Origin of the sequence: Streptomyces amritsarensis, from assembly GCF_001953875.1 — a bacterium.
GTDB classification, from domain to species: Bacteria; Actinomycetota; Actinomycetes; order Streptomycetales; family Streptomycetaceae; genus Streptomyces; species Streptomyces amritsarensis.
Map to the genome: position 1 here is coordinate 1 of NZ_MQUR01000062.1, position 47844 is coordinate 47844.

General features: G+C 73.1%; 40 protein-coding genes. 21 read left to right on the plus strand and 19 right to left on the minus strand.

Annotation, left to right across the window (positions count from 1 at the left end):
* Positions 1-44 precede the first annotated feature (44 nt).
* The 4 genes from AVW11_RS23725 to AVW11_RS23740 all read right to left on the minus strand — a co-directional run bounded on the left by AVW11_RS23725 (position 45) and on the right by AVW11_RS23740 (position 3983).
* Entirely contained in the window at positions 45-1208 is a 1164-nt protein-coding gene (locus AVW11_RS23725; protein WP_076045788.1) for an 8-amino-7-oxononanoate synthase, read from the minus strand.
* 16 nt (positions 1209-1224) lie between these two features.
* On the minus strand, positions 1225-2406 hold the full coding sequence (locus tag AVW11_RS23730) for a beta-ketoacyl-[acyl-carrier-protein] synthase family protein (protein WP_076045790.1): 1182 nt from the start codon (positions 2404-2406) through the stop codon (positions 1225-1227).
* Positions 2406-2648: an acyl carrier protein gene (acpP, locus tag AVW11_RS23735; RefSeq protein ID WP_060179308.1), complete on the minus strand. Its 243-nt coding sequence runs from the start codon at positions 2646-2648 to the stop codon at positions 2406-2408. Before acpP ends, AVW11_RS23730 begins: the two co-directional genes overlap by 1 nt.
* Before the next feature lie 108 nt (positions 2649-2756).
* Positions 2757-3983 (minus strand): MFS transporter, encoded by a 1227-nt coding sequence (locus AVW11_RS23740; protein WP_051700672.1) that lies wholly within the window; start codon positions 3981-3983, stop codon positions 2757-2759.
* A gap of 371 nt (positions 3984-4354) precedes the next feature.
* On the opposite strand from AVW11_RS23740, the gene AVW11_RS23745 reads away from it, so the two are divergent.
* From AVW11_RS23745 to AVW11_RS23815, 15 genes are all read left to right on the plus strand, one after another.
* Positions 4355-5668: an adenosylmethionine--8-amino-7-oxononanoate transaminase gene (locus tag AVW11_RS23745; protein ID WP_420856393.1), complete on the plus strand. Its 1314-nt coding sequence runs from the start codon at positions 4355-4357 to the stop codon at positions 5666-5668.
* A 367-nt stretch (positions 5669-6035) separates the two neighbouring features.
* Positions 6036-8090, plus strand: a complete 2055-nt coding sequence (pabB, locus tag AVW11_RS23750) for an aminodeoxychorismate synthase component I (RefSeq protein ID WP_060179311.1) — start codon at positions 6036-6038, stop codon at positions 8088-8090.
* Positions 8087-8575 (plus strand): GNAT family N-acetyltransferase, encoded by a 489-nt coding sequence (locus tag AVW11_RS23755; RefSeq protein ID WP_051700670.1) that lies wholly within the window; start codon positions 8087-8089, stop codon positions 8573-8575. Before pabB ends, AVW11_RS23755 begins: the two co-directional genes overlap by 4 nt.
* Positions 8572-9519 carry an arginase family protein gene (locus AVW11_RS23760; RefSeq protein ID WP_076045794.1) on the plus strand — a complete coding sequence of 316 codons (948 nt, stop codon included), beginning with the start codon at positions 8572-8574 and terminating at the stop codon, positions 9517-9519. The genes AVW11_RS23755 and AVW11_RS23760 overlap by 4 nt, the downstream gene beginning before the upstream one ends.
* Positions 9516-9836, plus strand: a complete 321-nt coding sequence (locus AVW11_RS23765) for a chorismate mutase (RefSeq protein ID WP_076045796.1) — start codon at positions 9516-9518, stop codon at positions 9834-9836. The genes AVW11_RS23760 and AVW11_RS23765 overlap by 4 nt, the downstream gene beginning before the upstream one ends.
* Positions 9833-10420 (plus strand): hypothetical protein, encoded by a 588-nt coding sequence (locus AVW11_RS23770; RefSeq protein WP_030852957.1) that lies wholly within the window; start codon positions 9833-9835, stop codon positions 10418-10420. The genes AVW11_RS23765 and AVW11_RS23770 overlap by 4 nt, the downstream gene beginning before the upstream one ends.
* Positions 10417-11577 (plus strand): LeuA family protein, encoded by a 1161-nt coding sequence (locus AVW11_RS23775; RefSeq protein ID WP_060179314.1) that lies wholly within the window; start codon positions 10417-10419, stop codon positions 11575-11577. Before AVW11_RS23770 ends, AVW11_RS23775 begins: the two co-directional genes overlap by 4 nt.
* Positions 11574-12350: a class I SAM-dependent methyltransferase gene (locus tag AVW11_RS23780; protein ID WP_076045798.1), complete on the plus strand. Its 777-nt coding sequence runs from the start codon at positions 11574-11576 to the stop codon at positions 12348-12350. The genes AVW11_RS23775 and AVW11_RS23780 overlap by 4 nt, the downstream gene beginning before the upstream one ends.
* The gene (locus AVW11_RS23785; protein ID WP_076045800.1) at positions 12340-13587 is read left to right on the plus strand and encodes a GNAT family N-acetyltransferase; all 1248 of its coding nucleotides are present in this window, start codon (positions 12340-12342) and stop codon (positions 13585-13587) included. The genes AVW11_RS23780 and AVW11_RS23785 overlap by 11 nt, the downstream gene beginning before the upstream one ends.
* Positions 13584-15623 carry a LeuD/DmdB family oxidoreductase small subunit gene (locus AVW11_RS23790; RefSeq protein WP_079250749.1) on the plus strand — a complete coding sequence of 680 codons (2040 nt, stop codon included), beginning with the start codon at positions 13584-13586 and terminating at the stop codon, positions 15621-15623. Before AVW11_RS23785 ends, AVW11_RS23790 begins: the two co-directional genes overlap by 4 nt.
* A complete protein-coding gene (locus AVW11_RS23795; RefSeq protein WP_060179317.1) occupies positions 15620-16687 on the plus strand; it encodes an isocitrate/isopropylmalate dehydrogenase family protein in 1068 nt (355 codons plus the stop codon). The genes AVW11_RS23790 and AVW11_RS23795 overlap by 4 nt, the downstream gene beginning before the upstream one ends.
* Before the next feature lie 5 nt (positions 16688-16692).
* Positions 16693-17601: an aminotransferase class IV gene (locus tag AVW11_RS23800; RefSeq protein ID WP_076045804.1), complete on the plus strand. Its 909-nt coding sequence runs from the start codon at positions 16693-16695 to the stop codon at positions 17599-17601.
* A complete protein-coding gene (locus AVW11_RS38560) occupies positions 17598-18956 on the plus strand; it encodes a circularly permuted type 2 ATP-grasp protein (protein WP_167389245.1) in 1359 nt (452 codons plus the stop codon). The genes AVW11_RS23800 and AVW11_RS38560 overlap by 4 nt, the downstream gene beginning before the upstream one ends.
* The gene (locus tag AVW11_RS38565) at positions 18953-20227 is read left to right on the plus strand and encodes an MFS transporter (RefSeq protein WP_076045808.1); all 1275 of its coding nucleotides are present in this window, start codon (positions 18953-18955) and stop codon (positions 20225-20227) included. Before AVW11_RS38560 ends, AVW11_RS38565 begins: the two co-directional genes overlap by 4 nt.
* Positions 20224-21474, plus strand: a complete 1251-nt coding sequence (locus AVW11_RS23815) for a 3-deoxy-7-phosphoheptulonate synthase (protein ID WP_240528245.1) — start codon at positions 20224-20226, stop codon at positions 21472-21474. The genes AVW11_RS38565 and AVW11_RS23815 overlap by 4 nt, the downstream gene beginning before the upstream one ends.
* A 14-nt stretch (positions 21475-21488) precedes the next feature.
* Here the strand turns inward: AVW11_RS23815 and AVW11_RS23820 are convergent, their stop codons facing one another.
* Positions 21489-22190, minus strand: coding sequence for a 4'-phosphopantetheinyl transferase family protein (locus tag AVW11_RS23820; RefSeq protein ID WP_076045810.1), 702 nt, complete (start codon positions 22188-22190; stop codon positions 21489-21491).
* Between the two features lie 131 nt (positions 22191-22321).
* On the opposite strand from AVW11_RS23820, the gene AVW11_RS23825 reads away from it, so the two are divergent.
* Positions 22322-23680: a cytochrome P450 gene (locus tag AVW11_RS23825; protein ID WP_051700663.1), complete on the plus strand. Its 1359-nt coding sequence runs from the start codon at positions 22322-22324 to the stop codon at positions 23678-23680.
* A gap of 84 nt (positions 23681-23764) precedes the next feature.
* Here AVW11_RS23825 and AVW11_RS23830 read toward each other — a convergent pair whose 3' ends face one another.
* The 12 genes from AVW11_RS23830 to AVW11_RS23885 form a co-directional block, all read right to left on the minus strand.
* Positions 23765-25474 (minus strand): AMP-binding protein, encoded by a 1710-nt coding sequence (locus AVW11_RS23830; RefSeq protein ID WP_060179320.1) that lies wholly within the window; start codon positions 25472-25474, stop codon positions 23765-23767.
* Entirely contained in the window at positions 25471-30165 is a 4695-nt protein-coding gene (locus tag AVW11_RS23835) for a non-ribosomal peptide synthetase (RefSeq protein WP_158076162.1), read from the minus strand. The genes AVW11_RS23830 and AVW11_RS23835 overlap by 4 nt, the downstream gene beginning before the upstream one ends.
* 43 nt (positions 30166-30208) lie before the next feature.
* Positions 30209-31051 (minus strand): SDR family NAD(P)-dependent oxidoreductase, encoded by an 843-nt coding sequence (locus AVW11_RS23840; protein WP_076045814.1) that lies wholly within the window; start codon positions 31049-31051, stop codon positions 30209-30211.
* Positions 31052-31083: 32 nt separating this feature from the next.
* Positions 31084-32235, minus strand: a complete 1152-nt coding sequence (locus AVW11_RS23845) for an MFS transporter (RefSeq protein WP_060179323.1) — start codon at positions 32233-32235, stop codon at positions 31084-31086.
* A 226-nt stretch (positions 32236-32461) separates the two neighbouring features.
* On the minus strand, positions 32462-33100 hold the full coding sequence (locus tag AVW11_RS23850; RefSeq protein ID WP_420856394.1) for a streptavidin: 639 nt from the start codon (positions 33098-33100) through the stop codon (positions 32462-32464).
* Positions 33101-33246: 146 nt separating this feature from the next.
* Positions 33247-34812, minus strand: coding sequence for a hypothetical protein (locus AVW11_RS23855; protein WP_060179325.1), 1566 nt, complete (start codon positions 34810-34812; stop codon positions 33247-33249).
* Positions 34813-34942: 130 nt separating this feature from the next.
* Entirely contained in the window at positions 34943-35137 is a 195-nt protein-coding gene (locus AVW11_RS23860; protein WP_060179390.1) for a hypothetical protein, read from the minus strand.
* A 44-nt stretch (positions 35138-35181) separates the two neighbouring features.
* Positions 35182-35895: an ABC transporter ATP-binding protein gene (locus tag AVW11_RS23865; RefSeq protein WP_076045818.1), complete on the minus strand. Its 714-nt coding sequence runs from the start codon at positions 35893-35895 to the stop codon at positions 35182-35184.
* On the minus strand, positions 35888-36967 hold the full coding sequence (locus tag AVW11_RS23870; RefSeq protein ID WP_420856395.1) for an oligopeptide/dipeptide ABC transporter ATP-binding protein: 1080 nt from the start codon (positions 36965-36967) through the stop codon (positions 35888-35890). The genes AVW11_RS23865 and AVW11_RS23870 overlap by 8 nt, the downstream gene beginning before the upstream one ends.
* The gene (locus AVW11_RS23875) at positions 36964-37830 is read right to left on the minus strand and encodes an ABC transporter permease (RefSeq protein WP_076045820.1); all 867 of its coding nucleotides are present in this window, start codon (positions 37828-37830) and stop codon (positions 36964-36966) included. The genes AVW11_RS23870 and AVW11_RS23875 overlap by 4 nt, the downstream gene beginning before the upstream one ends.
* Positions 37823-38788 (minus strand): ABC transporter permease, encoded by a 966-nt coding sequence (locus tag AVW11_RS23880; RefSeq protein WP_060179328.1) that lies wholly within the window; start codon positions 38786-38788, stop codon positions 37823-37825. Before AVW11_RS23880 ends, AVW11_RS23875 begins: the two co-directional genes overlap by 8 nt.
* A 46-nt stretch (positions 38789-38834) precedes the next feature.
* The gene (locus AVW11_RS23885; protein WP_076045822.1) at positions 38835-40433 is read right to left on the minus strand and encodes an ABC transporter substrate-binding protein; all 1599 of its coding nucleotides are present in this window, start codon (positions 40431-40433) and stop codon (positions 38835-38837) included.
* 180 nt (positions 40434-40613) lie between these two features.
* Here AVW11_RS23885 and AVW11_RS23890 point away from each other — a divergent pair, with 180 nt between their 5' ends.
* On the plus strand, positions 40614-41570 hold the full coding sequence (locus tag AVW11_RS23890; RefSeq protein ID WP_076045824.1) for a fibronectin type III domain-containing protein: 957 nt from the start codon (positions 40614-40616) through the stop codon (positions 41568-41570).
* A 63-nt stretch (positions 41571-41633) separates the two neighbouring features.
* Positions 41634-43730 carry an ATP-binding protein gene (locus AVW11_RS23895; protein WP_078093761.1) on the plus strand — a complete coding sequence of 699 codons (2097 nt, stop codon included), beginning with the start codon at positions 41634-41636 and terminating at the stop codon, positions 43728-43730.
* A 152-nt stretch (positions 43731-43882) separates the two neighbouring features.
* Here the strand turns inward: AVW11_RS23895 and AVW11_RS23900 are convergent, their stop codons facing one another.
* Positions 43883-44068, minus strand: a complete 186-nt coding sequence (locus AVW11_RS23900) for a DUF5999 family protein (RefSeq protein WP_030852887.1) — start codon at positions 44066-44068, stop codon at positions 43883-43885.
* A gap of 155 nt (positions 44069-44223) precedes the next feature.
* Here AVW11_RS23900 and AVW11_RS23905 point away from each other — a divergent pair, with 155 nt between their 5' ends.
* A complete protein-coding gene (locus AVW11_RS23905; protein ID WP_060179394.1) occupies positions 44224-44661 on the plus strand; it encodes an SRPBCC family protein in 438 nt (145 codons plus the stop codon).
* A 65-nt stretch (positions 44662-44726) separates the two neighbouring features.
* The gene (locus tag AVW11_RS23910; protein ID WP_107423322.1) at positions 44727-45449 is read left to right on the plus strand and encodes an LppU/SCO3897 family protein; all 723 of its coding nucleotides are present in this window, start codon (positions 44727-44729) and stop codon (positions 45447-45449) included.
* A gap of 217 nt (positions 45450-45666) precedes the next feature.
* On the opposite strand, the gene AVW11_RS23915 is transcribed toward AVW11_RS23910, so the two are convergent.
* Complete coding sequence (locus tag AVW11_RS23915; RefSeq protein WP_030841882.1) at positions 45667-46896, minus strand: acyl-CoA dehydrogenase family protein; 1230 nt, start codon at positions 46894-46896, stop codon at positions 45667-45669.
* Positions 46897-47110: 214 nt separating this feature from the next.
* On the opposite strand from AVW11_RS23915, the gene AVW11_RS23920 reads away from it, so the two are divergent.
* Positions 47111-47755 carry a TetR/AcrR family transcriptional regulator gene (locus AVW11_RS23920; protein WP_030841885.1) on the plus strand — a complete coding sequence of 215 codons (645 nt, stop codon included), beginning with the start codon at positions 47111-47113 and terminating at the stop codon, positions 47753-47755.
* The last annotated feature ends 89 nt before the right edge of the window (positions 47756-47844 follow it).

A 47844-nucleotide genomic window follows, 5' to 3' on the forward strand; every position in this document is an offset into this window, starting at 1 on the left:
GGCCGCCGGGCCCTGGGCCCGGCGGCCCGGACCCGGCGGCTGCCTCACCAGGGGCTGTGCTTGACCACCACCTCGATCGCCCGGTCGATCTCCGCCTCGGTCAGGTCGGCCCGGGAGGTGAGCCGGATGCGGGAGAACCGGTCGGGCACCGACGGCGGGCGGAAGCAGGCCACCTTGACCCCGTCGGCCAGGCAGTCCTCGGCCCACTGCGCGGTCCGGGCCGCGGAGGGTCCGCGGACCGAGACCACCGCCGCCTGCGCCTCGGTCACCGGCAGGCCGGCGGCGCCGAGGCGTTCGGCGAGCGCGAGCGCCACCGCACGGGTACGGGCCGGCCGGTCCGGCTCGGCGCGCAGCACCCGGAGCGCCGCCAGGGCCCCGGCGGCGGAGGCCGGGGCGAGTCCGGTGTCGAAGAGGAAGCTGCGGGCCATGTTCATGATGTGGTCGACGACCCGGCGGGGGCCGATCACCGCCCCGCCCTGGGCGCCCAGGGACTTCGACAGGGTGATGGTGGTGACCACGTCGGGGCTGCCGGCCAGGCCGGCGGCGGTGACGGCGCCCTCGCCCCGCTCCCCGACGACGCCGAAGCCGTGCGCGTCGTCGACGAGCAGCCCGGCGCCCTGCCGGCGGCAGGCGTCGAGGACCGCGCGGAGGTCGACGAGGTCGCCGTCGACCGAGAACACCGACTCGGTCACCGCCACCGCACGCTGCTGCTCCCGTTCGGCGAGCGCCCGTTCCAGGGCCTGTGGGTCGGCGTGTGCGGTGTCGACGACGTCGGCGCCCGAGAGGCGGTATCCGTCGATCAGGGAGGCGTGGTTGTACGCGTCGGAGGCGATCAGTGTTCCGGGGCGGGCCAGTACGGTCACCGCGCCCAGGTTGGCCAGGTAGCCGGAGGAGAAGACCAGTGCGGCCTCCGCCCCGGTGAACTCGGCCAGCTCCCGCTCCAGTTCGACGTGCACTTCGGTCGTTCCGGTGGCCAGCCGGGAGCCGGTGGAGCCGGCGCCCCAGGTCAGGGAGGCGTCGGCCGCGGCCCGGACCACGTCGGGGTGGCGGGTGAGGCCGAGGTAGTCGTTCCCGCCGAAGTCGATCACGTTCGGCCGGGGTCCCCGGACCTGGACCCGGCGGGTGAGGCCCGCCCGGTCCCGCCGCCGGGTGCTGTCGTCGATCCACGCGAAGACGTCATGCGGACCGCCGTGTCGCTCTGTTTCCATCGTTTCGCTCCGAACGCTACCGGGCAGGGCCGAGGACGAGGACGCCGTTGTGGCCGCCGAAGCCGAACGACTGCGTGAGGGACGGTCCGGGCTCCCACTTCCGGCCCCCGCCGGTCACCACGTCCACGGCGAGCGCCGGGTCGGGCGTGGTCAGGCCGATGGTCGGGGGTATCAGTGCGTGGCGCATCGACAGCAGGACCGCGACCGCCTCGAGGGCGCCGCCCGCGCCGAAGGCGTGCCCGGTGGCCCCCTTGGTGGAGGTGACCGGCGGACAGTCCTCGAAGACGGACAGGATGGCGTTCGTCTCCGCCTCGTCGTTGCGCTGGGTGCCCGTGCCGTGGGCGTTGATCTGCCGGACGTCCCCCGGGTGCACCCCGGCGTCCCGGAGCGCCAGGCGGATGCAGCGGGCCGCGTCGGCACCGGTGGGCGCCGGCATGGTGATGTCGTGCGCGTCGGACGTGCTGCCGGAGCCGAGCACCTCGCCGTGGATGGTGGCGCCGCGCGCCACCGCCGTGTCCCATTCCTCCAGGACGAGCACCGCGGCGCCCTCGGCGATGGCGAAGCCGTCGCGTTCGGCGTCGAACGGCCGGGTGCGCCCGGACGGTGACAGGGCCCGCATGTTGGTGAACCCGGCCACGATGGTCGGTGTGACGGCCGCCTCGGTACCGCCGGCGAGCACCCTGTCGCAGGTGCCGTCGGCGATCATCCGCGCGGCGTGCCCGATGGCGTGGGTGGCCGCTGCGCAGGCGGTCTCCAGGCTCTCGCACGGACCCCGCCAGCCCCGGCGCATGGCGACGGTCGCGGCGGCGGCGTTGGCCATCATCATCGGCACGAGGAAGGGGGAGACCCGCCTGCCGCCGCGCTCGTGGTGGATGACGCTCTGCCGTTCGAAGGTGCCGACTCCCGCGAGGGCCGTGGCGACGACGACGCCGCTGCGTTCGGCGTCCACCTCCGCCAGGCCGGCGTCGCGGTGGGCCATTTCGGCCGCCGCGACGGCGAACTGGGTGAACCGGTCGGTGTGCCGGGCCTCGCGGACATCCATCCACGGTGACGGATCCCAGTCCGTCAGCTCCCGGTGGCCGTCCGGCGGCGTCCGGAAGAGACCGTCCCAGAAGGCTTCCGGCCCGGTGCCGCAGGCGCTCACGACACCGATTCCGGTGACCGCGACGCGGCGGGCGCCGTCTGCTGCGGCGTTCATCAGGCGACCAGCGACAGGATCAGCCGGTGCAGGTCGCCGACGGTCCGGATGTCCTCCACGGACTCGTCGGGCACCGAGATGCCGAACTCCTCCTCGACCGCCATGACCAGCTCGACCTGGATGAGGCTGCTGGCGCCGAGGTCGTCGGCCAGGTTCGCGTCCTGCGTCACGGACTCGGGCTTGACCTGCAGGACCTCGACGGTGCAGGTGGTGAGCCGGTCGAAAATGTCGTCGTCAGCCACGGGTGGCCAACCTCCCCCTGAATCGGATGAGTCATATGTGTGTGATGGTTCTCCGGCATCCCGTCGCCGGGTCGGCGCCGGAGGTCCGGAAGTCTTCGTTCGTCGGGGTCACCGTTCGGGCACGGGCTCCCGCGGTACGCCGGCGGGCTTCCCGGTGAGGCTCCCGCGACCTGCGCAGACCTTCGGCAGGACGACGAAGGCCAGGGCGATCAGTTCCAGGCCGGCGCCCGTCCACGCCAGGGCGGCGGGCGGGAGCCGGTCGAGGACCGCGCCGCCGACCGCGCCGCCGAGGGCGACGCCGAGGTACGACGCGGAGCTGTTGACGGAGATGGCCACGCTCGGGGCCGTCGGCGCCAGGTCCAGGACCCGGTGGATGGCGGTGGGCGGTTCGGCCCAGTAGACCGTCCCCCAGGCGGCGGTCACGGCGAGGAAGACCGCCGCGACCGCCGCCGATCCGGAGGCGAAGAAGCTGGACAGCACGGCCAGGAGGGCCATGGTCAGCGCGACGCCCGACACCGAGGCGGTGAAGGTGCGTTCGGCTCCGAGGCGGTCGCCCAGCCGGCCGCCGACCGCGTTGCCGACCGCCCCCGCCACGCCGAACACCAGCAGCACGATGCTCACGTGGGCGTCGTCCATGCCGGTGGTGGCGCGGGTGAAGGCGGCCAGGTAGGTGAAGACGGTGAAACAGCCCGCGACCGCGAACAGGTTGGCCAGCACGGCCAGCAGCACCGGACGCCGCGCACCGATCCGCAGCCGGTCCCGCATGCTGATCGGCGGCGGCTGGGGCACCGCGGGCAGCACCGTGAACAGCCCGACGAGGACGGGCAGGGCCAGCACCACGACCAGCACCAGCGTGAGGCGCCAGCTGCCGAGCTGCCCGACCAGGGTGCCGCCGGGCACGCCCAGGGCCGTGGCGACCGTGAGGCCGCCGATGATCATGGAGACCGCGCGTCCCCGGTACCGCTCCCCGGCCAGCGCCGTCGCGGTGGCCGCGGCGGTGTTCATGTAGAGGGCGGCGCTGATCCCCGCGAGGATGCGGGCCGCCATCAGCACACCGTACGTCGGGGCGAGGGCACCCAGGAGGTTGGCGAGCAGGAAGGCCAGCATCGCACCGCGCAGCATGACGCGCCGGGACAGTGCGGCGGTCAGGGTCATCAGGACCGGCGCGCTGATCGCGTAGCTCAGCGCGAAGGCCGTGACGAGCTGCCCGGCCATCGGCTCTGACACGTCCAGTTCACCGGCGATACGCGGAAGAATCCCGCTGATGACGAAGCCGTCCGTGCCGACGGCAAAGGAGCCGATTGCGAGAAGCGCCAGAATCACCTTGTGGGGCATGACGCCTCCCGGGGACCCTGCGCGGGATCACGCATGTCAGGATCGTGAATTTCCCAGCTCCCCTTTCAGGTCGAGCCGGTCTTGTGAACCGGCTTTGTGAACGGGGTTGTTCCGATCAACGTACCAGCAAGCATGTGCCTGAAAAAACGGCTCGGGCGTGAGGGCGATCACTCACGCCATTGGCCGAAATCAATCCCCTTACCCGCCCGCCCGGCGCGGAAGGAAAGTCGATTTCCGGTCAACCTCCCCCTCCCCGTCTTGCATGTGGCTTGAATCTTTTCGGCCGGTCGATATGTTCGGATCGCTTGTCAATACCCGATCACGACGAAGCGCCTGCAAAGGAACGGACCGTCAGGGAGGATTCCGTTTTCATGTCTTCTGCCGTGCCGCCCATGGACCCCCGACAGCTCCTCGCCCTCGACCGGGCCCACGTGTGGCACCCCTACGCCCCCATGCCCGGGCGCACCGACCCGGTGGTCGTGGAGTCCGCTTCCGGCGTACGCCTGCGGCTCGCCCGGCCCGTGGACGGCGTGGACGAGCTCGTCGACGGCATGTCCTCGTGGTGGGCCGCCGTCCACGGCTACCGGCACCCCGCCCTCGACGCGGCCGTGCGCGGCCAGCTCGACCGGATGAGCCACGTCATGTTCGGCGGCATCACCCACGAGCCCGCCGTACGGCTGGCCGCGAAGCTCGTCGAGATCACGCCGGAGCCGCTGCGGCACGTCTTCCTGTCCGACTCCGGATCGGTCTCGGTCGAGGTCGCGGTCAAGATGTGCCTGCAGTACTGGCGTTCACTCGGCCGCCCCGAGAAGCGCAGGCTGCTGACCTGGCGGGGCGGCTACCACGGCGACACCTTCCAGACGATGGCCGTCTGCGACCCGGACGGCGGCATGCACAGCGCCTGGTCGGGCCTGCTGCCGCAGCAGGTGTTCGCGGACCGCCCGCCGGCCGGGTTCGACGCGGGCGTGGACGAGGCGTACGCCCGCCACCTGACCGGCCTCTTCGAGCGGCACGCCCACGAACTGGCGGCCGTGATCGTGGAGCCGGTGGTGCAGGGCACGGGCGGGATGCGCTTCCACTCCCCCGGCTACCTCAAGCTGCTGCGCGAGGCCGCCGACGCCCACGACGTCCTGCTGGTCTTCGACGAGGTGGCGACCGGATTCGGCCGCACCGGCGAGCTGTTCGCCGCCGGCCACGCCTCGGTCGCACCGGATGTGATGTGCCTGGGCAAGGCCCTGACCGGCGGATACCTGTCGATGGCCGCCACGCTGTGCACGTCCGCGATCGCCGAGGGCATCTCGCGGGGCGAGCTCCCCGTGCTGGCGCACGGCCCGACCTTCATGGGCAACCCGCTGGCCGCCGCCGCGGCCAACGCCTCGATCGAACTGCTGGAGACGGGCGACTGGCGGGCACAGGTCAAGCGGATCGAGGCGGGACTGTCGGCGGCCCTGGAACCGGCGCGGGCGCTGCCCGGCGTGGTCGACGTCCGCGTGCTCGGAGCCATCGGCGTGGTCCAGCTCGACCACGACGTGGACCTGGCGGCGGCCACGCGCGCCGCGGTGCGCCAGGGGGTGTGGCTGCGCCCCTACCGCGACATGGTCTACTCCATGCCGCCCTACGTCACCGGCGACGCCGACCTGGCCAGGATCGCGGCCGGTGTTCTGGCGGCCGCGGCAGCGGGCTGATGGTCCCTCAATATCGGCTTGCGGAAACGGTGTCGGGATGTGACAACTGACTCGGGTCACACCTGCGGAAGTTACCGCGGGGCGCAGTGGGTTGAGTCACACCAGGATGCGTATTCGGCCCGGCATGACTAGCATCGAACGCTGGAACGGGCTTCCCGGAGCGCCGCAGGGCCGTCGACCAATGGCCATTTCTGCACATCCGGGAAGATCCAAACAGTGACAGACACAACGGGGGCTTGAAAACATGTCACTTTCATCCGCATCGCCATGCCCGGCTGCTGCCTGAGCGTGCCGTCGTGCGCCCGATTCGGCGCATTCGATTCATCGATGGATCATCACCGATAAAACGTCGGTCAGCCGGTTCACCGTGCCCAAAAGGCCGGTTCCGGTCGTCAAGGAGTTCGACCACATCGTGATAGACCTGCGGATCCTTCTCGTCGACAACTACGACTCCTACACGTGGAACCTCTTCCAGCTGATCTGGAAGGTGGCCGGAGTGCCGCCCGTCGTCGTGCGCAACGACGAGGCCACGGCGGACGAACTGCTCGCGCGGGACTTCACCCACGTCGTGATCTCCCCGGGCCCGGGCACCGCGGCCCGGGACGAGGACTTCGGGCTGTGCCGGGCCCTGCTGGAGCAGGCGTCCGTGCCCGTCCTCGGGGTGTGCCTGGGCCACCAGGGCCTCGCCCTCGCCTTCGGCGGCGACGTGCGCCACGCGCCGCAGACCGTGCACGGGCAGACCAGCGCGATCACCCACACCGGGACCGGTGTCTTCGCCGGTGTCCCGCAGGGCTTCCGCGCCGTGCGCTACCACTCCCTCGCCGTCATCGAACCGCTGCCGGACCACCTCGTGGCGACCGCCTGGTCCGAGGACGGCGTCCTGATGGGCCTGCAACACCGCGAACGTCCCCTGTACGGCGTGCAGTTCCACCCCGAGTCGGTGGACAGCGAGTACGGCGAGGAGATCATCGCGAACTTCCTGGGCATCACGCCCGCGCTGCGCTGGAGCGAACTGGAGGCGGACCTCGACGCCGAGGGCCTGTTCCTGCGCGCCTTCGCCGACAGCCCGTACAGCTTCTGGCTCGACAGCTCGCGCACCGCCTACGGCATGGGCCGCTACAGCTACCTCGGCTCCTGCGCCGGGGAGGGGCTGGAGGTCCTGCGGGCCTACGCGGGAGCGGGCGTCGTGGAACGCGAGACGGACCAGGCCGTGGAGCGCCTTGCCGGCACCGTCTTCGAGCACCTGCGGGCCGGTCTCGCCACCACGCCCGTGCCGGCCGGCGCGTCGCCGGTGCCCTTCGCCGGCGGCTACCTCGGCTATCTCGGCTACGGCGTCAAGGGGAGCGTCGGCATCGGCCGGGCCGGCAGCGGCGAGCGGCCGGACGCCGAGCTGCTGCGCGTCGACCGCTACGTGGCCTACGACCACGAGGCCGACCGGCGCTACCTCGTCACGGTGGGCCTGTCCGCCGAGCAGCACGACGCCTGGTGCGAGCATGTGCGGACGCTGGCGCGCCGCCCGCTGCTGCCCCGGCCGCGGCGCGAGAGCGCCCCGGCCGTGCTGGAGCCGGGCGTCGACCGGGAGACGTACCTGCGCCACTTCGACACCGTCCAGCAGTGGCTTCGCGACGGCGAGTCGTACGAGGCCTGCTACACCTACCAGATCAGCGGCACCAGCGACGCCGATCCCCTGGAGACCTACCTGCGGCTGCGGGCCACGAACCCGGCGCCCTACGCCGCGTACGTCCGGCTCGGCGAGCGCTCGCTGCTGAGCTCCTCGCCGGAGCGGTTCGTCACCGTCGCCGGCAACGGCGAGGTGGAGGCCAAGCCGATCAAGGGCACCGCCCCCCGGGACGCCGACCCGGTGGCCGACGAGGCCGCGCGCACCGCGCTGGAGACGGACCGCAAGATCCGCAGCGAGAACCTGATGATCGCGGACCTGCTGCGCAACGACCTCGGCCAGGTCTGCGACACCGGCACCGTCCACGTGCCCAAGCTGATGGCCGCGGAGTCCTACGCCACCGTGCACCAGCTCGTCACCACGGTGCGCGGGAAGCTGCGCGCCGACCGCGGGGCGGTCGACTGCGTGCAGGCGCTCTTCCCCGGCGGGTCGATGACCGGTGCCCCGAAGAAGCGGACGGTGGAGTTCCTTGACGACCTGGAACCGGAGGAGCGCGGGGTCTACTCCGGCAGCCTCGGCTGGTTCGGGTTCGACGGGGCGGCGGACCAGTCGATCGTGATCCGCACCATCGTCTGGGAGGGCAACCGCGTGCGCATCGGCGTGGGCGGTGCGCTGATCGTCCTCTCCGACGGCGAGGAGGAGTTCCAGGAGACGCGGCTGAAGGCCCGCGCGCTGCTGCGGGTCCTCGGCGTCGACGAACTGCAGGAAGCCACATCGGGAACGGCTGCGAGGTGCCGGGGATGAGCACGACGGAATTCGGGACGGGCTTCGAGACGGGTCCGGCGAAGCCCGAGGAGGCCGGTGCGGTGGCCGACGCCGTCACCGCGCTCCTGCGGGAGCTGCGCCAGGACCCCGCGCACACGATCCCGGGGCTGGGCGCCGCGGTGGCCGACGCCATCGCCGGCCGGGACGGCTCCGGGGTGCTGGTCGCACGGGACGGGCGGGGGCGCGTGGCCGGCGTACTGGGGTACACCACCCAGACCGCCCTGCGGCTCGCCGCGCCGTACCGGCACGTGCAGGAGCTGTGGGTGGAGCCGGGGCTGCGGTCGAAGGGGGTCGCGGCGCTGCTCCTGGCCGAACTGGACGCGGTGTGCGCCGCCGACGGGGTCCGGCGGGTGGAGGTCTGCCTGCCGGCCGAGCAGTTCCCCTCGTACCCGCGGACGCTGGCCTTCTACGAGCGTTCCGGCTTCCGCGCCATCGGCCCTCGGGTGATCAAGGATCTGTCATGACCCTGCGTGTGGTGGTGCCGGAGGAGTCCGAGGCCCTTCCGTTCACGGTCGAGCCGGGCGGCGCCCGGGTCGCCAGCAAGGAGATCCCCGAGCGGATCCACCGGATCCTGGAAGGGCTGCTCGACGGCGGTGCGGTCCTCGCCCCGCGCGGCACGGACGGCACGGACGACGCGGACCGGGCCGAGCGCCTCGCCGAGGCCGTCCACGGCAAGGAGCTGCTGGAGCACCTGCGCCACGGAGTCCCCGAGGGCGCGCAATCCGTCCTCGACGACGCCTTCGCCGCCCCCGGCCTGGCCCAGGAGACGCCCGTCACCCGCGGGGTCTGGCCCGCGGCGCTCGGCGCCGCGGCCGCCGCGGTCCGGGCGGCCGGGCTGACGGCCCGGCACGGGGAGAGCAGCTACGCGCTGGTGCGGCCCCCGGGCCACCACGCGGGTCCCGGCTGGTACGGCGGGTACTGCTTCCTGAACAACGCCGTCATCGCCGCCCGGACCCTCCAGGAGGAGGGCGCATCCCGGGTCGGCATCCTCGATGTCGACTACCACCTGGGCAACGGCACGCTCGCCTGCGTCCAGGGCGATCCCACGCTGCCGTTCGCCTCGGTGCACTCCGGCCGTCCCGAGGACTTCCCGTACGCCTTCGAGCCGGGGCCGGGACTGTTCGCGGTGGGCTCGGACCCGGGCCCGGAGGCCTACCTGGCGCTCGTCCGGAACGCCGTGTCCCACCTGCGCGGCCAGGACGTCGAGGCCCTGGTGGTCTCGGTCGGCTACGACGTGCTCGCGGGCGACCCGCACGGCTCCTGGAGCCTGGCGCCGGAGGCCTTCGGTCCCGTCGCCGCGCTCGTGGCGGAGCAGCGGCTGCCCACCGTCTTCGTCCAGGAGGGCGGATACGGACTCCCCTCGCTGCGCGGCGCGGCCCGCGCCCTGGCATTGGAGGCCTCGCGATGAACGCGACCCCCGAAGAGCTCTTACGGCCGTTCCGCGAGCGGCTGGAGGCACTGGACCGGCAGCTCGCGGAGCTCGTGGCGGCCCGGCTGGCGATCTGCTGCGAGGTGGCCGAGGTCAAGCGGGCCCACGGCATCCCGATGATGCAGCCGCACCGGGTCACCGCGGTCCGCGAGGCGTACGCGGCCCGGGGGGAGCGCCTCGACCTCTCCCCCGACTTCATGCGCTCCCTGGCGAGCCTGCTCATCGACGAGGCCTGCCGCCTGGAGGACGAGATCATCGACGCTCCCGCGGCGGCCGGCGCGGAGGCACTGCGATGACCCTGACCTTCACCACCCTCGGCCCCGAGGGCAGCTGCCACGAGAACGCCGTGCAGCACTACTTCGCCTTCCAGGGCATCGAGGACGACGCCGAGATCGACCTCACCATCGACCTGCACGAGGGACTGGAGCGGGTGCGCCGCGGCGAGTCCGACTACCTCGTCCAGTGCAGCGCGCACCCCGAGGTGCACCTGCTCACCGAGCGGTACTTCAGCGAGGTGCACGTGGTGGACACCTTCGTCTACCCGACGAAGGAACTGGTGCTGCTCAGCCGGGCCGACGTGGAGCGGCCCCGGTCCCTGGGGCTGGTCCCGGCGACCGCCGGATACGTCGACGTGTCGCAGTGGGAGGAGGTCGTACCCGTGGCCTCCAAGCCCGTGGTCGGCGCCGAACTCCTGGCCGGGGTCTACGAGTCCGGGCTGACCCACCTGGAGTACCTGGAGCAGTCGAAGGGGGCGCTGCGCCTGGACCGCTACATCGGCGCGGTGACCACCACCTGGGTGGTCTACGGGCGCCGCCCCCGGTTCTCCGGTGACGTCATCGGCACCAAGTGCCGCTCATACCTGCTGGGAGAGGAAGCATGAGCCAGGCCGCATCCCCGGCGCGGAGGATCCGCGTCTGCGACACCACGCTGCGCGACGGCGAGCAGACCTGCGCGGTGGCCTTCCAGGTCGAGGAGAAGGTGAAGATCGCCCGCCTCCTGGACGAGATGGGCGTCGACGTCATCGACGCGGGCTTCCCGGCCTCCTCGCAGGCCGACCAGGACGCCGTGCGCGGCATGGCCGAACTGGGCCTGAACGCCCGCGTGGTGGCCTTCTGCCGTCCCAACCGGACCGAGATCGACCTGGCCAGGGCGTGCGGGGCGGACTCCATCTACACCTTCGTGCCCACCTCCGACGTGCACATGCGGGTCAAGTTCGGCGGCACGGACAGCGCCGTGCGCGACCGGCTGAAGCGGGAGATGGCCGACGGCATCGCCTACGCCAAAAGCCTCGGCATGTACGTCGGCTGCGGGTCGGAGGACGCCACCCGGACCTCCTACGACTACCTGGAGGAGGTCCTCGTCCTCGCCCAGGAGAGCGGGGCGGACCTGGTCGGGGTCGCCGACACCGTCGGCTCCACCACCCCCGACGCCTTCCGCACCCTGATCTCGCGGCTGCGCTCGCAGATCCACGTGACGCTCTCCCTGCACTGCCACAACGACTTCGGCCTGGCCACCGCCAACACCGTCGCCGGCATCCTCGGCGGGGCGGACGAGGTCCAGTGCACCGTCAACGGCCTCGGCGAGCGGGCCGGGAACGCCTCCCTGGAGGAGGTGGTGGTGGCCCTCACCCAGCTGTACGGCTTCGAGACGGCCGTCGACCTGTCCCGGCTCAAGCCCATGTCGGACCTGATCGCGGACCTGTCCGGCATCGACGTCAGCCCGATGAAGCCGATCGTCGGCGGGAACGCCTTCTCGCACGAGTCCGGCCTGCACGTGTCGTCCGTGATGAGGGACTCCACCGCCTACGAGCCGCTGCGGCCCGAACTGGTGGGCCACACCCGGCGGATCGTCATGGGCAAGCACTCAGGGAAGGGGATCATCGCCCACGTCCTGGACAAGCACGGGCTCGCCTACGACGACGAGGTCCTCGGCGCGGTCCTGCGCCAGGTCAAGGCGGCGTCCGTGCTGACGAAGTCGAGCGTGACCGAGGCCCAGGTGATCGGCATCTACCACGAGCGAACGGCCACGGCGGTATGAGCGACGTGCACGACACGGGCGCCTGGTTCGCGGACCAGGCGTTCTGGCGGGACTTCTACCCGCACCTGTTCTCGGCGGAGCGCGCCGCGCAGGCCGCGCGGATCGTGGAGCGGTCCCCACTGTTCCGCTTCCCGGCCGGCGCCCGCGTCCTCGACCTGTGCTGCGGGCCGGGCCTGTTCACGGTGCCCCTCGCCCGCGCCGGCCACGCGGTCACGGGCGTGGACCTGAGCGCGCCGCTGCTGGAGCGGGCCCGGAGGGGGAGCCGGGAGGCGGGTGTCGGTGTGCGCCTCGTCGAGGCGGACATGCTCGCCTTCGCCGAGCCGGAGGCGTTCGACGCCGTGGTCAACATGTTCACCTCGTTCGGGTACCTGGACCGGCACGAGGACAACGTCCAGGTGCTGCGCAACGCGCACACCAGCCTCGTGCCGGGCGGGACGCTGCTCGTCGACGTCGTCGGCAAGGAGGTCCTGGCGCGGCGCGACGAGCGGGTCTCGCTCTCCGAGCTGGAGGGGAAGGTGCTGGTGCAGCGGGACACGGTGTTCGACGACTGGAGCCGGCTGCGCAGCGACTGGTACTCCATCGAGGGCACGCGCGCGGCCACCGCTTCGATGACCATCCACCTCTACAGCGCCGCCGAGCTGCGGGACATGCTGTGCGGTGCGGGCTTCACCGAGGTCCGCTTCCACGGGGACTACGAGGGCGGACCGTACGACCACCGGGCCGAGCGCCTGATCGCGGTCGCCACGAAGGGCGGGGACGTCCGTGGCCGCTGAGGTCGTCGTGATGCGGTCGGTGTCCGCCGTCGGCCGTGCGGAGTGGGACGCGCTCGTCCCGCCGACCCAGGTGTACCTCTCCCACGACTGGCTGCGCGCGGTCGAGGAGTGCTTCGGCCTGGAGCTGGTCCTCTTCCTGCTGCGCGACGGCGGGCGCACGGTGGCCGGGATACAGGGCCTGCTGGTCCGGGACCCGGACGCGTTCCCCTACCACGACCCGACGGGAGCCCTGTTCGGCGACTACGAGACGGACCACCTCCGGCAGGCGTTGGAGCGGGACCGGTCGCCGCAGGAGTCGGCCGAGGCGGGCGCGCTGCTCGCCGCGGTCGTGCGCGCCGAGGCCGGGCACACCCGAGCGGCCGGCTATCCGGCACTGGTGGTGACCAGCCCGTACGGGTACGCGAGCGACGTCCTGACCCTGCCGGGGACCGACCGGAGGGCCGCGATCGGTGAACTCCTCGTCGCCGTGGAGGCGTTCTGCCGGACCGAGGGGATCGCCTCGCAGTCCTTCCTATGGGAGTCCGGCGGGGACGCCGACCTGCACCGGGCGCTGACCGCACACGGCTATCTGGGGTTCCTCTCCGACCTGGAGCACGACCTGGACACCGGGTCCTGCGCCGGTCTGGAGGAGTACCTGAGGACCCTGGAGCGCAAGCGCCGCACGGTCGTGCGGGCCGAGATCCGCAAGTTCGAGGAGGCCGGGCTCCGCGTGGAGCGGATCGCGGACCCGGACCGGGCGGTGATCGCCCGCTGCGCCGAACTGTCCGAGGGACAGCAGAAGAAGTACGGGCTGCCCGTCGACCGCGGCGCGATGGAGCGGCTGTTCACCGCGCTGCTCGCCGCCCCGGCGCTGGGCCCCGCCCTGTACGTGGTGCGGCGGCGGGACGCGGACGGGCCGGACGTCTCGGGCTTCCTGCTGTGCCTGGAGGCCGGGGGCGTGCTGCACCCCAAGTTCCTCGGCTTCGACGCCGCGGCCGTGGAATCCGGCTACGCCTACTTCAACCTCGTCTTCTACCACCAGATCGAACGGGCGGTGGCCGGCGGCGCCCGCCGCATCGCGTACGGCATGGGCTCGGCGGACGCCAAGCGGCTGCGCGGCTGCCGCCCGACCCCGGTGCGCGGCTGGATCCGCTTCTCCTCGCAGGCGGCGCAGCGGCGGATCGAGCCGTACGTCGCCGTCTTCGACTGCCTCAAGAAACAGCTTCTCGGCGACCAGGATGGACGCGTTCTGCGATGACTCTCGTACGACAGCTCTTCGAGCACAAACTGGGCCGGCCCGTCAGCACCGGCGAGGTCGTGGACCTGCCGTTCGACCTGTGCTGGGGCAGCGAGATGACCGTCAAGTGGGCCCTGGACATCCTGCGCGACTCGGGGTTCGACGACGAGTACGTCGCGGCGGGCCTCGCCGCGCAGCGTGAGAGGACGGCGTTCGTCTTCGACCACGTCGTGCCCACCCACACCGCCTCGATGGCCTCGATCCTGGTCGAGCTGCGACGCTTCGCGCGCGAGCACGGGATCAGGGTGTTCGACGTCGGCTACGACGGCGGCATCCAGCACAAGATCCTCATCGAGCAGGGTCTGATCCGCCCCGGCGACGTCGCCGTCGGCGCCGACTCGCACAGCTGCACCGCGGGCGCGATCGGCTCGCTGGCCACCGGCATCGGCTCCACGGACCTGGCCATGGCCCTGGTCCGGGGCAGCTGCTGGATGCGGGTGCCCGAGGCGGCCCTGGTCCGCTTCCACGGGAGCCTGCGCCCGCACGTGCAGGGCAAGGACGTGGCGCTGTACCTGTGCGGCCTGATCGGCGTGCACGGCGCGGTCTACCGCAGTCTGGAGTTCGGCGGCCCCGGCCTCGCCTCCCTGGCCATCACCGACCGGCTGTCGTTGAGCAACATGGCGGTGGAGATGGGCGCCAAGTACGGGCTGTTCCCCACGGACGGGGTGCTCGCGGACTACCTCGGCGCCGACGTGGACCACCCGGACTTCACCGTCGACGAGGACGACGCCGAGTACGTCGACGTGATCGACGTCGACCTGGGCTCGATCGAGCCGACCGTCGCGCTGCCGTTCTCCCCGGACAACGCCGTGGGCACCCACCAGCTCCAGCACCTGCTGCGCAACTGGGGCGAGTACGAGGGCCGCGAGGACCTGATGACGGGCGTGGCGCCGCTGGCCCGCAGGGCCAACGGGAACGGCGAGATACCCGTCGACCAGGTCTTCATCGGCTCCTGCACCAACGGCCACCTGGAGGACCTGCGGGTCGTCGCGGACGTCCTGCGGGGCAGGCGCGTCCACGAAGGGGTCCGCACCATCGTCATCCCCGCCTCCCAGAAGGCCTACCGGGCGGCGATGAAGGAGGGCCTGATCGACGTGCTGATCGAGGCGGGCTGCTACGTGGAGTCCTCCAGCTGCGGTCCCTGCATCGGCATCAAGTCCGGTGTCCTGGGCAAGGGCGAGGTCGCGGTCTTCACCTCCAACCGGAACTTCCGCGGCCGGTGCGGGGACGTCGACGCCAGCGTCGTCCTGGCCAGCCCCGCCATCGCCGCCCGGGCCGCGCTGACCGGCGTACTCGCCCCGATCGGCGACCGCAGCGACTACTACGCCGACGAGGACGCGGTGCGCCGCGGCATCGAGGAGCTGTTCGCGCTCCACTCGGCACGCGAGGGCCGGGCCGCGCTCCCCGACTCCGAGGACCGGCTGCCCGCGACCGCGGCGTCGGACACGGCCGGGCGCGACGCGCACGCGGAGGGTGGCAGCCTCGCCTGGGTCTTCGGCGACCACGTCAACACCGACGTGATCCTGCCCGGCGTGTTCTGCCAGATCCCCGACCCGGCCGAGTACAAGAAGCACATCATGGCCCACGCGGGCAACCAGGCGTTCCTCGACCACTACGCGGGCACCGGGCACGACCTGACCGGCTCGGTGATCGTCGGCGGGGCGAACTTCGGCTGCGGGTCCTCCCGTGAGAACGCCCCCATGGGCATCAAGGCCTCCGGCGCGCCCTTCGTCGTCGCGCACAGCTTCGCCCGGATCTTCTTCCGCAACGCGCTCAACATCGGCCTGAGGCTGGTGGAGGTCGGGGACTTCGCCCACGGGATCAGGGAGGGCGACCGGCTCGTCGTCGACGACGAGCGCGGCGAGCTCGTCAACGTGACCCGGGGGACCTCCGCCCCCATCACCCCGCCGTCCGCCTTCGAGCGGGAGCTGCTCACCGCGGGCGGCCTCGTCGCCTACACGGGCGCGCGTGTACGGGCGCAGGCGGCGGCCGTATGAGCAGCCTCGCGGTCATCCCGGGAGACGGCATCGGCCCCGAGGTCATGGCCGAGGTGCTGAAGGTGCACGCGGTGGTCGAGGACGTCTTCGGCACCGGCCTGAAGACCGAGGTGCTGCCCTGGAGCGCCGACTGGTTCCTGGAGCACGGGGACGTCGGGATCGACGTCCTGGCGGTCCGGCGCGACCACGCCGCGGTGCTGCTCGGCGCGCTCGGTGACGCCCGGATCCCCGACAACCGGCACGCGATCCGGATCATCGGCGGGCTGCGCCAGCAGCTCGAACTGGGCGTGAACCTGCGCCCGGTGCGGCTGCGCGCCCTCGCTCACTGCCCCCTCAAGCACGTGACCGCCGTCGAGGACGTGGACCTGGTCGTGGTGCGGGAGAACACCGAGGACGTGTACGTGGGCGTCGGCGGCGCGGTCCGCGCCGGCAGCCCCGCACACGTGGCGATGGAGGTCGGCGTCCACAGCCGCTGGGCGGTCGACCGGGTGGTGACGGCCGCGTTCGAGCTGGCCCGCTCCCGCCGCCGCCGGCTCACCCTGGTGGACAAGAGCAACGCGATGCCCAGCGCCGGCCCGCTGTGGCAGGGCCGCTTCCGTGCGATCGCCGCGTCCTACCCGGAGGTGGAGTGCGACCACCTGTACGTCGACGCCGCGGCCATGGAGCTGATCCGCAACCCGGCCCGTTTCGACGTGATCGTGGCCGGCAACCTCTTCGGGGACATCCTCAGCGACGAGGCCTCCATGCTCGCCGGCGGCCTCGGGGTCGCGCCGTCCGCGTCCTACGACCCCGAGGACGGTTCGTTCGCCGGCGTGTTCGAGGCGGTACACGGCAGCGCGCCGGACCTCGTGGGCACGGGGCGCGCCAACCCGCTGGCCTCCGTGATGAGTTACTCGATGATGCTGGGCCGGCTGGGGCTGCGCGAGGCGCACGCGGCCGTGGAGCGCGCCGTCGACGAGGTGCTGTGCGGGGACCTGCTGACACCCGACCTGGGCGGCACGGCGCGCACCGGCGACGTGGGCGACCTGATTTGCCGGGCGGTCGCCCGGCACGACAAGGACTGAGAAGGATGAACGAACCAGCCAAGCTCATGTGGTGGCAGGGCAGCGTCGTCCCCGCCGGGGACACCGCCCTGACCCTCGCCAACCACAGCCTCCACTACGGGCTCTGCGTCTTCGAGGGCCTCTCCGCCTTCCCCTCCGGCCGGGAAGGCCACCACGTCTTCCGCCTGGAGGAGCACATGACCCGGTTCGCCGAGTCGTGCCGCCTGGTGGGACTGTCGCTCGCGCAGTCCCCCGCCGAACTGGCCGCCGCCTGCCACGAGACGCTGACCGCCAACGGCCTGCGCCGGGCCTACCTGCGGCCCGTCGCCTTCCTCGGCGACGGGGTGCTCGGCCTGGCGGCGCCCGGCAGCGAGGCCCAGGTGGCGGTGCTGGCCTTCGACGTGTCGTCCTTCGACGCGGTGATCCGGGCGCAGCAGCCGCGGCTGACGCTGTCGCCGGTCGCCCGGCTCAGCCCGCACGCCTTCCCGACGAAGGCGAAGGTGTCCGCCGGCTACCTGGGCTCCCGGATCGCGTGGATGGACGCGCAGCGGCGCGGCTACGACGACGCCCTGCTGCTGGACGACACCGGGTTCGTCGCCGAGTGCACCGTGCAGAACGTCTTCGGCGTGCGCGGCCGCACGCTGCTGGTGCCCGACTCCCCCGCCGCGCTCGACGGGATCACCGTGGCCTCCGTGATCGAGATCGCGGGCGGTCTCGGCTACGAGGTGGACCGCGGTCCGCTGACCGCGGCCGCCCTGTCGGCCTGCGACGCCGTGTGCGTGGCCAGCACGGCCGGCGGGGTGCGCCCCGTCCGGTGCCTGGACGACACCGCGTTCGACACGGGCAATGCCGTGGTCGCCGAGATCGTGCGCGCCTACGGACGGGCCGAACTGGGCCTGCTGCCCGGCCGCGAGCGGTGGGCGGCCCGCCCGTGAGCGACGTACGCGTGACCGACCTGTACGACACCCTCCCCGCGCAGGTGTGCGACCGGATCGACGCGCTCGGGCGGGAGCACTGGCGGCGCGGGCACGCCGGTGTGCCCCGCCCGGCGGACTCCTGGTGCCCCACCCGGCCGCTGCTGCTGGACGCCGACGCGTACGCGCTGGTCGGAGCGGTCGCGGACCGGGCGGCGGGCCTGGTGCTCGACGCCTGTCTGCGCCGGGTGTCGACGGCCGGGGAACTGCTCGACGCGCTCTCCATGGCCCGGACGCAGTTCCCGCTGCTCGACCCGGCCGAACCGCTCACCGAACGGCTGCTGACCTCGATACGCGCCGACGTGATGGTCGAGCGCGGCGTTCCCCGGGTCGTCGAGCTCAACATCGACGGCGCGATCGGCGGAGCCATCGAGGCCGACCTCGTCGCCCGACAGTTCCAGGAGGTCTACTCGGGCGCACCCGGCGGGCAGGACCCGTCGGGGTGGCCGCTGCGCACACCGCCGTCCGCGGTCGACGCGTTCTTCACCGAACTGGTCTCCTTCCTCGGCCTGAGCGAGGGCGACTGCCTTGTCGTGCCCGTCTTCCGCGAGGACGGCCTGGACCACCTCGCGGACCTGGACGACTTCATCTCCTTCCTCGCCCCCATGGCCGAACGGGGCAAGGCGCACGGCATCACCGTGACCGGGTACCCGCTGGACGGGCTGACCCTCGACGACGGCCGGCGGCTGCGGGCCGGCGAGCACGTCGCGCACGGGGTGTTCCGGCTCTTCCTGCCGGTCGAGCAGGCCGGTGCGGGGCTCGACGCCCTGGGCGGGGCCCTGCGGGCGGGCACGGCCCGCATGTACACCCCCGAGGCGACCAGCCCCGTCAGCGACAAGCGGGTGCTGGCCTGGATCTGGGAGGACCTCGACCTGCTCGATCCGGCCGACCGCGACTTCGTACGCCGGCACGTTCCGTACACCGTGATCGCCGGGGCCGGCGCTCTGGGCCGGGACCGGTCGTCCCTCGTGCTCAAGCCCGGGGACGGCTACGGCGGCGCCGGGGTGACCCTGGGCCGCTCGGTGGAGCGGGAGGTGTGGCGGGAACGGCTCGTGGCGGCCGCCGCATCGGGGGACCACGTCCTCCAGCAGGTGGTGGACGGCGACCTCGTCACCTTCGAGTTCGCCCACGACACCACCGGGGAGATCCGCAGCGCCGCCGTCCCCTGTGTCCTCGGCCCGATGATGTACGGCCGCCGGCTCTCGGGGATCTACGTCCGGCACGCCGGTCCCCGACCGGGCGACCTCATCAACACCCATCAGGGCGCTGCCTCCAACAGCGTGCTGATCGTGGACAGTCCGACGGCCGGGCGGTGAGCGCCGACGGGACGACCCGCGCCCCCACCCTGCTGGACCCGCTCCGGCAGCGGAACTTCCGCTGCCTGGCGGGCGGCCGCATGGCCACGTACTTCGCCAACGCCATGGCGCCGATCGTGCTCTCCTTCGCGGTGCTCGACCTGACCGGTTCGCTGATCGACCTCGGGATCGTGGTCGGGGCCCGGTCGGTGGCCAACGTGGCGCTGCTGCTGTTCGGCGGGGTGATCGCCGACCGGCTGCCGCGCAGGCTGGTGCTGCAGGGTTCGAGCGTGGCGGCCGGGCTGGCCCAGGCCGTGATCGCGGCGAGCGTGCTGTTCGGCTTCGCCTCGATCCCGGTGCTGGTCGTCATCAGCGTGATCAACGGCATGGTGTCGGCGGTGTCCCTGCCCGCCGCGGCCGCCCTCGTGCCGCAGACCGTCCCGCACCGGATGATCCGCCCGGCGAACGCGGTCGTGCGGATGGCCGTCAACGCCGGCATGGTCCTCGGCGCCTCCACCGGCGGCATCGTCGTGGGCCTCGCGGGACCCGGCTGGGGCATCGCCGTCAACGCGGCGGTGTTCCTGCTGGCGGGCCTGAGCTTCGCGGGCCTGCGGACGGCGGGGAAGCCCGCGGCGCCGGCCGGGACGGTCCGGCCGCTGGCCGAACTGCGCGAGGGCTGGTCGGAGTTCACCTCCCGCACCTGGGTGTGGGTGGTCGTGCTGCAGTTCCTCGTCATCAACGCGGTGGTCGCGGGCGGACTCCAGGTCCTCGGGCCGACCATCGCCGACCAGTCCTTCGGGCGGACGACCTGGGGGCTGCTGCTCGCCGCGCAGACGGCCGGCGCGTTCGCGGGCGGCTTCATCGCCGCCCGCACGCAGCCGCGCCACGCCCTGCGGATCGGCGCGGCCGTGGGCGCGTTCGAGGCGGTGCCGCTCCTCGCCCTCGGGACGACCTCGCACGTCGCCGTGCTGGTGGTCGCGATGTTCATCAACGGTGTGGCACTGGAACAACTGGCCGTCGCCTGGGACGTCTCCCTCCAGGAGAACATTCCGCAGGAGAAGCTGGCCCGGGTCTACTCCTACGACGCGCTCGGCTCGTTCGTGGCCATCCCCGTCGGGGAGGTGGCCGCCGGCCCGATCGCCCTGCACGCCGGCATCGACACCACCCTCGTCGCCGGCGCCGTCCTGGTCGTCGCGGCCACCGGCTTCGCCCTGTGCAGCTCCAGCGTGCGCCGCCTGACCGTCAAGCCGGCCGTGCCGCCGCACCGGCCGGCCGGGGAGGTGCCCGCATGAGACCGACCACCGCCACCAGGGGGACCGCCATGCCGCACGACCTGCCTCTACTCGACAAACCGGGCTGGTACGGAGGGAAACCGTACCCGGCCGACGCCCTGGAGCACATCACCGCACTGCCCGCCCCGCAGCAGCCCGACTGGGCCGCACACGAGGACCTTCCCGCCGCCGTCCGGGACCTGCGCTCGGCGCCGGGGCTCGTCGGCCCCGGCGATGTCGACCGGTTCGGCCTGCTCGTCGCGGAGGCGGCGCAGGGCAGCGTGAACATCCTCCAGGCCGGCGACTGCGCCGAGGACCCGGCGGACTGCACGCCCGGGGCGGTGCGGGCCAAGGTCCGCATGCTCGACGCCCTCGCCGCCGCGTTCTCCGAGGTCACCGGCAGGCCGACGGTACGGGTCGGCCGTATGGGCGGACAGTACGCCAAGCCCCGCTCCAGGCCCACCGAGCGCCATCGGGGCCGGGAACTCCCGGTGTTCCGGGGACACATGGTCAACGGCCCCGAGCCGGACGCCGCCGCCCGCCGCCACGATCCGCGCAGGCTGACGGACTGCTACCGGGCGGCCCTCTCGGTGCACGCGGCCCTGCGGCCGGACACCGGGTGGACCCGCGCCTCGACGTGGACCAGCCACGAGGCCCTCGTCCTGGACTACGAGCTGCCGCTGGTCCGCGGGGACGGATCGGGGCGGGCCCTGCTGTCCTCGACGCACTGGCCGTGGATCGGTGAGCGCACCCGCTCCCCCCGGGGCGCCCACGCCCGGCTGCTGGCCACGGTGGACAACCCGGTCGCCTGCAAGGTCGGGCCGACGACGACCCGCGCGGAGCTGATGGAGCTGTGCGGGTTGCTGGACCCGGAGCGCAGGCCGGGCCGGCTCACCCTCATCGCCCGCCAGGGGGCCGCCGCGGTGCGGCGCAGCCTCCCCCCGCTCGTGGAGTGCGTACGCCGGGCGGGGCATCCCGTGGTCTGGATGTGCGACCCGATGCACGGCAACACCGTCACCACCCCCGCCGGCCGCAAGACCCGCCTCGTCGAGGACGTCGTCCGCGAGGTCCGCGGCTTCCGGCGGGCCGTGGAGTCCGCCGGCGGGACCGCGGGCGGACTCCACCTGGAGGCCACCGCGGACGACGTGTTGGAGTGCGTGGCCGACGCCGGCGGCATCGCCGGGCTGGAGGGCCGCGCCAGGCCCCTGTGCGACCCCCGGCTGAACCTGGAACAGGCCCTCACGGCCGTGTCCGCCTGGCGCCTGTGAGCCTGCCGACCGGTTCAACCCGTCCGCGGGGCGGCCGGCTCCGGCCGGATTCCGGCGGGGCCGGCCGGCACGACCACCGCGGCCAGGAGCAGTTCGGGGCCGGCGGTCCAGCGTCCCTCGTAGACGAGGGGCGCGGGCGGCTCCTCCCCCGCCCCTTCCACGATCTCGGCACGGAAGGTCCCGCCCGCCGGATCGAACGTGACCGAGGCGTCCCGGAAGCCCAGCCGGCGCCCGGCCATCGGGAACCACGCCTTGTAGACGGCCTCCTTCGCGCAGAACAGCAGCCGGTCCCAGTGCACCCGGGGGAAGTCCGCGGCGAGCGCGGCCAGCCGCTCGCGCTCCTCGGGCCGGGTGACGGCGCCCAACGTCTCACCGGGCAGCGCCGCATGGGGTTCTGCGTCGATCCCCAGGGCCCGCACGTGGACGCTGCGCGCCACGGCCGCCGCCCGGTATCCGGCGCTGTGCGTCATGCTGCCGACCACCCCGGGCGGCCACACCGGCGCCCCGCGCTCCCCGGGCAGGACCGGGACGGGCGGTACGCCGATGTCCGCGAGGGCCCGCCGGGCACAGTGCCGCACCGTCGTGAACTCCCGTCGGCGCCCTTCGTGGCGGGCCGGCCCGAGCGCTTCCGATTCCTCGGGAAAAAGGGTGGATTCGGGTACGTCGGCAAAGCTCTCGGCGCATGCGACGACGGCCGGAAGGATCAGTTCGAGCACGTCGGGACCCTAGCGACCGGAACGGTTCTTCCGCCATTTCTGCGGGTCACCGCGGCTGCTAGCGTGAGTCGGGACCGGCAATTGCACGCGAACGAAACCCACGAGTTCGTTCACCGAGGGGGATTTCCGCGATGACCAGCGGTATCGATGATCTGCCCACTGCCTTATCGGCGCCCGTCACCGGTTCGACGAGGCGGCCGCCCGGCCCCCGACTGCCCGCTGTGGTCCAGACCCTGCTGTTCGCCCAGTACCGGCACCGGCTGTTCCCGTACCTCAAGCGCCGCCACGGGGACGTCTTCACGCTCCGCCTCACGGCCCCGACCCGCCATCTGGTGATCCTCACCAGGCAGGAGGACATCAGGACGGTCTTCGGCGGTCCGGTGGAGGTCCTGCACGCGGGCGAGGGCAACGCGATCATGGGGCCGGCCCTGGGCGAGCACTCGGTGCTCCTCACCGACGAGGCCGAGCACCGCCGGTCCCGCCGGCTCCTGATGCCGGCGTTCACCGGCGCCGCGCTCGCCGGCTACCGGGAGATGGTCGGCGAGCTGACCCGGGCGGAGGTGGAGAGCTGGCCCGAGGGGACGGTGTTCGGTTCCCACGAGCGGATGCAGGCGCTGACCCTGGAGGTGATCCTCCAGGTGGTGTTCGGGGTGACCGACGAGGCCCGGCTGAGGCGGATGCGCCCGCTCGTGCGCGGCATCGCGGACATCGGTCCGGTCACCCTGCTCGGACTGCCCTACCCGCTCCTTGCCCGCTTCGGGCCGTGGCGCCGCCACATCGGGCTCCAGCGGAGGCTGGACGAGCTGCTGTACGCGGAGATCGGCCGGCGGCGCCGGGCCGCGGACCTGCACAGCCGGACCGATGTGCTCTCGCGCCTGCTCCAGGCCGCTCAGACGGAGGAGGCGGGCGGCGGGTTCAGCGACGCGGAGCTGCGCGACCAGCTCATCACCCTCCTGCTGGCCGGGCACGAGACCACGGCCACGGGCCTGGCCTGGGCCCTGCACGAGCTGGTCCGCCGACCGGAGCAGCTGCGCCGGGCGCAGCGCGCCGCGGACGAGGGCGACGACGCGTACCTCACGGCCGTCGCCAAGGAGGCGCTGCGGCTCAAGCCGGTGGTGTACGAGGTGGCCCGGCAGCTCACGCAGCCGCTGACGGTCGGCGGCTACCGGCTGCCCGCCGGTGCCACGGTGATGCCCGCGATAGGCATGGTGCAGTCGGACCCGGCGTACCACGACCAGCCGGACCGGTTCCGTCCCGAGCGCTTCCTCGACGGCCAGCCGCCGGCCAACACCTGGATTCCGTTCGGCGGCGGCGCCCGTCGCTGCATCGGCGCCGGCTTCGCGCTGCTGGAGGCGACCGTGGCGCTGCGCGAGGTGCTCCGGCGCTACGAGATCCGGCCCGACCGGCCCGCTCCGGAGCGGCAGAAGGCCCACCACGTGACGCTGATCCCCTCCCGGGGCGCGCGCCTCGTGGTGAGCCGCCGCCGCTGAGCCTCCGCCGCCGAGCCGGCGGTCGAGCCGGCGGCCGGGCACCCGCGGCCGCCCCGCACACCCCGGGGCGGCCGCGGTCCCGCGTCAGCGTGCGACTTCGGCCAGGGCCTCCATGCGGCCCGTCAGGTACCGCTCCCGGCACAGGCTGCGCTGGACCTTGCCGGAGGAGGTGCGCGGGATCGCGCCCTTGTCCAGGGCCACGACCTTGTCGGGTGCGTGGCCGAGGTGCTCGCGCAGCCGCTTCATCACCCGGGCGGCCACCTCCTGGTGGTCCGCCACGCCCTTGGCGGACTCGAAGGCCACGATCATGCGCTCGGTGTCGGGCAGGGCGAAGGCCGCGCACACGGGCCGTACGCCCTCCACCTTGGCGGCCACGTGCTCGTAGTCCTCGGGGTACAGGTTGCGGCCCGAGACGATGATCATGTCCTTGATCCGGCCGCAGACGACCACGCCGCCGTCCTCGGTGAGGTAGCCGAGGTCGCCGGTGTGCAGCCGGCCGTCGCGCAGGACGGCCGCGGTCGCCTCCGGGTCCCGCCAGTAGCCCCGCATCAGGGAGGGGCTGCTCACGCAGATCTCGCCGACCTCCCGCTCGCCCCGCGGCGTGCCGTCCGCGTCCCTGATCTCGACGCGGACGCCGGGCACCGGCGGCCCGCAGACCGCCAGCGCGCGGGCGTCCGGGGCGTCGGCGGGCACCGGGCGGGCGACACCGCCCGCCTGCAGGCCGGCCCGGGAGACGTGGTCCCAGACCAGCGGCCGCGTCGCCTCCCCCATGGCGACGGCGAGCGTCGCCTCCGCCATCCCGTACATCGGGGTCATCGCCTGCGGCCTGAGCCCGTAGGCGGATCCGGCCTCGACGAACTGCTCCAGCGTGCCGGCGCGGATCGGCTCGGCCCCGTCCCCGCACACCTCCAGGTGCGACAGGTCCAGGTCGCGCGGACGCAGCCGCATGCCCTCGGCGGCGAGGCCGTAGGCGAAGTTGGGGGCCACCGTGCTGGTGGCCCTGAACCGCGACAGGGCGTCCACCCAGGAGTCGGGGCGGGCCAGGAAGTCCTCCGGCGGCTGCAGGACGAGCTTGATCCGGTAGGCCATGCCGGCGAGCACCGAGATCAGGCCCATGTCGTGGTAGAGCGGCAGCCAGCTCACGTGCACGCTGCGGTCCCGCTCCAGCCCCAGCCGCTCGCAGCACACGGCGGCGTTGGTGAGCATCTGCCGGTGGGTGAGCGCGACCGCGCGGGGCAGGCCGGTGGTGCCCGAGGTGAACTGGAGGTACGCGAGGTCGTCGGGCCGGGTCAGGACCGGCCCGCCGATCCCCTCGCGCTCCGCCGCCAGCTCACCGCAGGTCAGTACGGGCCGGTCACCGGTGATCCGGCCGGTCACGAAGTCCCCGAAGGCGTCGGCCACCACCACGCAGCGCGCGTCGACGTGGTCGAGCCGGCGGTTGACCTCGGCGACGAAGTCCGGCAGGTCCGACAGCCGGTGCGGCAGCGGCAGGATCACGGGTACGGCGCCCGCCCGCCAGGCGCCGAACAGGCTCAGCAGGAATCCCGGCGAGGTCGAGGAGACGATCGCGACGCGGTCGCCCCTGCCCACGCCCGCCCTGACCAGCCCTGCGGCCACCCGCCGTGCTCCGGCGGCGAGCAGTGCGTAGGGCAGCGGGCTCTGGTCGAGCTGCCGGCCCACGACGGTGATGCCGCGCGGGGTGGCGGCGGCGAGTTCCAGCGCCTCGGGCACGGTCACCGCGCCGAACATGTCCTCGGGACGCGGGTGGTCCATGGTCGTGTCGTCCCCGTTCATCCGGCGCTCCGCGCCAGCGTGTGCAGTTCGTCGGTGAAGCGGTCGGCCAGCGCCCGGACCGTCGTCTCCGTGTGCAGGTTTGTGCTGTAGGTCCACACCAGGCGCAGGGTTCCGTCCGAGGCCATCGCCATCAGGTCGAGGGTGCGGGTGCGGTGCCCGAGGTCGCTGCGGTGGTGCCCGAAGGAGTCCACGACCGGGCGGGCGTCGCCGGTGAAGTACTCGCTGACGTCGCCCCAGTAGTTGAAGCCGATCTCCGGGACGGGCACCCGGGCCATCCGGGCTCGTACCGCGGGGTCGGGGTGCAGGTGGCGCAGCAGGCCGTATCCGACGCCCTGGTGGGGCATCTCCCTGATCTGGTCGCGTACGTCGGCGAGCCCGCCCGGGCGCAGGACCAGCGGGGACAGCGTGGAGAAGCGGGCGACCGTACGGGAGACGTCCAGCGGGCCGAAGGCGGTCTGCCGGCCGTGCCCCTCGATCTCGACGACCAGTTCCGGCTGCCCGGTCCATGCGGTGACGGCCCGGGCCAGCGCGGTGAGCAGCACCTCGCGGATCTCGGCGCCCGTCGCGCGCGGCAGTCCGGTGACCACGGCGGCGGCACTCTCGCCGGTCACCTCGGTGAAGAGGCGGGCGGCGGAGGCCTGGGAGTTCGGGCCGAGGCGGTGGTCGACGGGCAGCGGCGGCGGTGCGAGGTCGGCGAGCCTGCTCCAGTAGGGCAGTTCCGCCTCGACCTGCTCGCTCGATGCGTGTGCGTGGAGTTGCGCGACGGCCTGCGGCAGCGGGGCCGTCTTGGGCGGCAGGACCGGGTCGTCACCCCGTTCGATCGCGAAGTAGGCGGTGCGCAGGTCCTCGTAGAAGATGCGGGAGGAGTAGTAGTCCATGACCAGCCAGTGCGCGCTGACCAGCAGCCGGGGCCTGCGGTGCGGGCCCAGGTCGAAGCGGGTGAGCCGGACGGTCGTGCCGGCGGCCAGGTCGAGGGCTCCGTTGCCGAGCGCGACGTGTCGGGCGATCTCCGCCTCGACGTCGGCGTCGGGGACGTCGCCGAGATCGACGTCCGTGACCAGGGAGGTGTCCGGTGTGCGCGCGGGGGGCAGTTCGGCGTACGGCCCGTGCTCGTCCGCGAGGAAGCGGGCGCGCAGTCCGTCGTGGTGGGCGAGCACGGCGGACAGCGCCCGGTGCAGCGCCCGGGGTTGCAGTGGCCGGTCCAGCTCGAAGACGGGCCACATGCCGTTCCAGTGGTCGGCGGCGGCGAAGTCCTGTGCGAAGAACCAGAGCTGGCTGGGCGACAGGCCGGACCGGCCGGTGATCTCCGACTGGTCCGCGGGGGCCGTGGGCCGGTCGGTGGCGCACGCGGCCTGTTCCGCGATGGTCGGGCGGGCGAAGAAGTCGGCGAGGGTGAGGTGGAGTCCTTGTTCGGCCGCCTTGGCCACGGCCCGTACGCCGAGGAGCGAATCGCCGCCGAGGGCGTAGAAGTTGTCGTGCCGACCGATCCGCTCCACCGGCAGTACGCACGCCCAGGCGCGGGCCAGCGCCTCCTCGACGCGGGTCGCGGGCGGCTCGTTCCCCGGGTTGAGGGCCTGCGGCACGGGCAGGGCGCGCCGGTCGAGTTTTCCGTTGGCGCCCGTCGGCAGCCGGTCCAGGGTCATGACGACGGCGGGGACCATGTACGCGGGCAGCTTGGCGGCGAGGTGCGTGCGCAGCTCGTCCTCGGCGAGGTCGGCCCCGCTCTCGGGGACGGCGTAGGCGATCAGCCGCTTGCCGTCCTGGGCGACGACGACGGCGCTGCGGACGCCGGGGTGTCCGCCGAGTACGGCCTCGATCTCGCCGAGCTCGATGCGGTGACCGCCGATCTTGACCTGGAAGTCGTCCCTGCCGAGGAGTTCGATGGTGCCGTCGGGCCGGTAGCGGCCCAGGTCGCCGGTCCGGTACAGGCGTTCGCCGGTGACCGGGTGGAGGAGGAACTGGGCGGCGGTGCGCTCGGGATCGCCCCAGTACCCCTGGGCGACGCCCAGGCCGCCGATGTGGAGGTCGCCGGTGACGTGGTCGGGCTTGTCGGTGAGGTCGGCGTCCAGGACGTGCCAGGTCTGGTTGCGCAGCGGGGTGCCGTACGGGATGCTCCGCCACTCGGGGTCGATGCCGTCGATCGGGTGCCAGATCGACCAGATCGACGCCTCCGTGGCGCCGCCCAGGCTGATCAGTTCGGGGCCTGGGCAGGAGACGGCCCGGACCCGCCCGGGCAGGCTCAGCGGGATCCAATCCCCGCTGAGCAGTGCCGTGCGCACCGTTCGCGGGAAGTCGGCGCCCTGGTGTTCGCAGTGTTCCACGAGCAGTTCGAGCAGCGCCGGGACGGTGTTCCACAGCGTCACGCGGTGCTGGTCCGCCAGGGCGGCCCAGCGGCCGGGGTCGCGGGCCTCGCCGGGCGCGGGCAGGACCAGTGCCCCGCCCGCTCCGAGCACCCCGAAGACGTCGTACACGGACAGGTCGAAGCTGAGCGAGGACAGTCCGAGGACGCGGTCCTCGCGGCCCACGGCCAAGCGGGTGCTGATGTCGTCGACCGTGTTCACCGCGGCGCGGTGGCTGATCATCACGCCCTTGGGCCGGCCCGTCGAGCCGGAGGTGAAGATGACGTAGGCGAGATCGTCGGGACCGGTGGCCGCGGCCGGGACCGGTCCGTCCGGCGCGTCCGGCGCCGGCTCGCGGTCCACGGTCAGGGCGGTGACTCCCTCGGGGACGTGGGCGCCCGGCTGGGTGACCGCGACGGTCACGCCGCCCGCCTCCAGGAGCCGGTCGACGCGGTCGCGCGGCAGGCCGGCGTCCACGGGCAGGTAGGCCGCTCCGGCGCGGAGGACGCCCAGTACGGCCGGGACCTGCTCCCACCCCTTGTGCATGAGGACGGCGACCAGGGTGTTGGGCGCCGCGCCCAGTGCGCGCAGCCGGTGGGCGATCGCGTCGGCGCGGCGGTCGAGTTCGCGGTAGGTGAGGGTGGTGTCGGCGCTGATCACGGCCGGCGCGTCGGGCTGTGCGGCGGCCTGCCGGCCGATCGCGGAGTGCAGGAGTTCGCCCGGCTGCGGTCCCGCTGTGTCGTTCACGGCGCGACGGACGGCGAGCTGCCGCTCCGGCGGGGTGACCGGTGCGGGCTCGTCCTGTTCCGCGATGCGCTCGACGAGGTCGGCGTAGGCGGTGAACATGTCGTCGAGGACGCCCTCGGGGAAGACCTCCTCGACGGCGTCCCAGCTGATCAGCAGGTCGCTGCCGCGGGCCACGACCTGGTTGTCCAGGTAGACCTGCGGGGTCTGCGAGACGGCGTACCCGGTCTCGAAGACCAGGCCTTCGAGGGCGCCGAGGCTGTCCTGCTCGCGCAGCAGGCTGGTGAAGACGACGGGCATGCGGGCCTGGGTGCCGTCGCCGCGGCGGGCGAGCTCGCGCTGCACCTCGACACCGCTGAAACGGGCGTGGGCCAGGTCCCGGCGCAGCTGTTCCTGGATCCGGTGCGCTGCCGTGGCCAGGTCGGGGGCGCCGGTGAGGTCGCATTCGAGGAGGACCGTGCTGGTGAAGTCGCCGATCAGCCGGTCGATGTCGGCGTGCCAGCGCGGCCGGTCGGCCAGGGTCAGGTTGAGGGTGAAGCGGGACGAGCGGCTCCAGGTGCGCAGCACCTGCGCGTACGCGGCGCACAGCAGCACGGAGGGGGTGACGCCCCGGGCGGTCGCGCGGTCCCGGATCTGCCGCCAGAGGCGGCCGGGCAGTCGCCGCTCGCGGCGTGTGAAGGCGGGGGCCTGGGTGTGGGCGACGGGCCGGACGGGCAGTTCGGGGGCCTGCGGCAGCGTGTCGACGCGGTCCAGCCAGTACGCGCGGGCCCGCTCGTGGCCGGGCTGCCTGCGGTACGCGGCGAGGCCGTCGAGGTAGTCGCGGAAGGTGGCCGCGGGGGCCGGGGCGAGGGAGTCCGGGTCGAGGATCAGGCGGATCCACTCGGCCAGCAGGACCTGGATGCTGCCCGCGTCGACGAAGAGCAGGTCGATACCGATGTGGAGGCGGAGCCGGGCTGCGTCGAGCCGGTGGGTGCGTATCTCGTACAGGGGCCAGGTGTGCGGGTCGAAGACCTGGGCGGCCATCTCCTCGCGGGTCTCTTCGAGACGACATCGGCCGTCGGCCTCCGGGAGCCCGCTGAGGTCGCGGTGGCGGAAGCGGTAGTACGGAACCTCCTGCGCCACCTGCTGGCGGCCGTCGGGCAGCAGCGTGGCGCGCAGCATGCCGTGGCGGCCGATCAGGGTGTTGAAGGCCTCCTCGACGCGTTCGTGGTCGGCGGCGAACAGGTCGACCTCGACGTAGAAGTGGGCGGAGCGCCCGCCGAGGTCGAAGCCCCGGCTGCCCAGCCAGTAGGCCTGCTGGACGTCGGTGAGTCCGAAGGGCTCGTGGTCGCGCTCGGGTGCCGGGACCAGCTGCGGGGCCGGACCCCCGTCCGTACCGTGGTTGAGCAGTGCCGCGGCGAGTGTCTCGAGCGTGCAGGGGCCGAAGAGGACCTCCAGGGGGAGGTCGGTCGCGCAGGCGGTGTCGATCGCGGACTTGAACCGTACGGCGTCCAGCGAGTCCAGGATCAGGGGCTCCTGCGGATCGACCGGGCGGTCGTAGTCGGTGTTGATCCCGGCCAGCAGGTCCCGGAGGCGGTTGAGGGCCTGGCCCCGGTCGGGAGCGGGCACAGCGGAAGGGTCGGACATCGGTTCCCCCGTATCAGCCGGCGGGTCAGGCCGGTTCAGAGTGCTGTTGCGAACGTGTCTGTGCGTCGGCGACCCGGCGCAGGTACCTGTAGATGCCGCCGTTTCGGGCGATCCAGGCGGTGAGCCGCGGGGAGAGGGCGCTGACCACGTCGGCGGCCTTCTCCATGACGGGAGCCACGGTGATCTCCACCCTGTCCTCCCGGATGCACCTCAGCACCGCGCGGGCGACCTCGTCGGGCCCGACCCTGCCGAGCAGCGGCGGGCGCCGGCCCGCCTGCCAGCCGGCGGAGATGCCCACGTCGGCGATCAGCGTCGGGTACACGGCCGACACCCCCACACCGGTCCCGCGCAGTTCCTCGCGCAGGGACCAGGTGAAGCCGACGAGACCGTGCTTGGCCGAGGAGTTGATCGTGGCGTACGGATAGGCCGTGCGCCCGCCCACGGAGCCGATGTTGACCACGTGCCCGCGCCGGGCTTGGAGCATGTCCGGCAGCACCAGCCTGGTCATGGCCTCGGCCCCGAACAGGTTCACCAGCAGGACCCTCCGGATGCTCTCGACCGAGGCGTCCTGGAAGCGGGTGATGTGCTCGATCCCGGCATTGTTGACCAGGATCGCGGCCGGTCCGAGTTCGCGGCGGACCGTTTCCACGATCCTGCGCTGCGCCTCTTCGTCGGAGACGTCGGCGGGCACCACCAGCGGCTCGGGGCCGAGGCGTCCCAACCTTTCCGCGGTGGCCCGCAGATCGTCCTCCGATCGGGCGACGAGTGCCGATCGGACTCCCGCCCGGGCCAGTTCCGCAGCGATGTGCGGGCCGACACCGCGCGACGCCCCGGTGACGATTGCCACTGCGTTCTTCACTTCGCGCACGGAGATGGTCCTTTGCCGAGAGGGACGGATTTTCAGGGTGCCGGCTGCAGGGCGGCACGCCTGCCGGAGAACACCTGGATCAGGGCCGCCACCGCGCACAGCAGGGCCCCTGTCAGGGCCACCGCGGCGATGCCGGCGTGGTCGAGCACCGCGCCCCCGACGACCCCGGACAGGCCGATGCCCAGGTACAGGGCGGACGCGTTGAGCGCGAGCAGGAGGCCGCCGGCGTCCGGGGACAGTTCGAGCAGCCTGCGCTGGACGGGCGGGTTGAAGCCCCAGCTCGACACGCCCCACAGGAACAGCAGCACCGCCGCCACCGCGGTGCTGTGCACCGCGGACAGCGCGGACAGGGCCACCACGCTGCCGGAGACGGCCACCAGCAGCGGCGTGCGGTGGCCGAACCGGTCGGCCGCGAAGCCGCCGGCCGCGTTGCCGACGGCACCGCCGATCCCGTAGCCGAAGAGCAGCAGGCTCAGCCCCGTGCCGTGCGCGCCGACGGTCTCGGCCAGCACCGGGGCCGCGTACGTGTACACGGTGAACACCCCGAGGCTGGCCGCGAGGGTGATCCCGAGGACGGTGACGACCCGGCTGTCGGCGGCGACCGCGACCCGTCGGCGCAGTGTCACCCGCGGGGGTGCGGCGACCGGGGGCACGGCCACCGCGACGGCCGCGGCGGACAGCGCGCAGAGGCCCGCGACGAGCCAGAAGACGCCCCGGTGTCCGAGGGGGCCGACGAGCAGCGTCCCGGCCGGCACTCCGACGATGGTCGCGGTCACCAGCCCCCCGAAGACCCAGGCGGCCGCACGCGCCCGGCGCTGCGGGCCGCTCAGCTCGGCGGCGACCGCGGTGGCGGCCGGCGTGAACACCGCGGCGCCCACGGCCGTGACGATCCGGGCGGCGGTCAGGACGGCGAAATCCGATGCCAGCGCGGCGAGCGCGTTGCCCGCCGCGGCCACCAGCAGGGCGGTGATGATCAGCGGTCGGCGGCGCCACCCGCCGAGGGCCACGGCCAGCAGCGGCGAGCCGATCGCGTAGGCCACGGCGAAGGACGTGGTCAGCAGTCCCGCCGTGGACAGTGAGACGGACAGCTCCTCGCTCAGCTGGGGCAGCACACCGGTGACGACGTAGCCGCTCGTCCCCACTGCGAACGCTCCGAGCGCGAGCGCGAAGATCTTGCGTAACACGAAACGAACCCCCTGCCCCCCGGCTGGTCGGTGCCGAACGTGATCATGGCACGGGTCGCGAAGGCCGCGCGAACCGGAGTCACCACCACACTCCCACAACAGAAGTTGCAGGCCAACGGAGGTTTTACGCCATGATCACCCTGCCGGACGCGGACATGCGCGAGCCGCCCGCCGCGGGAAGTCCCCTCGCTGCGGGCGGGTCACGTGCCCGGCGGCGGAGCCGGGTTCACTCCCCGTCGGAGGCCGGCGGATTCGCAGTTGTCACGCCCAGGCGGCGCGCCTTCTCGATGTCCGCGGCGGAGGGCTTGACGCGGGTGAACTCGTCATGGCCGAGGAAGGTCGACTTCCACTGGTCGGCGGGGGCCGTGCCGTAGCTCAGCAGCCACTGGGTCACGATGCGCTCCTGGCCGCCGCCGACGTACTGGCCGCTCCAGGTGGCGACGGAGTGGGCGTTGCGGTGGGCGTTGCGGTAGGCGACGGTCCATCCGACGGCGGTCCCGGTGCCGTCGGCGGGCGCGCTGTCGTAGCGGCCGGTCATGACGTACCGCTTCTCGGCGTTGCCGACCGCGGACTCGTAGGTGCCGACGAAACCGCCGTCCGCGGCCCGCGTCACGACCATGGTCGAGCCGAGCTGGTTGTACCAGGTGCCCAGGATGCCGGGGCGGGACTCCGTCCCGGCGCCGGTGTCCGCGGCTGCCGCGGACACGGTCCCCCGGGTGTCCGCGGAAGCGCTCGCGGATACGGTGACGAAGGTCAAGGACAGGGCGCACAGTGCGACTGAGGCTTGGCGTACACGCGTCACGAGATGATTCCCCCTGTGAGGGCCCGCGGGGCCCGTCGGTCGCCCGGGACGGTGGAAGGTCACGGGCTCTTCCGGGGAAAATCGTAGGGTTGTGACCGGCGGTAGGCCGGGTTCGTCCCCGCGGATTGTCGGACTTCATACGCAGACTCGGCGCGATGTGTTCGCCCGCCGGCCTCCGGGCGGTTGCGGAGGCCGGCGGTCCGTCGAGGTCAGCGGTCGCGGACGGCGACGATGCCGTTGAAGACTCCGACGTACGCGGTGCCGTCGGGGCCGAGCGTGATGGGGGCCCAGTTGTTGTCGTAGAGCGGGCCGGTGCCGGTCAGCTGCCGCCAGCGCCGCTCACCGGTGCGGAAGTCCACGGCCGTCAGGTACCAGCCGTCGATCCCCCAGGCGTTGGGCTCCTTCTCGTAGAAGTAGAGCAGCCCGTTCGCGGTGGAGAGCTTCGGTACCACGGACGGCGCGCGCACGGCGCTCTCCCACACCGTGTCGCAGCCGCTGCCGTCGGCGCGGACGTCGATACGGGCCACCCCGCCCACGACGGACCTGCCCAGCAGCACACTGGTGGGGTTCTCGTAGCCGTAGTTGTTCTCGACGACGATGCTGTTGCCCCAGGTGATCAGGGAGTTGTCGGTGGTCGAGGCGCCGGAGCCGAAGACGGGCACCTTGCAGACCAGCCGCCGGTCCGCGGGGACGTCCGCGCCCCGCCGGTGGACCAGGACGTTCATCCGGTCGTCGGCGTTGTCGGTGATGGCGACGTATCCGTCGCCGAAGAGGTCCGGTGTCGTGCCCGAACCCTGGTTGACGGAGCCGGGCTTGGCGGCGGTCCCGCGGTCGTAGGTCTGGCGCCACTGCACCACGGGCGTACCGTCGGGGGCGGCCCGGAAGCTGTACAGCGCGTGGTCGGAGACGATGGAGACGCCGTCCTCGGCGACCGAGAAGGAGTTCTGGATCTCCTCGCCCGCCAGCCGCACGGAGCGGATCTGCCCGGTGGCCGGATCCACGGTGCCGACCCGGCCCTGGCGGGTCACCCACCAGATGCGTCCCTCCCAGTCGGGCATGACGGAGGTGACGGGGTCGCAGCCGCCGGTGGGCCGCAGATTGGTCCAGGTCACGCAGTCGTGCGGAACGTGGCCGGTGAGGTCCCAGTCGTCGTCGACGGTGAACTTCCAGCTGCCGTCGGGGTTCTGGGAGTGCGCGAGGCGCAGCACGTGCTGGCGGGAGTCGGCGAGGACGGCGCGGTCCTGGTCGTCCAGGTAGAAGTAGGCGCCGCCCGAGGTGTCCTTGAAGATCTTCGCGAAGTCGAGCGAGGTGATCGCCTCGACGGTGGAGGAGCGCTGCGGGAGCTGGTACTCGGCGAGCGTGGCCAGCGTACGCGGCTCCAGGAGCTTGACCTTGAAGCCCGAGAAGGTGCCGCACACCGTGACGAGGCGGCCGCCCGCGTCGAAGGTGGCGGTGGCGCACTCGCCGCCGAGCGCCGCGATCTTCTCGCTGGTCACCTGGAGGTTCTTGCCGAGCGGCCCCGCCCAGGGCGAGGTCGCGCTGCCGGCCGCGTCGGAGTGCATGCCGTTGCGGCCGTTGGGCGCGAGGTACGGGTGCTGCGGCGGGGCCTGGCCCGGCAGCGGCGCGGCGGTCGCGGGGGCGCCCTCGTAGTGGGCGATCAGCCGGTGGCCCGGCGCCTTGGGTATCTCCTCGGACTGGGCCGGGGAGCCGCCGTGGAGCACCGTGAAGGCGGCCACGGCGGGCACTACGGCGCAGTTCAGCGCTCTTCGGAACATCCGGACTTCCTCCGTGTCGCAACCGTTGTGTTGACATTGCGTCTGACATCGCGCCGCGGCCAGACGCTAGGTCGCGGTGCCGGAGGAGTCCATGCATGCGCCGGATGATTCACGAAGGCGCAACAGTCGATCAGGGATTGAGGCTGGAGACCGCGTTCGCGGTGGCCGTCAGGCCGCTGTGGATGGTCGCGGCCATGCTGCTGCTCGCGAGGTAGAAGCCCAGGAGCACGCAGACGAGTGCGTGCGAGAACTTCAGCCCGCCGCTGCGCAGGAAGATCCAGGCGAGGATGAGGAGAAGGACGACCACGGAGAGGGAAAGCACCATCGAGACCTCCTGAGTCACCGTCATGGTGGCGCAGGGCGGGGTGCTCACGGGCGAAGGACGTGTCCGCCGTACGGGTGTTGACGGTCCGTGACGGGCGGTCGGTCCTTGACGATCTCGTTCCAGTGGGCGGTGCGCCCGCACCAGCGCTCCAGCAGCACCGGGTCGTGCCCCACCGCGAGCAGCCCGGCCCCCGTCTCGGCGCGGTAGTCCTCCACGACCGCGACCAGGGCGGCCGTGGTGGAGGCGTCGAGCATCGCGGTCATCTCGTCGCAGACCAGCCAGCGCGGGCACAGCACCAGGGCCCGGGCCAGGCAGGCCCGTTGCAGCTGTCCGTCGCTGACCTCGTGGGGCCGGCGGGCGAGCAGATCAGCGCCGAGCCCCACACGCTGCGCCAACTCGGCCACCCGCGCCGCCGCTTCGCTGCGCCGGCCGGTCGCGCGCAGGGGTTCCGCGACGAGGTCGCGCAGCCGCAGGCGCGGGTCTGCGGCCAGCCGCGGCTGCTGGAAGACGACGCCGACCGCGGTGCGCAGGGAGCGCGGGGCCCGGTGGGAGAAGCCGGTCACGGCGTGGCCGTCGAGGGTGACGGTCCCCCGGTCGGGCCGGTGCAGCAGGGCGGCGACGCGGGCCAGGGTGGACTTGCCGCAGCCGCTCGGCCCGAGCAGGCCGAGGGACTCCCCCGGGCGCAGGCTCAGGTGCGCGCCGCGAACCGCTGGGGTGCGGCGGTCGTAGCCGGCGGTGATGTCCTTGAGCTCAAGCATGGTGGCAGGCCACTCCTTCGGTGAGCGCGGGCCGCCGGGTGCGGCAGAGCGGGTCGGCGGCCGCGCAGCGGGCGGCGAAGGCGCAGCCCGGGGGGAGGGCGCCGAGCTCCGGCGGGGCCCCGGGCACGGGGATGAAGGCGCGTTCGGGGAGGGCGTCGAGGAGGCCCCGGGCGTAGGGGTGGCGGGGGCCGGGGCTGCCGAAGAAGGCCCCGGCCGGGGCGATTTCGACGATCCGGCCCGCGTACATGACCGCGACGGTGTCGGCGATCCGCTCGGCCGCGGCCAGGTCGTGCGTGATCAGCAGCAGCGCCCGGCCGTCGGCTCGGGTGTGGGCGCGCAGCTCGTCGGCGGTGCGCAGGACGAGGTCGCGGTCGAGGCCGGTGGTCGGCTCGTCGGCCAGCAGCAGCGGGGCGTCGCCCACCAGGGCGAGGGCGGTGGCCGCGCGCTGGGCGAGGCCGCCGGAGAGCTCGTGGGGGTGGCGGTCGAGGTGGGAGGCGGGGAAGGCGGCGCGGCCGGCGGCCGCCTCCGCCGCCGCGCGCAGGGCGGCGAGCCGGTGCCGGCGTCCGCGGCGGGCGGGCCGGTCGGATCCGCCGGAGGCGGGAGGCGGGCCGGCCTGCGTGGTGTGGCCGGCGTCTGCGGTGCCGGCCAGTTCACGCACGGTCTCCTCCAGCTGGGAGCGGACGGTGCGGACCGGGGTGAGGTGGGCGGCGGGGCTCTGCGGGACCAGTCCGACCCGCCGGCCGCGCACGGTACGGGCGAGGGTGCGCTCGTCGGCGGCGAGCAGGTCGAGGCCGTCGGCCAGCAGGGCCGATCCGGCGGTCTCGGCGTTGGCCGGGAGCAGGCCGAGGAGGGCGGAGGCGAGCACGGACTTGCCGCAGCCGCTCTCCCCGACGAGGGCGAGGCTCTCGCCGGGGGCCAGGGCGAAGGCGGCTTCGGTGACGGCCTCCACATACCGGCCGGCGGCCATGCGGAAGCGGACGGAGAGGCCTTCGACACGCAGGACGGGCTCGACCCCGCCGGGGCGGGAAGCGTCGGCTCCGGCGGCGGCTGGGACGTGGGGCGAGGGGGTCACAGGGTCAGCTCCGAGCGGCGGCGCGGGTTGAGGCGGTCGCGCCAGGCGCCCGCGAGGCCGGCGATGGCCAGGGTCGGGACGATCAGGAGGAGGCCGGGGAAGAGGGTCGGCCACCAGTGCCCGGCGAGCAGCGAGCCGCGCGCGCCCTGCACGAGGTTGCCCAGGCTCGCCTGGTGGGCCGGGAGCCCCAGGCCCAGGAAGGACAGGGCGGACTCGTGCCACATCGCGTGCGGGATCATCAGTACGGCGGCGAGGCCGGCCTGCGGCAGGATGCCGGGCACCAGGTGCCGTACGGCGACCCGCCACCGCGAGGCCCCGCCGGAGACGGCCGCGTCCACGTAGGGCCGGCCGCGCAGCGACAGCACCTCCGCCCGGACGATCCGGGCCGTCGAGAGCCAGTGCGTGACCGCGACCGAGGCCACGACGGGCCACAGCCCCGGCCGGAACACGGCCACGACGAAGATGCCCAGGAGCAGGTGCGGGATGGCGGAGAGGGTGTCCACGACCCGCATCGCGATCCGGTCGGCCCAGCCGCCGAGCGCGCCCGCGGCGGCGCCCACCGCCGTGCCGATGACGGTGGCGACCAGTGCGGCCACCAGGCCGACGAGCAGGGACACCCGCAGTCCGTGGACGCACCGCAGCAGCAGGTCGCGTCCCACGTCGTCGGTGCCGAAGGGGTGGGCCCACGAGGGGGGTTGCAGCTTCGCCGCCAGGTCCACCGCCTGCTGGTCCAGTTGCGCCAGCGGGGGCACGACCAGGACGGCCAGCACGACCACCGCCATGACGGCGGCGCAGGCGCGGACCCGCAGGGTGCGCGTGGAGCGCCGGGCGCCGCCCCGGGTGCGCCAGACCTGCTCAGCCATCGAAGCCCACCCTCGGGTCGGCCAGCCCGTACAGCAGGTCGGACAGCAGGTTCCCGGCGAGTACCGCCCCGGTGGCCAGCACGGTCAGTGCCGCCAGCAGTGGGAAGTCGACCGAGGTGGCCGCCTGCACGGTCGCCGCGGCGACGCCCGGCCAGCTGAAGACGGTCTCCACGAGCAGGGCGCCGGTGATGAGTTCGGGTACCCGGGAGCCGATCAGTGTCAGCATCGGCAGCATGCCGGAGCGCAGGGCGTGGCCGAGCAGGACCCTGCGTTCGGCCAGGCCGCGCGCGCGGGCGCCGCGTACGGGGTCTTCCGCGAGGGCGTCGGCCACGCCCTGGCGGACGTACAGGAAGAACCAGGGCAGTTGGGAGACGCCCAGCACCAGTGCGGGCAGCACGAGGTGGGAGGCGACCTGCGCGAAGGTGACCGTGTCGCTGCCCGCGTCGGTGAGGCCGCCCGAGGGCAGCGCGCCGAGCCGTACGGAGAAGAACCAGATGGCGAGCAGCGCCAGCCAGAAGGCCGGCGCGGCCTCCAGGGTGTAGGCGAGCGCGGACACGGTGCGGTCAAGCGGGCCGCCCGTCCGGCGTGCGGCCAGCACCCCGAGCACGGTGCCCGCGAGGACGGCCGCGGTGAAGGCGCAGGCCGCGAGCAGCGCCGACCAGCCCACCCGCTCCGCGATGACGTCGGCGACGGGCTGGCGCATGACGGCGGAGGTGCCGAGGTCGCCGGTCAGCGCCGAGGTCAGCCAGTCCCACCAGCGTGCGACCAGGGGCCGGTCGACGCCGAGGTTGATCCGCAGCTGGTCGAGTTCGGCCTGCGAGGCGGTGAGGCCGGCGGTGCCGGCGTAGGCCTTGACCGGGTCGAAGGGGGACAGCGCGGCGAGGGCGAAGACGCCGAAGGTGACGGCGAGCAGGACGGGGGCGGCGGACAGGGTCCGCCGCCCCGCCATGCGGGCCATCGGCCTCCAGGGGAGGCGGACGGAGCGGGTGGTCACTGCGCGCGGCTCACTTCTGCTTGGGCTTCCAGGTCTCGACGTTCCACCAGGGGCCCGCGCCCAGGCCGTGGTCGTGCGGCTCCACCTGTGTGCCGAGTCCGTCCCACTTGTCGTTCACGACGTAGAGGTGGTCGATGTGGGTGAGGAAGACATAGCCGGGGTTGTCGGCGAGGCGGCGCTGCACCGTGTCGTAGGCGGCCTTGCGGACGGCCGGGTCGGCGCTGCGGCGCCCTTCGGCGAGGGCCGCGTCCACGGCGGGATCGTCGTACCAGGCCATGTTGTTGAAGCCGTCTCCGCCGTGCGAGGAGGTCAGCAGCAGGTACTGGTCGAAGTCGGGGTCGGCCGGTGAGCCGCCGCCCGCGAGGACGGCCTCGGTCTTCATCCGGGGTTCGATGACCTCCCAGGTGCCGGCCTCGGTCCTGACCTCGATGCCGGCCTTCTTGGCGTCGGAGGCGAAGGCGAGGGCGTGGTCCTGGCGGATCTTGTCGCCGGAGGTGTACCAGAGCGGGAAGGAGGCGCGGACCCCGTCCTTGGTGCGGATACCGTCCGCGCCGGCCTTCCAGCCGGCGTCGTCGAGGATCCTGCGGGCCCGGTCGAGGTCGTGGCGGCGCTCGGTGCCGGCCGCGAACCACGGGCTGTCGGTCGGCACCGGCCCGAAGGCGGGCTTGCCCGCGCCGTCGAGCAGCTTGTCGACCATGGCCGTCCGGTCCACGGCGATGTCCAGTGCCCGGCGGACGGCGAGGTCGCCGGTGACCTCGTGGTGCGTCGGGAGGGTCACGGTGCGGTAGTCGAAGGTCTTGGCGGCGTAGGTGCGCCGCGCGGTGTCCTTCGCGAAGCCCTCGGCCAGGTTGGGCGGCAGGATGGCGCCGTCCAGCTCGCCGGAGCGCAGCCGGGTGGCGCGTACGTCGTCGTCCTTGATCACGGCCATCGTGAACTTCTTGACGGCGGGCTCGCCGCCCCAGTGGTGGGGGTTGGCCTTGAAGCTGAGCTTCTCGCCCTTGGACCAGCCGGTGAGCACGTAGGGGCCGGTGCCGACGGGGTGTGTGGTGAAGTCGCCGCTGTTGACGTCCTGCTTGCCCGCGATGTGCTCCGGGGCGATGGGCAGCACGGTCCGCTCGGCGAAGGGCGCGTAGGGGTACTTCAGGGTGAAGACGACGGTGTCCTCGCCCTTCGCCTCGACGGTCTCGATCGCGTCCAGCTCGGTCTTGGAGGGGTTGTTCGTCCCCGCGGCGAGGATCGTCCGGTAGGTGAAGACGACGTCCTTGGCGGAGAAGGGCGCCCCGTCGCTGAACTTCACGCCCCGGCGAAGGGTGAAGGAGTAGGTGCGCCCGTCGGCGGACACCTCCGGGAGGGCCTGGGCCAGGGCGGGCTTCAGCTTCATGTCCGCGTCGCGCGTCAGCAGCCCGTCGAAGATCTTGGAGTTGCCGTCCTTGCCGTAGCCGAGCAGCGGGCTGAGGCTGTCCGGCTCGGTGGCTGCGGCGACCACGACCGAGTCCGCGCCGGCGGCGCCGCCGGCCCCGCCCGCGGGGGCGGAGCAGGCCGCCACGCCCGTGATGAGTGCGCCGGCCAGTGCCACCCTGGCCGCTCCCCGTACTGTCCGGGCCGTCATGCTCTGCACATCCCTGTTCACGTTCATCCGTTATTGCAAAGAGCTGGCAATAATGCCAGATGTGATCAGAAGTCGACGACTCGGGTCACATCCTCGGTCGGTAGCGCACAGGTCTTGTCGCTCCCCCGCCTTCCGTGCCATATATGTCTAGACCTTTACGGAAGCCGAGGAAGGCCCCCCGTGCGACGCAGCGCCCCCACGCTCGCCCTCTTCCTGACCCTGACCGGCCTGACCGGCCTCACCGCCTGCACCGCGCCCGACACCGTGCCGCCGTCCGCCCCCACCGGACTCACCGCCCAGGCCGGCAGCGCCACCTCCGTGCACGTCATGTGGAACGCGGCCGCGGCCCGGGACGGGGTGACGCACTATCAGGTGTTCGAGGGCGATCGACCGGTGCGGGAACTCCCGGCCGAGAAGACCATGGTGGACATCACCGGCCTCACCCCGCAGACCGCCTACTCCTTCACGGTGCGGGCCCGGGACTCCGCCGGGAACCTGTCCCCGGCCGCTCCGGCCGCGCGCGTCACCACCCCGGCGGCCAAGGCCGAGGACCGCACCCCGCCCTCCGCGCCGGCCACCACCACCGGCGGCGCGACGGGCCCCCGGTCCGCCCGGGTGTCGTGGACCCCCTCGGCGGACGACACGGGCGTCACCGCCTACGACGTCTACCAGGGCGGCGTACGCATCCACACCGCCGGCCCCGGCGACAGCACGACCACGCTGACCGGCCTGCGACCCGACACCGTCTACACCTTCACCGTCCGGGCCCGCGACGGCGCCGACAACTCCTCCCCCGACGGCCCGGCCGTGGACGTGAGCACACCCCCCGCCTCCGGTGACGGACCGGGCACCGCCCCCGCCGATCTCACCGCGACGGCCTCACCGGGCGCCGTCACCCTCACCTGGACCGCCCCCGACACCGGCCGCCCGACCGCCGAGTACGAGCTGTACGTCAACGGACGGCCCACCACCGTCATCCAGTTCGGTGCGGGCGCGGTGCCCGCGGGCCGGGTGGAGCACCGCCTCACCGTGGCCGAGCCCGTCGGCACCGAGTGGGCCGTGAAAGTGCGGGCCAGGCTCCCCGACGGCAACTGGGGCGCCTTCTCCGCGGAGCGGCGGATCACGCTCGTCGCCTGATCCGGGGAACCGGATCCGGCATTGACGGCACGGTGGGATAAGAAGATCGCGCACAATACTCCCGTGTTCGGTGAGTACTCGGTCAATGACAATCAGCCAGATTCCACGGACGGCGTCCCCGAGCCGGGGGCCGGGACACCACCGGGGAATCTACCGCCGGAGCCCGCGAGCTTCATCGGCCGGCAGCGCGAACTGCACCTGCTCGGGCGGCTGTTGCGCGAACGAAGACTGATCACCTTGACCGGCGTGGGAGGCGTCGGCAAGTCCCGGCTCGCCCTGCGCGCCGTCACCGACGCCTGCCGGACCCGCCGCGACGGCGTCTGGTGGGTGGAGCTGTCACCGCTGCGCGATCCCGCCCTGCTGACGGCGACGGTCGCGCACGCCGTCGGACTCGCCGACCACTCCCCGCGCCCGCTCGACGAGGAGCTGTGCGCCTGGATGGCCGACCGGGAGCTGCTGCTCGTCCTGGACACCTGCGAGCACCTGGTCCCCGACTGCCGGCACCTTGCGGGCGAACTCCTGCAGTCCGCACCCGGGTTGACCATCCTCATCACCTCCCGGGAACCGCTGCGCAGCGCGATCGAGGCGGTCGTCGAGGTCCGCCCGCTGCCCTGCGAGGGCCCCGACAGCGACGCCCTCGCCCTCTTCCGCGCCCGTGCCCTCGCCGCGACCCCGCGCGCCGCGGCCGTCTTCGCCGACCCGGAGCGGACCGCGCTGGCCGCCGAGGTGTGCCGGCGCCTGGACGGGATCCCGCTCGCCCTGGAACTCGCCGGCGCCCGGCTGCGGTTGTGGACCGTCGAGCAGATGGCCGAGCGGATCGGTGAGCGCTTCGAGATGCTCTCGGACGTCCGCGTCCCGCGGCCGCCCCGGCACCGGACGATGCGGACCACGATCGGCTGGAGCCACGAGCTGTGCGAGCCGCTGGAACGGCTGTTGTGGGCCCGGCTCTCGGTGTTCACCGGTGACTTCGACATCGCCGCGGCCCGCGCCGTGTGCGCGGGCGGGCCGCTGCCCGCCGCCCGGGTGGAACGCGTACTGTCCGGCCTCGCCGCCAAGTCCGTGGTCCTGCGGACCGAGGAGCGCGGCGCCGGCGCCCGCTACCGGCTGCTGGACACGATCCGCGAGTACGGGCACGACTGGCTGGGCGAGCTCGGCGAGACGCACCTGGTCACCGATCGGCACGCCCACTGGTACGCGGCGCTCTCGCACGCCGCCGACCGCGGCTGGATGGGCCCCGGGCAGGTGGACTGGTACCGCAGGATCACCGCCGAGCACGCGCAGTTGCGCACCGCCCTGGAGCACCTGCTCACCGCCGACCCGACGGCCGCGCTGGAGATGGCCGGCGCCCTGTGGTTCTACTGGTTCGCGTGCGGGCACGTGCACGAGGGACGGGCCTTCCTCGAACGGGCCTTGGCGGTCGCCCCGCGCGCGGAACTCGCGTACAACCAGGCCCTGTGGTCCCTCGGGCTCACGATGGTGCTCCAGGGCGACATGGACGAAGCCCGGCGCGTCGGCGAGCAGTGCGCACGGGACGCCGCCCATCTGGCCGACCCCGAACGGGAACTGCGCGCCGCCTACCTGCACGCGGCGTCCGTGCTGATGCCCGGCGATCCGCTGCGGGCCCTGGAGCTGGCCGGGCCGCGGGCGCGGGCCGCCCACGGCGGGCGGACCACCGGACCGGGCTGGCTGCTGTGCAAGCTGTCCACCAGCTACTCCCTGTGCGCCCTGGGGCGTTTCGAGGAAGCGACCGAGGAGGCGCGGTCCCTGCGGGAGGTGTGTGCGGAGCTGGGCGAGCGCTGGATGCGGGCGTACGCGGACTACATCCTGGCGGTGGCCGCGCTGAGCATGGGCGACCACGGGGAGGCCGCACGCCACGTCCGGGCCATGCTCTCCGGGAAGCGGCTGCTCGGCGACCGGCTGGGCATCGCGCTGGGCCTGGACCTGCTGGCCGCGGCGGTGGCCGGGCTGGGCGACGGCGAGCTCGCGGCTCGCCTGCTGGGCACCGGGCACGCGTGGTGGCGGACCGTGGGCCGGCCGCAGATGGGCTCGCCCTCACTGAAGGCCGTACGGGACCAGGGGGAACGGCAGGCGCGGGCGGCCATCGGGGACGCGGCCTTCGAGGCGGCGTTCCGCGGCGGGGCGGCGGCGCCCACGGGCTGAACCCAGCCCGCGGACGGCCCGCTGCACCACCGCACCGGGGCTCCCGTCAGTACGGGAGGGGTCTGCCCGACGGTGTGCGCAGGTCCAGGTCTCGGGGGGCGGGCTTGGGGACGGGCTTTCGGATCAGCTGCTGGCGCATGCTGCCTCCTCGCTCAGACCAGGGCCGGGCGGCGGGGTTCGACCGCACGGCTGTCGGGGAGCAGTTCACCGGTGTCGTCGAAGATCACGACTCCGTTGCAGAGCAGGCTCCATCCCTGTTCGGGATGGGGAGCCACGATGCGGGCGGCGTCGTGGTCGGCGCTGTCGGCGGCTGGGCAGGGGGGCTGGTGGGAGCACATGGCGCACCTCCTCGCGATGTGGGGCGGGAGGGCCGGTGGTCACCCGGTCGAATCCGCGATCCACGGTGGCGGCGAGTATTACTGATCGCCACCCCCGGACGGAACCCATGTTCGCCGTCCAGTTCACGGTGTGTATGCCCGATTACCATGCGCTCATGCCCGTTTTCCGGATCATTCACCGTACGCCCGCGCCCGTCGCCGAGGCGTGGTCGAGGCTCACGGACTGGCAGCGCCACGGGGCGCAGGTCCCCCTCACGCGGACGATCATCGAGACCGCGCCCCCGACACGCGCAGGAACGATCTTCACGGCCCGTACGGGTGTGGGCAGGATCACATTCGACGACCGGATGGAGGTCGTCGTCTGGCGGCCGCCCGCGGCGGACTCGGCGGGGCTCGTCCGGCTGGAGAAGCGCGGCCGGGCGGTGACGGGCTGGGCGGAGATCGAGATCCGTCCCCTCGCCGAGGGCGGTGCGGAGATCCACTGGCGCGAGGAAGTGCGCCTGCGCGGGCTCCCCCGCGCCCTGGACCCGGTGGTGGCGGCCGCCGGGCGCCTCCTCTTCGGCCGCGCGATCGCCCGGCTGCTGGCCCGCTGATCGCGCGGGCTACTGTGCCGTGATCACCGCGCCGGTGATGACGGCACAGTAGGAGGAGACGATCCGTGGCCAGTCCGCCACCGCCGCAGCAGCAGGGGCCCGGCCCGTACGGCGGCCCCGTGTTCACGGGCCCGCAGCAGCCGTACGGCGCGTACGCCGCCCACCCGCAGCCGGGGCGCTACGGCTGCAGCGTGTGCGGGGCCTGGCCGGCCGCGCCCGCCACCGTACGGGGCCACCAGGGCCTGATCGTGCTGGCGCGGTTCCTGAGCCGCCGGGGCCCGTTCTGCCGGGACTGCGGGCTCGCCACCTACCGCGGCATGTCGGCGGACACCCTGTGGCAGGGCTGGTGGAGCCCGCTGTCCCTCTTCATCACCCCGGTGACCCTGCTGATGAACCTCGGCCCGCGGGCCGCCTTCCGCAGGCTCGCTCCGCCGTCCGGCGGCCACCGTCCGGCGCTCGACCCGGGCCGGCCGCTGTGGCGCCGCCCCCCGGCCCTGCTCTTCCTCATGCCGGTGCTGCTCGTCGCGCTGGCGGTCCAGGCGCTCCTCGTGATCGGCGTGGTGGTCGACGGCCCGCCGCAGCTGCACGTGGGGCAGTGCGTGCGCAACGAGGGCACCTGGGTCGAGCAGGACCTCGAGGTCGTCTCCTGCGACTCGTCCCGCGCCGCGTACAGGGTCACGGCCCTGCTGGACGCCCCCGGTGCGCACTGCGCCCCGCTGGACTACGTCGCCGACCCGAAGTACGGTCCGGACGAGTTCACCAGCGCCTGCCTGACGCCGCTGCGCTGAGGCGCCGCAGGAGGGGGTGCGGGGCCGGCGCCGCACCCCGTCCGCCGAGGCAGCGCCTAGTGCTGTGACCGGCGAGGTTCACCGGGTCGCGACGCCCGGCACAGCACCTCGCCGCGTTGTCGGACCGCGCACGTACGTCCAGTAGGAGCCGCGGCCCTCCGCCTTGCGATGCACCGCACCGGACGCCGCGCCCCGGCAAACCGCTCCGGCCACAGCACTAGCGGATCGGCATGCCGGAGATCGTGCGCGCGATCACCAGCCGCTGGATCTCGCTGGTGCCCTCGAAGATCGTGTAGATCGCGCTGTCCCGGTGCATCCGCTCGACCGGGTACTCGCGGGTGTAGCCGTTGCCGCCGAGGATCTGCACGGCCTGGGCGGTGACCTTCTTGGAGACCTCGCTCGCGAAGAGCTTGGACATCGAGCCCTCGGCCGATTCGAACGGCCGGCCCGCGACCGCCATCCACGAGGCCCGCCACACCAGCAGCCGGGCGGCGTCGATCTGCGTGCGCATGTCGGCGAGCTGGAAGGCCACTCCCTGGTTGTCGATGATCGGGCGGCCGAACTGCGTGCGGGTCTTCGCGTAGTCGAGGGCGACCTCGTACGCGGCGCGCGCAGTGCCCACCGCCATCGCGCCGACGGCCGGCCGGGAGGCCTCGAAGGTGGCCATGGCCGCGTTCTTGACCCGCTCGCCCCCGCCGCTGCGGGCACGCTCGCGGGCGCGGGCGAGGCGCTCGTCCAGCTTCTCCTTGCCGCCGAGCAGGCAGTTTCCGGGGATCCGCACGTCCTCCAGGACCACCTCGGCGGTGTGGGAGGCGCGGATTCCGTGCTTCTTGAACTTCTGGCCCTGGGACAGCCCGGGCGTGCCCGGCGGCACGATGAAGGACGCGTGCCCCTTGGTGCCGAGCTCCGGGTCGACGACGGCCACGACGATGTGGACGTTGGCGATACCGCCGTTGGTGGCCCATGTCTTGGTGCCGTTGAGGACCCATTCGTCCTTGGCCTGGTCGTAGACCGCGCGGGTGCGCATCGAGCCGACGTCCGAGCCGGCGTCGGGCTCGGAGGAGCAGAAGGCGGCGACCTTCACGTCGTCGGGAGTGCCGTACATCTGGGGGATCCAGGTGCCGATCTGCTCCTCGGTGCCGTTGGCCACGACGCCGATCGCCGCGAGCCCGGTGCCGACGATGGACAGCGCGATGCCGGCGTCGCCCCAGAAGAGCTCCTCCATGGCCATCGGGATGCCGAGTCCGGTCGGGTCGAAGAACTGCTGGGCGTAGAAGTCCAGCGAGTAGATGCCGACCTTGGCGGCCTCCTGGATGACGGGCCAGGGAGTCTCTTCCCGCTCGTCCCATTCCGCGGCGGCGGGGCGCATCACGTCGGCCGCGAAGCCGTGGATCCAGTCCCGCACCTGCTTCTGGTCGTCGTTCAGCTCCATGGTGAACTCCGCCATGTTCCCTCCACCTGTCCGCACTCGTCGCTCCGGAGGTTACTTGCGGTAACCTACGTGAGGGCCACAGTCTGTTACCGGCGAGTAAGCACTGTCAAGCACGAGCGATGTCCCCGCCGGCCCTCCGTCCGGGTCCGCCGATTCGATCGCCGGGGTGCCACGGGTGTTACGTTGCGTGTGCGTCAGGCACATCGCAAGGGCGGGGAGAGAACACGTCATGGAGACCACGCAGCAGACGGGCGAACCGGGAGCGGCCGAACGCCGCCGGCGGGAGCTCCTCGAAGCCGCCGACCGGGTCGTGCTCAGGGACGGCCCCAAGGCCTCCATGAACGCCATCGCGGCCGAGGCCGGCATCACCAAGCCCATCCTCTACCGGCACTTCGGGGACAAGGCGGGCCTCTACCAGGCCCTCGCCGTCCGGCACACCGATGCCCTCCTCGACTCGCTGCGGGCCGCGCTCGACGCCCCCGCCGAGCGCCGCCGGCGGGTGGAGGCGACCCTCGACACCTACCTGGCCGCCATCGAGGCCCGCCCGCAGGTGTACCGCTTCCTGATGCACCCCGCGGAGGACTCCCACACCGCCGAACGGGGCTTCGACGTCGGCCTGCACTCGGCGCCGCTGCTGCGCAGGCTCGGCGAGGAACTGGCCCAGGTGATCAGCGAGCGGGTGGACCTCGGCCCCGGCGGGGAGCAGCTGGCCCGGGTCTGGGGCCACGGCATCGTCGGCATGATGCACGCGGCCGGCGACTGGTGGCTGGGCGAACGCCCCTGCGACCGCGCGGATCTGGTCACCGGCCTCACCGACCTCCTCTGGGGCCGCCTCGCCACCGCCGGCAACCGCCAGGACGGCCCGGGCTTCTGACCCCTCCACCCCCGCCGGGGCCAGCTCCAGCCCCGCCGGTCACCTTCAGCCCCGCCGGGGCCAACTCCAGCCCCGCCGGCGTTTGAGGC

Coding starts and splice junctions, on each gene's coding strand:
- AVW11_RS23725 (WP_076045788.1), bottom strand. CDS start 1,208: ATGGAAACAGAGCGACACGGCGGTCCGCATGACGTCTTCGCGTGGATC.
- AVW11_RS23730 (WP_076045790.1), bottom strand. CDS start 2,406: ATGAACGCCGCAGCAGACGGCGCCCGCCGCGTCGCGGTCACCGGAATC.
- AVW11_RS23740 (WP_051700672.1), bottom strand. CDS start 3,983: ATGCCCCACAAGGTGATTCTGGCGCTTCTCGCAATCGGCTCCTTTGCC.
- AVW11_RS23745 (WP_420856393.1), top strand. CDS start 4,355: ATGTCTTCTGCCGTGCCGCCCATGGACCCCCGACAGCTCCTCGCCCTC.
- AVW11_RS23755 (WP_051700670.1), top strand. CDS start 8,087: ATGAGCACGACGGAATTCGGGACGGGCTTCGAGACGGGTCCGGCGAAG.
- AVW11_RS23760 (WP_076045794.1), top strand. CDS start 8,572: ATGACCCTGCGTGTGGTGGTGCCGGAGGAGTCCGAGGCCCTTCCGTTC.
- AVW11_RS23765 (WP_076045796.1), top strand. CDS start 9,516: ATGAACGCGACCCCCGAAGAGCTCTTACGGCCGTTCCGCGAGCGGCTG.
- AVW11_RS23770 (WP_030852957.1), top strand. CDS start 9,833: ATGACCCTGACCTTCACCACCCTCGGCCCCGAGGGCAGCTGCCACGAG.
- AVW11_RS23775 (WP_060179314.1), top strand. CDS start 10,417: ATGAGCCAGGCCGCATCCCCGGCGCGGAGGATCCGCGTCTGCGACACC.
- AVW11_RS23780 (WP_076045798.1), top strand. CDS start 11,574: ATGAGCGACGTGCACGACACGGGCGCCTGGTTCGCGGACCAGGCGTTC.
- AVW11_RS23790 (WP_079250749.1), top strand. CDS start 13,584: ATGACTCTCGTACGACAGCTCTTCGAGCACAAACTGGGCCGGCCCGTC.
- AVW11_RS23795 (WP_060179317.1), top strand. CDS start 15,620: ATGAGCAGCCTCGCGGTCATCCCGGGAGACGGCATCGGCCCCGAGGTC.
- AVW11_RS23800 (WP_076045804.1), top strand. CDS start 16,693: ATGAACGAACCAGCCAAGCTCATGTGGTGGCAGGGCAGCGTCGTCCCC.
- AVW11_RS23815 (WP_240528245.1), top strand. CDS start 20,224: ATGAGACCGACCACCGCCACCAGGGGGACCGCCATGCCGCACGACCTG.
- AVW11_RS23825 (WP_051700663.1), top strand. CDS start 22,322: ATGACCAGCGGTATCGATGATCTGCCCACTGCCTTATCGGCGCCCGTC.
- AVW11_RS23830 (WP_060179320.1), bottom strand. CDS start 25,474: ATGAACGGGGACGACACGACCATGGACCACCCGCGTCCCGAGGACATG.
- AVW11_RS23855 (WP_060179325.1), bottom strand. CDS start 34,812: ATGTTCCGAAGAGCGCTGAACTGCGCCGTAGTGCCCGCCGTGGCCGCC.
- AVW11_RS23860 (WP_060179390.1), bottom strand. CDS start 35,137: ATGGTGCTTTCCCTCTCCGTGGTCGTCCTTCTCCTCATCCTCGCCTGG.
- AVW11_RS23865 (WP_076045818.1), bottom strand. CDS start 35,895: ATGCTTGAGCTCAAGGACATCACCGCCGGCTACGACCGCCGCACCCCA.
- AVW11_RS23875 (WP_076045820.1), bottom strand. CDS start 37,830: ATGGCTGAGCAGGTCTGGCGCACCCGGGGCGGCGCCCGGCGCTCCACG.
- AVW11_RS23880 (WP_060179328.1), bottom strand. CDS start 38,788: ATGGCCCGCATGGCGGGGCGGCGGACCCTGTCCGCCGCCCCCGTCCTG.
- AVW11_RS23885 (WP_076045822.1), bottom strand. CDS start 40,433: ATGACGGCCCGGACAGTACGGGGAGCGGCCAGGGTGGCACTGGCCGGC.
- AVW11_RS23900 (WP_030852887.1), bottom strand. CDS start 44,068: ATGTGCTCCCACCAGCCCCCCTGCCCAGCCGCCGACAGCGCCGACCAC.
- AVW11_RS23905 (WP_060179394.1), top strand. CDS start 44,224: ATGCCCGTTTTCCGGATCATTCACCGTACGCCCGCGCCCGTCGCCGAG.
- AVW11_RS23915 (WP_030841882.1), bottom strand. CDS start 46,896: ATGGCGGAGTTCACCATGGAGCTGAACGACGACCAGAAGCAGGTGCGG.
- AVW11_RS23920 (WP_030841885.1), top strand. CDS start 47,111: ATGGAGACCACGCAGCAGACGGGCGAACCGGGAGCGGCCGAACGCCGC.